A 55,870-nucleotide genomic window follows, 5' to 3' on the forward strand; every position below is an offset into this window, starting at 1 on the left:
CGTTCTTTGGGTAATAGCGTAGCTGACAGTATACGCAACGCCCGAAAGTCGCTTTGACCGTAAAGTTTCGGAATCGAGGAGTTTTGGTTATATTTACCCGGTGATTTAGCCATTAATCCAGCCTGGGACCGACCACATGGCCGATTTGGATAGAATTGACCAATCTATTATTCGCGAGTTGCAGAAAAATTCACGGATCACCGTTACCGAACTCGCATCCAGGGTGGGGCTATCCAAAACCCCTTGTCAGGTGCGGATGCGCCGGTTGGAAGAACACGGTTACATCACCGGCTACACTGCCCTGGTCAACCAGACCAAACTGGGGCTCAGCCACATCGCCTTTGCCCAGGTCACCCTGACCGACACCAGCAGTGGCGCCCTGACAGCCTTCAATAAAGCCGTGAAGCAGATATCCGCAGTCGAGCAATGCCACATGATTGCCGGCAATTTCGACTATCTGCTGAAAGTCCGGACCCGGAACATGCAGGAATACCGGCAGGTCCTGGGCGAGGAAATTTCCGCGCTGCCCTACGTGCTCCAGACCAGCACCTTTGTGGTGATGGAAAACGTTAAGGACGCCGGATTGTAACAGCGTCACTTTCACAATCCGCGTCTGGCCTTCACTCCGATTGTTCGTACTTCGGCTTGTAGCCGCTGGCATCCATGCGAGGCCGGTCCTGGTCGTCTTCCGCAAGCGGCTGCACTTCCTCCAGACTGGCCAGGGAACGACGCGTCAGTCTCTGGTATTCCTCGGTTCCCTTTTTCTTCCAGGCGATTTCCTTGTCGCTGAGCATCCGCATTACTTTCGCGGGCGATCCAACGATCAATGAGCCCGGCTCACAGGTAAACTTTGCCTTTACAAAAGCGCAAGCGCCAACGATGGAGCGGGGCGCTATGTGGGCTTCATCCATCACCACCGCATTCATGCCCACCATGGCGTCTTCGCCAACAACACAGCCATGCAAAATCGCACCGTGCCCGACGTGGCCATTTTTCTCGACAATCGTATCCATGCCAGGGAAAGCATGCATCACGCAGGTGTCCTGAACGTTCGAGCCCTGCTTGAGTATGATCCGGCCGAAATCGGCACGCAGCGAGGCCGCCGGCCCGACATAGCAGTCCGGGCCGATCCAGACATCCCCGATCAGTACGGCAGTCGGGTGGACATAGGCAGACGGGTGAACGACGGGAACAACACCTTCTATACTGTAACTGGGCATAACGCTCTCCTGGGTAAGTAGGCACCGGAACGGGATCAAGCTTTTGCAGGGCCAGCAAACATGGGCCCTGAAAAGGTATCGTGATTCATTTTCTGTATCACATTAACTTTTCCCGGATGCTTTTTCATGCCTTAAAGGCTACCAAAGCAAGACAAATGCCTACAAAAATCGTAACCACCAGAAGATATAAAAAATATTTCGTATATTTTTCAACAATATAAAAATAACTCACGATCACTTAAGACCAAAGCGATACAGAACACGCCCACCACAATCCTTGACCAGTATCAATTCTAAGATATACTCATTTTTCGCAATCGATAGCGCCGTACCGGTCCAAGACGCCTTTCAAGCTATCCCCCAAAACAAACAACAGGACAAAACCGCCATGACTCAGCCGAGCATTCTTCTTGAAATCGATCAGGGTGTGGCTCTGCTAACCCTGAACCGTCCGGACAGCCTGAACAGTTTCAATGTCGAGATGCACGAACGCATGCGCGACGCCATCAGCACCGTGCGCAAGGATGAGTCTGTCCGGGTACTGGTCATTACCGGCTCCGGCCGTGGCTTTTGCGCCGGGCAGGACCTTTCTGACCGCAGCGTATCCCCGGATCAGGAAGTGCCGGACCTTGGTGCCTCCCTGGAGAACTACTACAACCCGATGCTACGCAGCCTGCGGGATCTGCCAATGCCGGTTGTTTGTGCCGTTAATGGTGTCGCTGCCGGTGCCGGTGCCAACATCGCCCTGGCCTGCGATATCACACTGGCGGCACGTTCCGCCAAGTTTGTTCAGGCATTCTGCAAGCTGGGGCTGGTACCTGACTCGGGCGGCACCTGGATTCTGCCTCGTGTAGCCGGCATGGCCCGGGCCAAAGGTATGGCACTGCTGGGCGACAAGATCAGCGCCGAACAGGCCGAGAACTGGGGCATGATCTGGCGCTGCGTGGATGATGAGCAGCTCAAGGAAGAAACTATGAAACTGGCCCGGCATTTCGCCACCCAGCCCACCAAAGGCCTTGCCCTGATCAAGCGCGCACTCCATGACAGCGCCAGCAACACTTTTGAAGAGCAGATCAACCTGGAAAGAGACTTCCAGCGCATGGCCGGGCAGACCGAAGATTACCGCGAGGGCGTCGCCGCCTTCATGGAAAAGCGCACGCCAGCGTTCAAGGGGAAGTGATTCATGCAGGCACTTGATTCCCAAATCACCATCGCCGTCATCGGTGCCGGCGCCATGGGTTCCGGCATTGCCCAGGTGGCGGCCCAGGCCGGCCACCGGGTTTATCTGCATGACCAGAGAGAAGGCGCAGCAGAAGCTGGTCGCGACGGCGTTGCCAAACAGCTTCAGCGCCGTGTCGACAAAGGCAAGATGCAGCAGCAGGATCTGGACGCCATCATTGGCCGGATCCAGCCAGTCGCCAACCTGGATGATGTCGCCGACGCCGGGCTGGTCATTGAAGCCATTATTGAAGACCTCGACATAAAGCGCCAGCTGTTAGCCAGCCTGGAAACGCTGTGCAGCGACGATGCAATCCTGGCCACCAACACGTCTTCCATCTCTGTCACCGCTCTCGGCGCCGGCATGAAAAAGCCCGAGCGCCTTGTCGGCATGCACTTCTTCAATCCAGCACCCCTGATGGCACTGGTCGAAGTGGTAATGGGCCTGGCCACCAGCCGAGCCGTTGCCGAAACCGTTCACGCCACGGCAACGGCCTGGGGCAAGAAACCAGTTTACGCCACCTCGACGCCCGGCTTTATCGTGAACCGCGTCGCCCGCCCGTTTTACGCGGAAAGCCTGCGCCTGCTGCAGGAGCAGGCCACCGATGCGGCAACCCTGGATGCCATCATCCGCGAAGCCGGCCAGTTCCGCATGGGTGCGTTTGAGCTGACTGACCTGATCGGTCACGACGTCAATTACGCCGTGACCAACTCCGTGTTCAATTCCTACTACCAGGACCCGCGCTTCCTGCCCTCGCTGATCCAGAAAGAACTGGTGGAAGCCGGCCGTCTCGGACGCAAGAACGGCCAGGGTTTTTACCCCTATGGCGAAGGCGCGGAAAAGCCGGAGCCACAGACAGAACCGGCGCACCAGTCCGACGAAACCGTGGTTATCATCGAGGGTAATCCCGGCGTGGCAGCTCCGCTGGTCCAGCGCCTGAGAGATGCGGGCCTGACAATCGTAGAGCGCGACGGTCCCGGCCAACTTCGATTTGGCAACGCCGTACTGGCCCTGACTGATGGCCGCATGGCCACCGAGCGGGCCGCCACCGACGGCATTTCCAACCTGGTGCTGTTTGACCTGGCCTTCGACTACAGCAAAGCATCCCGGCTTGCGCTCGCCGCTGCAGATCAGGCCTCAGAAGCGGCAGTTTCCAGCGCCTGTGCTTTACTGCAAAAGGCGGGTGTTGCCGTAAGCCTGCTGGCGGATCGCCCCGGGCTGGTGGTTATGCGCACCGTCGCCATGCTGGCCAACGAAGCCGCTGATGCTGCCCTCCATGGTGTTGCCACCATCGCAGACATTGATCTGGCAATGAAGGCAGGCCTGAACTATCCCGAAGGCCCTCTGAGCTGGAGCGACCGCCTGGGAACGAGCCATGTGTTCAACGTGCTCACGAACATCCAGAACAGCTACGCCGAAGATCGCTATCGCCCAGCCTTGCTGCTCCGGAAGAATGCATTCGCACAGAAGGGGTTTTATTCATGAGCGAGATGGATCCGCAAACACTTGCCGAGGAATGCGCGAAAGCCATGTTCGCCCGTGACCGGGCCAGCCAGAAGCTGGGCATGAAGATCGAGTCCGTTGCCCCCGGTAAAGCGGTACTCACCATGACCGTATCCGGCGACATGATCCAGGGCCACGGCTCCTGCCACGGCGGCTACCTGTTCACCCTGGCCGATTCCGCTTTTGCCTTCGCCTGCAACAGTTATGACCGGGCCACCGTCGCCTCCGGTTGCAGCATCGATTACATGTCCGGCGCCAAAGAGGGCGACCGGCTGACCGCCACAGCCGAAGAGCAGGCCCGCGGCGGTCGCACCGGCGTTTACGACATTACATTAACCAATCAGGACGGCCGCAAGGTCGCCCTGTTCCGCGGCCGCTCCTACGAAGTTCGCGGCACCGTACGCAATTCGGAGAGCAAGTCATGAGCACGGACAAACTACTTCAGGACGCCTACATTGTTGATGCCATCCGCACCCCCATTGGCCGTTACGGCGGCGCTCTCTCTACCGTGCGCGCGGATGATCTGGGCGCGATCCCCATCAAGGCCCTGACCAAGCGACACCCGGACCTGGACTGGTCAAAAATCGACGACGTGCTCTACGGCTGCGCCAACCAGGCTGGTGAAGACAACCGTGACGTTGCCCGTATGTCTTTGCTGCTGGCCGGCCTGCCCGTCGACGTACCGGGCAGCACCATCAACCGCCTGTGCGGTTCTGGAATGGACGCTGTCGGCAGCGCTGCCAGGGCCATCCGTACCGGTGAGACGGAACTTATGATCGCAGGCGGCGTGGAATCAATGTCCCGCGCCCCATTTGTAATGGGGAAGGCGGACTCGGCATTCAGCCGGAAGGCAGAGGTCTATGACACCACCATCGGCTGGCGCTTCGTCAACCCGCTGCTCAAGAAGCAGTACGGGATCGACTCCATGCCGGAAACAGCAGAGAACGTGGCAGCCGATTTCGGGATTTCCCGGGAAGACCAGGACGCCTTCGCCCTGCGCAGCCAGCAACGAACTGCCGCAGCGCAGAAAGCAGGACGACTGGTCAACGAAATCACCCCGGTAACTATCCCCCGGCGCAAGCAGGAGCCACTGGTTGTGGATACCGACGAGCATCCCCGGGAGACCAGCCTTGAAAAGCTGTCCACGTTACCAACGCCATTCCGCGAGAATGGCACCGTGACCGCGGGCAACGCCTCCGGTGTTAACGATGGCGCCTGTGCCCTGCTGCTGGCCGGAGCCAATGCGCTCAAGCAATACAACCTGAAGCCCCGAGCCCGGGTCGTTGCCATGGCCACCGCTGGCGTTGAACCCAGGATCATGGGCTTCGGACCAGCCCCGGCAACTCGCAAGGTTCTGGCAACAGCGGGGCTTGACCTGGCCGATATGGACGTTATCGAACTGAACGAAGCCTTCGCCGCGCAGGCCCTCGCGGTCACCCGCGACCTCGGGCTTCCGGATGACGCTGAGCATGTTAACCCGAACGGTGGCGCCATTGCCCTCGGCCACCCTCTGGGAATGAGCGGTGCCCGGCTAGTAACCACAGCTCTGAACGAACTTGAACGCCGTCACGCAGCGGGTCAGAAAGCCCGGTACGCCTTATGCACCATGTGCATCGGCGTTGGCCAGGGCATTGCCATTATTATTGAGCGGACGGATACGGTGGCCTGAGGCCACCGGTTGTAACAGAACAGAGACTATTACCCGACAAGAACAACGCAGGACAGAATCATGAGCTTACCATCACAAAAACTTGGCAAACTTGACCGCATGGAAACCGCCAGCATTGACGAGCTCCGTCACGAGCAGCTGCAGCGCCTGCGCTGGAGCGTGGTTCATGCTTACACCAATGTGCCATTCTATCGCAAAGCCTTTGATGAGATTGGCCTTAAGCCGATGGACATCAATTCGCTCGATGACCTCGCCAAAATTCCCTTCACCACCAAGGCAGACCTGCGGGACAACTACCCATTCGGCATGTTTGCCACGCCAATGGACCAGGTTGTCCGCGTCCACGCCTCCAGTGGCACGACCGGCAAGCCCACGGTGGTAGGCTACACCCAGAGCGACATCAACACCTGGGCGGACATCGTTGCCCGCTCCATTCGGGCCGGCGGCGGCTCCCGGGGCGACAAGGTTCACGTAGCCTATGGCTATGGCCTGTTCACCGGCGGTCTCGGCGCTCACTATGGAGCCGAACGTCTTGGCTGTACGGTCATTCCAATGTCCGGCGGTCAGACCGAAAAACAGGTGCAGCTGATCAAGGACTTCGAGCCAGACATCATTATGGTCACGCCGTCCTACATGCTGAATATTGCCGACGAAATTGAGCGGCAAGGCATTGACCCGCACAAGCTGCCATTGCGACTGGGCATTTTCGGAGCGGAACCCTGGACCAACTCCATGCGTACCGAGATCGAAGAGCGCCTCGGGATCCAGGCGCTGGACATCTACGGCCTGTCCGAAGTCATGGGCCCGGGTGTTGGCATGGAATGCATTGAAACCAAGGATGGTCCCACCATCTGGGAAGACCATTTTTACCCGGAAATCATCAACCCGGAAACCGGCGAAGTCCTGCCCGATGGCGAATACGGTGAGCTGGTCTTCACTTCACTGACCAAGGTGGCTCTGCCGATCCTGCGTTACCGCACCCGGGATCTCACGCGCCTGCTGCCAGGAACTGCGCGCCCGATGCGCCGAATCGACAAGATCACCGGCCGCAGTGATGACATGCTGATTATCCGTGGTGTGAATGTGTTCCCGAGCCAGATCGAGGAGCAGGTGCTGAAGTGCGAAGCACTGGCACCCCACTACGAGATCGAGGTTTACAAAGAAGGCAACATGGACTGCGTGGACATTCGCGCCGAACTCAAACCGAGCGTTTCCGGCGACGAGGCACGGGCCAAAGCGGCCAAGGAACTGGCTCACCACATCAAGTCCTACATCGGTATCAGCACTCGCATTGAAGTGGTGGAAACCAACCGCCTGGCTCGCTCCGAAGGCAAAGCCAAGCGTGTGTTTGACCGTCGCCACCAATAAATCCGTATGACTCCGGAGGGCAGCCCGCAGCCATTGCGGCTGCTCTCCAGACAGCTGCCCGCTACACAGCCAATGATTTAATTTTACTCTCCGGCCGCTGATCTCAATAGCATTTCTTCACGTATCATATTTTTAGTTAGCAAAATCAGCAATATAAGACTAACTGGCCAGCCGAATAGATATAACATGACACACAAAGACTGTTCTTGATATTTATTCAGTATCATATAATATGAAGGTATTCGCCCTCTGGTGTTATCTGAGGGTGCCAGTGTTCACGGAGCCACAGAACAACAAGCCCGATCCGGAGGTATTTTATGTACGCCCAGCTCGTTGAAACCGGCGCCAAGCGCCTGAAGACCCTGGAAGAGATGTCGCCTGAAGAGCGCGAGTTTCAGGAAAAGGTCGACGCCGAAATCAAGATCGAACCCAAGAACTGGATGCCTGAGGGCTACCGGAAAACGCTGGTTCGTCAGATCTCCCAGCACGCTCACTCCGAAGTGGTCGGCATGCTGCCTGAAGGTAACTGGGTTACCCGGGCCCCTACTCTGAAGCGCAAGCTTCAGCTGATGGCGAAGATTCAGGACGAAGCGGGTCATGGCCTGTATCTCTACAGCGCCATGGAAACCCTCGGTGCAGATCGCGATGAAGAGATCGAGAAGCTGCACCAGGGCAAAGCCAAGTACTCCAGCATCTTTAACTATCCGACCCTGAACTGGGCCGATATGGGGGCGGTTGGCTGGCTCGTGGATGGCGCGGCGATCGTCAACCAGGTTGTGCTTCAGCGTACCTCCTACGGCCCTTATTCCCGGGCCATGGTCCGCATTTGCAAGGAAGAGAGCTTCCACCAGCGTCAGGGTTACCAGATCCTGCTGGACATGATGCGCGAAGGCACCGATGAGCAGAAAGCCATGGTGCAGGACGCGATCAACCGTCTGTGGTGGCCGGCGCTGATGATGTTTGGCCCGCACGATGACGAGTCCCCGAACTCACAACAGTCCATGGCCTGGAAGATCAAGCGCAAGAGCAACGACGAACTGCGCCAGATGTTCATTGACCAGACCATTCCGCAGCTTGAATTCCTGGGGTGCACCGCGCCGGATCCGGACCTGAAATGGAACGAAGAAACCGGCCACTACGATTTCGGTGACATTAACTGGCAGGAATTCTACGACGTTCTCAAGGGCAATGGTCCCTGCAACCGCGAGCGCATCAACACTCGCAAGAAAGCAATCGACGAGGGCGCATGGGTCCGCGAAGCGGCCGTCGCCTATGCCAAAAAACAAAAACAGCGCGCAGAAGCCGCCTGATACCGGAGGAATACACTATGTCTGAATGGCGCCTTTACGAAGTTTTTGTGCGGTCCAAGCACGGCCTGAACCACAAACACGTGGGCAGCGTGCACGCCTCTGACGCCGAGATGGCCATGGAGAACGCCCGTGACCTGTACACACGCCGCAACGAAGGCGTGAGCATCTGGGTTGTACCCTCCGACACCATCACGGCCTCGGCATCCGACGAAAAAGAAATACTTTTCGACCCGTCGGAAGACAAGGTATACCGGCACGCTTCTTTCTATAAGCTGCCCGATGAAGTCGGACACATGTAAGGAGCAGTTCCAATGACACAAACAAAAGCATTACAGGAATACCTGCTGCGCCTTGCAGATTCCGACATGATCCTGGGTCAGCGCCTGTGCGAACTGTGCGGCAAGGCCCCGGCGATTGAGGAAGAAATGGCGCTGATGAACGTTGCCCTCGACCTCGTCGGCCAGGCCCGCAACTGGTACGAGTACGCCGCCGAGCTGATTAATGATGGTCGCGATGCCGACAAGCTCGCGTTCCGCCGCGACGCTCACAATTACCGCAACCTGCTGCTCACCGAGCAGCCCAATGAAGATTATGCGGTGACCATGGGACGGCAGTTCTTCTTTGATGTGTGGCACTACTTCACGCTCAAGAGCCTGAGTGCGTCCAATGATGAGCGCATTGCCGGTATTGCCGCCAAGGCCTTGAAAGAAGCAACCTATCATCTGCGCCGGTCATCGGAGTGGGTCAAGCGTCTGGGCGATGGTACCGAGGAAAGCCACCGCCGCATGCAGGATGCCGTGGATATCCTCTGGCGTTTCACCGGCGAACTGATCACCCCGGACGACACCGATCGTGTCATGGCCGAGGCGGGCATCGGCCCGGACCCCGACCAGCTCGCCAAAGACTGGCGGGGCATGGTCAACGAGGTGCTCACCCAGGCCACCCTGACACCGGGTGCCGAAGACGCCTGGATGTACATGGGCGGCAAGCACGGCGAGCACACCGAACACCTTGGTTTCATTCTGGCAGAAATGCAGTTCCTGCAGAGGGCCTATCCCGATGCCACAACATGGTGATTCAGACAGCCGGTCAGCCGTCGACATCCTGATTGCCAGTGATCGGGTGCCGGCAAACGCCCGCCCCGATCTGCTGACAGAGGACGACATCTGGGCACTTCTGGAAGAGGTCAAAGACCCCGAAGTGCCGGCAGTCAGCGTCGTGGAGCTCGGCATTGTTCGAGCCGTGCGTTGGGATGGGAAAGAACTGTCCATTGACGTGACCCCGACCTACTCCGGCTGCCCAGCCACCGAGTTGATTGAGGAACTGATTGCCGAAGCCCTGCGTGCTGCGGGGTTCCGGGATCCAAAAATCACTCAGGTGCTGACCCCTGCCTGGACCACCGACTGGATCACAGACGAAGGCAAAGAGAAGCTTCGGGCGTTCGGAATCGCACCGCCAGAAGGTAGCTCCAGCAAGCTGAGCCTGCTTGGGGAACCGGATGTCATTGCCTGTCCGCATTGCGGCAGCAAGGAAACCGAGCGGGTCAGCGAATTCGGATCCACCGCCTGCAAAGCCCTTTATCGTTGCAAGGAATGCCTCGAACCCTTCGACTATTTCAAATGCATCTAGAGCCGATACGATCATGAACAAATTCTACTCACTGACCCTCAAAGAGGTCAGACCTGAAACAAGAAACGCCGTATCACTTGCTTTCGATCTGCCTGCAGACCTGGCGGAGAAGTTCAGCTACAAGCAGGGCCAGCACCTGATTGTCAGAACCAAACTGGGTGGCGAGGAAGTTCGCCGCTCCTACTCGATTTGCCGCAGCGTCAAGGATCAGGAACTGCGCATTGCGGTCAAGAAGGTTGCCGGTGGCCGTTTCTCCACGTTTGCCAATGAGCAACTGAAACCTGGCCAGACGCTGGAAGTCATGCCGCCCCAGGGCCACTTCTCCATCGACCTGGATCCCGAGCGTAAAGGCAATTACCTGGCGGTCGCCGCAGGCAGTGGCATTACACCGATCCTGTCGATCGTCAAGACCACCCTGGAAACCGAGCCCAAGAGCGAGGTCACGCTGTTCTATGGCAACAAAGCCACCAGCAGCACCATGTTCCGGGACGAACTCCAGGACCTGAAAAACGAATACATGGCCCGTCTGAACCTGGTGTACATTTTCACCCGCGAAGAGCAGGACATTGACCTTTACAACGGGCGGATTGACCACGACAAGTGCGATGCCCTGTTCGACCACTGGATCAACGTCAAAGAACTTACTGCGGCCTTCATCTGCGGCCCGCAGTTAATGACTGAGGATGTGCGGGATTCCCTGCTTCGCCATGGTCTGGACAAGAGCAAGATCCATTTCGAGCTGTTTACCCCGGTCGGCGGTGCACCCCAGGCCCGAAAAGACCGGGCGCCATCGAAAGTGGATCCGCAGTCCATCAGTGAAGTGACGGTGATCGCCGACGGTCGGTCCCTGACCTTCCCGCTGGTTCGTGATACCAAGAGCATCCTCGAAGCCGGCAATGAGGAAGGCGCCGATCTGCCCTACTCCTGTAAAGCCGGCGTCTGCTCCACCTGTCGCGCCAAGGTTGTTGAAGGCGAGGTAGAAATGGACCAGAACTTTGCTCTGGAAGACTATGAAGTCGAAGCCGGCTACGTGCTCTCCTGCCAGTGCTACCCGATCAGCGACAAGGTGGTTCTGGACTACGACGAGATGTAGTCCCCGGCCAGCCAACAAGTATGATATCAGCAAGGCAAGTCCCGTTTCCGCGGGGCTTGCCTTGGCGTTTCAGATACGAATGGAGTTTCCCATGTCAGTCCTGAAAAGTTTCATTGCCGGCCAGTGGGTCGGTGAAAAGGCCGCCAAGGCTTTGCCCAGCGCCGTGAACGGCGAGATCGTTGCCCATACCCACGACGACACCCTCGATTTCAGGAAAGCCGTTGAGTATGGCCGCAAGGTAGGCGGCAAGAACCTGATGGCCATGGATTTCCAGGAGCGCGCCCTGGCCCTGAAGGCCATGGCCATGTACCTCCAGGAACATAAGAAAGAACTTTACGCACTGTCGATGCATACCGGATCGAGCAAGGCCGACAACGGTATCGATATTGATGGCGGTTTCGGCACCCTGTTCTCCTATGCCAGCATGGGCCGCCGCGAACTGCCGTCCGGCAATGTCGTGCACGAAGGTCCGGTGACCCCTCTGGGCAAGAACAACCACTTTGCCGGCACCCATATCCTGGTGCCCCGAGGTGGAGTCGCAGTACACATTGATGCCTACAATTTCCCGGTGTGGGGCATGCTGGAGAAATTCGCGCCGACCTTCCTGGCGGGCATGCCCTCCATTGTGAAGCCGGCGACCTCCACCTGCTACGTGACCGAACTCGCCGTTCGGCTGATGCAGGAATCCGGGGCGCTACCCGAAGGCAGTCTGCAGCTGATTATTGGCAGCACCGGCGATCTGTTCGACCATCTTGAAGAGCAGGACGTGGTCACCTTCACCGGCTCGGCAGCAACCGCTCGCAAACTCAAGAATCACCCGAACATCATCAACCGTTCGATTCCGTTCAATGCCGAGGCCGACTCACTGAACAGTGCCATTCTGGCGCCAGACGTGACCCCCGAGCACGAAGAGTTCGATATCTTCGTGAAGGAAGTGGGCCGTGAGATGACGGCTAAGGCCGGGCAGAAGTGTACCGCCATCCGCCGCATCCTGGTGCAGAAAGATCGCGTGGACGCTGTCTGCGAGAGGCTGAAAGAGCGGTTGTCGAAAGTCACCGTCGGCGACCCTTCCGTTGAAGGCGTACGCATGGGCGCCCTGGCCTCCATTGAACAGCTGGAAGACGTCAGAGCCAATATCCAGGAACTCCTCAAGACCAGCGAACTGGTCATCGGTGGCGACGGAAGCTTCAAACCGACTGGCGAAGGCACCGAGAAAGGCGCGTTCATTGAGCCGCACGTGCTGCTGTGCCGGAGCCCGGAAAATGGTTGTGGTGCTCACGACATAGAGGCTTTTGGTCCGGTGGCAACGGTGATCCCCTACGACACCATTGAAGACGCAGTCACTCTGTGTGCGCAAGGCCGGGGCTCACTGGTCACCACACTGACCACCCGCGACCCTGCCATTGCTGGCAGGATCGTACCCCTGTTGGCGGCCTTCCACGGGCGCCTGCACCTGCTCAACGCCGAAGCTTCAAAGGAATCCACAGGTCACGGTTCGCCGCTGCCCATGCTCAAGCATGGTGGCCCGGGTCGCGCCGGTGGTGGCGAAGAGCTCGGTGGCATCCGCGCGGTGCATCATTACCTGCAAAGAACGGCGATTCAGGGCTCCCCGACCATGCTGGCGGCAGTCACCCGCGAGTACGTGCGCGGTGCCGAACTGATCGAAACCGATGTGCATCCGTTCCGTCGTCACTTCGAGGATCTGAAGATCAACGAATCCTTGCTGACGCACCGGCGCACAGTCACCGAGGCGGACATCGTCAACTTTGGCTGCCTGTCCGGCGATCACTTCTATATGCACTTTGATGAAATTGCGGCGCGGGACTCCCAGTTCGGAAAGCGCATTGCCCATGGCTACTTTGTGCTTTCTGCGGCGGCGGGCCTGTTCGTTTATCCGGGCGAAGGTCCGGTACTGGCGAATTATGGCCTGGATACCCTGCGCTTTATCGAACCAGTGGCGCCAGGCGACACGATCCGTGCCCGCCTGACGTGTAAACGCAAGATTGATCAGGGTCGTACATCACCAGACGGGCACCCCCAGGGTGTGGTTGTCTGGGATGTTCAGGTTCACAACCAGAACGATGACATGGTTGCGAGCTACGACATCCTGACGCTGGTTGCCAAGAAGCCCGAGTAACATCGGGCTTCGCTGCTCTCTCCCTGTCCTGGACCCCAGGGAGAAGGCGTCAGGCAAATAAAAGGGGGACAGGTCGCAAGACCTGTCCCCCTTTTATTGGTGCTGTGAAAAAGCAGGGCAGTTACATCCCCAGGTAGGCCTCACGCACCTTCTCGTTGCTGAGCAGTTCCCGGCCGGTGCCTTCAATCACCACCTTACCGGTTTCAAGCACGTAACCACGGTCGGCCAATGCCAGCGCCTGGGACGCATTCTGCTCCACCAGGAAGATGGTAATACCTTCCTCTTTCAGTTCTTTCACGATGTTGAAAATCTCTTCGATAATCAACGGCGCCAGCCCCATGCTGGGCTCGTCCAGAAGCAGCAGCCTCGGTTTGGCCATCAAGGCCCGCCCCATAGCGAGCATCTGTTGTTGACCACCGGACAGTTCACCCGCCAGGTTATGGCGCTTCTGGCGAAGAATGGGGAACTTGGTGTACATACGTTCCAGATCGCCCATCACCTCTGGCGTCTTGCCACGGGTGTAGGCGCCGAGCAACAGGTTGTCATGCACACTGAGGTCTTTGAACACCTGCCGGCCCTCAGGCACCTGAACAATGCCATCGGCGACCCGCTGATCAGCAGGAATCTTCGCCAGGTCTTTGCCCTCAAAGGTGATCGCGCCGCGATCCGTAGGCTGTAACCCGGAGATGGTCATCAGCAGGGTGGATTTGCCGGCACCGTTGGCCCCGACAAGCGAGACGATCTCGCCGCTATTGATCCGGATATCGACATCATGCAGCACCTCGATCTGGCCATAGGAGGTAACCAGCCCCTTGATGGACAGCATTTCCTGTTTTGCATGAGGCGCGGTAACGCGGTCCGCATGCTTGAGACCCAGCCCCCCGAACTGCTCCGGGGTATAGCTGACGATCTGGTGACGCAACTCCCGGAATTCTTCCCGGACCCGCTCGCCAAACAAAGGGTCGTTTTCCACATCCCGCGATTCAATGATCTGCTGCCAATCTTCCTCAGTCAGCAGTTTCCGGGCCCGGGGGATAACCACACCCTCTTCCTTGCGGATATGCTTACGCAAGGCTTCCGTGAAACGCGCCAGGGCGTGACTGAATTCCTCGCGACCTTCCGGCCAGCTTGCTTCGCACCTTGACAGCAGTTGACGCAACTCCATGAGCTTTTCATGGCCAATCACGTAGCCCTTGGCCAGCTTTTCCAGCAGGGGCCCAGTCTCGGGCGACTTCTCACTGAGCCGCTTGTAGAGCTCAATGTCCGTGGGAGTACTATGCACCCGCCGGGAGAAGTGCTGAATGTAATCAAAGATTGTCTTGAAAAGCCGTTCATCCGGCCGCTGGTCGTTAAGGTTCATATCACTCAGAAGCTGATCCAGCAGATCCAGAACCCGCCACAGCGCCTGATGTTCCTGAACAATTATTCGGACGGCCTGCTCACTGCGTGACTGGGCAGGCGCCATTTCAGTGTGTTGCTCGCTCATGTGAAATGTCTCCTTGCTCAGCCACCCAGATAGGCGGCGATAACGTCCGGGTTTTGACGAATTTCCTCGGGCGTACCCTCAGCCAGAACGCGACCATAATTAAGCACCAGCAACCGGTCGGAGATTCCCATCACCAGTCTCATATCGTGCTCAACCAGCATCACGGTAATGCCCTGATCCGCAATTTTCCGGATTAAGTCTTCCAGTGCTGCAGTTTCCGTGGCGTTAAGGCCTGCCGCCGGCTCATCCAGCAGGATTACCTTCGGCTCGGCTGCCAGCGCACGGGCTATCTCGAGCCGCTTGAGCGCTCCGTAGGACATCGCCGAGGCCTCTGCATCCAGGTAATCACCACAACCCACGTACTTCATCAGATCAGCCGCACGCTTACGGGCGGCTGTCTCATTACGACGCAGGGACGGCAACCGGAACAGCGTAGTGAAGAGGCTGCTCCTGAGTTGCAGGTGCCGGCCGAGCATCACATTCTCGATGGCGGTCATATTCATGCAGATCTGCATCTGCTGAAACGTCCGGCACATGCCCCGTTCCGCAAGCTGGTTGGGCTCGAGTTTCGAGGTACTCTCACCGTTCAGCAGAATCTCACCCTTCGTGGGGATGTAAAGGCCGGTAATCAGGTTGAACAGCGTGGTCTTGCCTGCGCCGTTCGGGCCAATCACGGAATAGACCTGCCCCGCCTCCACGGCAAAACTGACACCTTCCACCGCGTGAACACCACCAAAGGCCTTATCCAGCCCTTTGACTTCAACCAGTGCGGTCATGCCTCACCTCCCGCTTTCTTGCGCATTCTTTTGGAAACAATTGCGCTGATGGTGGGCAACAGGCCCTTGGGCATAAAGATCATGGTCAGCATCAGGATCAGGCCGAACATCACGGTTTCAAGTTCCTGGAAGTCCGCCAGAACCTGGGGCAACAGCTTCAGCACCACGGCGCCCAGAATCACACCGAACGTGGAGCCCATGCCTCCCAGGACAACCATGGTTATAAAGAGAATGGAGAACTCGAAGCTTGCCACTGCCGGCGTTATAAAGCCCTGAAAGTGGGCGTACAGGCCACCCATGATGCTTGCATAGACGGCGGAGATCACGAATACGAGGCTCTTGTACTTCGCAGTGTCAACGCCCACCACGCTGGCAGCGACTTCCGAGCCTTTCACGGAGCGTAAAGCCCGGCCGATAGGTGATTCAATCAGGTTCTGAGCGAACCATACCGCCAGCAGAAGCACCACACTGGCCAGGATATACCAGGCCTGAACACCAGAAATATCCACACCAAACAACGAGTACCGGCCAAAAGTGCTGAGCTCCCAGCCGAACAGATCGAAGGCGGGAACCGGCATTCCGTCCGGGCCACCGGTAATGGCGCGCTCGTTGTTCAGAATGATGGAAATAATGAAGCCCACCGCGAGGGTTGCCATGGACAGGTAATGCCCCTTCAGTCGAAGGATCGGCCGCCCCACGACCCAGGCGATGATGCCGACGACCATGGCACCGACCACCAGCGCGGGAATAGAAGACCAGCCGTAAGTCCCGGTTGCGATACCGGTGAAATAAGCACCCAGGCCAAAGAACCCAGCGTGGCCGAGACTGATCTGGCCGGCAAAACCTACCAGCAGGTTCAGGCCGACAACCGTGGCGGCAATGATGGCCATCTGGATTACCAGTTCATAATGGAACGGGTTGCCCAGAAAAGCCGGAAGAATAATCAGGATTAATGCGAGGACCATCAGACCCCGGAGGCGTGACTGCATAAACCGGTTCAGCATCAGACACGCTCCACAACTTTGGCACCGAAGAGTCCGCGGGGCATGAAGAAGAGCACCAACAGAATCATTGAAAACGCTACCGCATCCTTGTAATCGGAGGAGATATAACCGGCCGCCATGGCTTCAACAATGCCCAGAGCAAGGCCACCAACAACCGCACCCACACCGCTGCCAAGTCCACCGATTGCCGCGGCAACGAAGCCCTTCAGGCCGAGGATGATACCGATGTCATAGGAAGTGAAGGTAATGGGCGCCACCACAATTCCAGCTACCGAGCCAAGCAGGGCAGACACCATAAAAGCCAGCATAAGCACCATCTGGGTGCGGATGCCAACCAGGCGTGCCGCCTCCTTGTTCATAGATGTTGCCAGAATCGCTTTGCCTATCAGCGTCTTGGTGAAGAACAGCACCAAAGCCACCACCATGACAGCGCCGATACCCAGAACCCACAGACTCTGGCTGTTCAGCACTGCACCAAATACCTGGATAGGCTGGTCTGTGCTGAAATTCTGCATCACATGGTATTCCTTACCCCAGACCAGCTGGGCGATGCCACGGATGAAGATGGACGCACCGATCGTAATAATAATCAGGGTAACCACGTCGGCCTGCTTTGCCGGCGCAATTGCGAGGCGCTGGAGAGCGATCCCGAGCAAACCCGCGAGGACAATCGCAAGCAAGACGGCCAGAACCATGGGCACGCCCATGGCTGTCAGGGAAACCGTTGCCATGCCCCCGATCATCAGGAATTCGCCCTGGGCGAAGTTGATGACATGGCTGGCGTTATAAATCAGGGTGAAACCGAGGGCTATCAGGGCGTAGGTCGCACCGATAGTTATCCCCGTGAACAGGTACTGTAAGAATTCTGCGAGCATAGCGGTGGTTCCGGTCGAACATCGGCTGGCGACTTGCCCTGAAAAGGGTTCGTCGCCAGCCGCGAGACAGGTTAAAGGGGTATCAGTCGATCAGTTTCCATTCGCCGTTCTGGACTTCCAGAATGCGGAAGGATTCCGGGGCAAGGCCGTTGTGGTCTTCCGGTGACATGTTGAACACACCGGTCACACCGACATAGCCCTTGATGTTTTCCAGTGCGTTACGAACGGCTTCCGGATCGGTAGAACCGGCTTCTTCCATAGCCCGAACCGCCAGCATCAGGCCGTCGTAGGCATAGGCACCGAAGGTTGACACCTTGGAATCCCAGCGAGCCTCATACTCTGCCTTGTAGTTCTGAACCACTTCTTTCTGGGGGTCGTCTGCCGGCAGGGAATCCGGAACCAGCAGCGGTGACGCGGGAAGACGAAGACCTTCTGCGGATGAACCTGCCAGCTCGAGGAAGCTGTCAGATGCAACACCATGCGACTGATAGAACGGGAGCTCCATGCCCAGCTGGGCATAGTTGCGGGTTACGATGGCCGGGCCCTGGCCAAAACCGAAGTTCAGAACCGCTTCCACACCACTTGTGTTACGGATATTGGTCAGTTGGGCGGTCATATCTGTATCAGATCCGCTGTAAGTGACATCGGCCACCACTTCCATACCCATCTGCTCCGCCACTTCCAGAGTCTGGGTGCGGCCGGAACTGCCGAAACCACCGGTGCCGGAAATCAGGCCAATTTTGGTGATCCCGCGATCTTTCATATCCGCAAGGATACGCTCTGCCGCCATGCGGTCAGTTTGCGGAGTCTTGAAGACCCATTTTTTCACTGGATCGGTAATAACAACCGCACCGGCCAGGGAGATGAACGGCACCTGGGCCTGCTCAATCAGCGGGACGGCTGCCATTGTCGCGCCGGTGGTACTGCCGCCGACGATAATATCGACCCGGTCGGAGCGGATCAGGCGGCTGGCAAAGTTACGGGCAGAGGAAGCGTTGCCAACGTCGTCATAATGAATCAGCTCCAGCTGACGACCCAGGACACCGCCTTCTTCATTGATTTTTTCGACGTACATCTCGAGCGTTTTCAGCTCGGGATCGCCAAGAAAGGATGCTGGACCTGTCACAGACAGGAACGAACCTATTTTGATGGGTTCAGCTGCCTGCGCACTCATCATCATGAGGCCGGCGGCTGCGACGGCTGCGCATTTTCCTGCGCGACAAATCACTGTTTTAAACATTGTTTTTGTTCTCCCGATTTTTGCAGGGGCTTGTGTGTTTTTGTTTCTTCGCTCCCGGTAAAATTCGATACCATTGACGAATATCAAACGAAGTTATTGTATCATAACTTCCATGTCAACTGATTTCAGGGAGTCGAACAACGGCCCCCTAAGTAAAGCCGACGCTGACACAACGCGCCAGCACAGCAATTAGAAAGACAAACCTTTACCTGACACGTAAGACCCGCATAATACGTACAACGTGTTTCATTGATTCTTATTTGCGAACCTAGGCCATGACTGCAAAAAGCCAGCTCGAACTGCTCGTCAAGAACTTCCAGAAGAAGCGGCCGCTTCGCGCCGGCTCTCTGATTATCACCATCTATGGCGACGCCATTGTCCCCCGCGGCGGTAATGTCTGGCTTGGCAGTCTGATGAAGCTGGTCGAACCCATGGGCATCAGCCAGCGGCTGGTTCGCACTTCCGTCTATCGGCTGGTTCAGGAGTCCTGGCTTCAGACCGAAAAGGTCGGGCGCTGCAGTTACTACAGCCTGACCGGCCCCGGGCTGCGACGGTTCGAGCAGGCCTTCCAGCACGTTTACAACCTTGATACCGAGGAATGGAGCGGCAGCTGGTGCCTTGTGTATCTGAACCAGCTAACTCCCGAACTTCGTCAGAAAGTCCGGGAGGAATTGAAGTGGCTAAGCTTTGGCAGTATGGCGCCGGGCCTGATGGAGCACCCCCGATTTACCCGCAGCGAATTAATTCCCATGCTGCAGGAATGGGGCGCCCTTGAAGACACCATCGTGATGCAAACCATGCCCATGGAGCAGAAAAGCCCCAAGGCACTTCGCCTGCAGGTTCGCGAGAGCTGGAACCTGGAGGAGCTTGGCGGCCGCTACCGGCGCTTCCTGAAACAGTTCCGCCCCTTGTGGCGGGAACTGCAGTCCGAAGACACACTCAGCCCAGAGGAGTGCCTGCTTCTCAGAATCCTGCTGATCCACGAGTACCGCAAAATTCTTCTTCGTGACCCCCTGTTGCCCGATGAACTTTTACCAGGTGACTGGGAAGGTCGCAGCGCCAAGCAGCTTTGCCGAAACCTGTACCGGAAAATCTACGCGCGGGCCGAGAAGTGGCTGGACGAAACTCTGGAAAATGCCTCGGGCCCTCTGCCAGGCCCGAGTGAGAAGTTTTACAAACGCTTCGGAGGCCTGCGCGATACGGCCATCCCGAGCAACCCGGTCGCTGAGCGGGAAACCTTCGAGACGAGCACACAGTTGGCCGACGACTGACTTTCAATCGGGCGATGAAGCCAGCTGCTTACGGGTCTTCAAGCGCCCCTGGCGCCGGATCTGGGCATTGCCATAACGGCGTTTCTGCTCTGCAGTCTCAGGAATCACCTCCGGCACATCCACCGGTTTGTCGCGCTCGTCCAGAGCCACAAACGTAAAGAACGCCGAGAGAATGTGACGGGTGTCGCCGGTGTAACTGTTCTCGGCTTCGACCCTGGCACCGATCTCCATCGACGATCCCCAGCTTCGATTCAGAGCCAGGCTGAACAACAGAGTATCGTTTCCCTTGGCCGGCGCCCTGAAATGAATGGAATCCACCGCCGCCGTCACGCAGACATGGGCTGAGTGGCGCTCAGCCACAACCAGCGCGAGACGGTCACACTTAGCCATGATCATTCCACCGAACACGGTGTTATGGGAGTTCATGTCGTTCGGGAAAACCTTGTAGACATGTTTCTCGATGGCAGAGGCAGTCACGGGTTTCGATGGTTTGCCGGACATGGGATCCTTTCCTTTCGTATTTGAGTTCCAATTACCAGATCGGCCAGTCATCCGACGGTGACAGCCTCTTCCTGGCGTTGCTGCGCCCGCCGCGCCAGGTGCAACACCACCACACCAAGGGCCATTACAATCAGGGTAAGCCAGAGGCCATTGGTATAATTACCCTCCACATCGGCCAGGTAACCGACCACGGCGGGGGCCAGCATCTGGGCTATGCCATAGCTGAAGGTCAGCCGGCTCATGGGCCGGGACGGATTTTCGGGGAACACACGCCCCACCATCGCCAGCATCATACTGACGATGCCAATGAAGCTGGCGCCATAAATCACCGCACTGAGCATCACGCTGACCATGCTGGTGTTAACAATCAGCATCAGGATGCTCACGGAATTGAGCACGTAGGCCAGATACAGCGCCAGCCACTGCCCCCATCGGCGCGAGAACACATCCCAGAGCCAGCAGGCCGGTGTGGCAGCGAGACCGGCAATGAGCCAGATCAGCCAACCGTGGCCGCTGAGCTGCGGCATGGATTCGGCGATGGCCACCAGGAACGTAGCCGTAACCACATAGCCCACGCCGGCGCAGAAATAGGCCAACTGCAGAGTACGAATGAAGCGGCTCCGCTCATCCCCGGTACCTTCACCCCCGGTTCGGGGCAACGCACAGGTCCGGTAATCCGGCATCCAGCGCCAGGCGGGCACCAGCAACACCAGGGCCACCAGCCCATAGATCACCCATTGCTGATCCCAGGCAAAGGCATCCTTGATCAGCTGAGCCACCACGGCGGTCAGGACAATCCCGAGCCCGATGCCGGAAAAGAAAACACCAAGCTCGGACTTCTGATTGTTCTTGATCAGCCAGCTCATCAGCAGTCCGGCACCCAACAGCATGCCCGCCGACGTGCTCAGCCCGGAGACAAACCGCAACACGAACCACACCCACACATTGGTGGTGTAGCCCATGAGAACCGTCGAAATCACCGCAACCACCAGCCCAAGCTGGTACAGCCTTACTTTGAGACCAAGATCGCTGATTCGGGTGATAAGCAGCGCACCGGTCAGGTAACCGGCGTAATTCACGGTTGCCAGCATGCCCACCACGGATTTGCTCAGCCCCAGCGCCGCCACCATTTCGGGGATCATCGGCGTGTAGGAGAACCGGGCAATGCCCACCATGACCACAACCGAGATCACGCTGGCCACCAGCACTTTTATTGTTTCTAGTGGTTTCACGGGGTTTCCTTACGTCGCACTTACTTCAGAACGGCTTGCGATCAGGCGCGGCCCAGGAACTTGCGCTCCTCAACATTAATCCGGATTCGATCACCGGTGGAAATATGCTCCGGCACCTGCACCACGAGACCCGTGGTCAGCTTCGCCGGCTTGGTTCTGGCGGTTGCTGAACCACCTTTAACGGAAGGATCCGTTTCCTCGATTTCGAGATCCACGGTTGGCGGCAGAGCCAGAGCGACCGGGACATCGCTGACAAGAATCACCATCAGACCCTGAGTGTCTTCGCTGATGAACAGCAGTTCGTCGGCGATGGCCTCTCGATTCAGGCTGTATTGGGTGAAATCCTCGCTGTCCATGAACACAAACTCATCACCATCCGAGTAAGAGAACGAGGCAGGCCTGCGCACCAAATCTGCCAGGTTCAGCATGTCCGAGTCTTTGAATGTCTCATCAAGCTTGCTTCCCGTGACCACGTCATACATCCGCATCCGGTACAGACTGCCGCCCGCCCGGCCTTGGGGAACCGAGCGCTCGATGTCTTTCACAAAATAGGCGCGGCCCTCGTATTCAACCGCAGAATTTTTCTTGATTTCACTGGCTTTTGGCATGTTCGGTATTTCCAGAATATTGGGAATGTTACTTTACGTCCGCTGATATACCACGAAGTGGGACGACATGCGATATCGACCGGGCTGTTTTGGCGCTGCCTGTCGCCGTAGCTTATGATCCTCTTATCCTGTCGGCAATGCGGTGGTGGCATGAACATTCGAACACTGGAAACCTTTATCTGGATTGCCAGGCTCGGCAGCTTCCGGGCAGCGGCCAGCCGGGTCTATGCCTCCCAGCCGTCCGTCTCTGCGCGAATTGCCGGTCTGGAAGATCAGCTCGGTGTTGAATTGTTCGATCGTTCGTCCAGAAAGATCACGCTCACTGCCAAGGGCCGGGAGTTTCTGATTTACGCCGAAAAAATGCTGAGCCTGCATGGCGAGATGATGCAAGCGGTGGCAAAACCGTCGTCAATTCAGGGCACCATCCGCCTGGCGGTGTCGGAAACCATTGCCCACACCTGGTTGCCACAGCTCATTGAACGGGTCAGTGAAGCCTATCCGGCCATCAACCTGGAGCTGGACGTCGACATCTCCGTCAATCTTGCCGAGAAACTGGTCAACCACGAAATCGATATCGCGTTCCTGATGGGCGGCGTAAACCAACCCGGCATCATCAACCGGGATCTTTGCCGCTACTCCCTGATCTGGGTCGCCAGCCCCAAGCTCAACCTTCCCGACCAGGCGATGTCGCTGGCGGAACTGTCCACCTGGCCCATTGTGACCTACCCAAGAAAGAGCCAGCCCTATATGGCCATCCGCTCCCTGGTGGACCCGATGAATCACTCCACGCGGATTCACTCCAGTTCGTCACTATCCACGATCATCCGCATGACGGTCGATGGCCTGGGCGTGAGTGCATTGCCCCGGGAAATCCTCCAGCGCGAACTCAGTGCCGGCACCCTACGCCGCTTTGAGGTTAAGGCAGACGTTCCTGACCTGGCTTTCAGTGCGGCCTATCGAACCGGGCCTAGCGGAAATGTAGTGCAGGCCATCGCAGAACTGGCCTTGTCCACCGCGGAAAAACGGACACCGGCCGCAAAAAACACCCCTGCACAGCCCGACAATGCTAACTGATCAGCTTTTTCGATCACAACTGATCCCATCTTTCGAATTGTATTAATCGCCAGCTCTGCCTTAAATGTAAAAATCATACAATTCTGAGGCAGCATCATGGCAGCGACCCACACCCTGAATGTGCACTCCACGCCCCAAGCGGTGCGAAAGGCCGCTCGGGAAGGTCTGCTCACCGGCCCGACATCCGGTCTTGCCAGCGGCTATGTCCAGGTCAACCTCGTCATCCTGCCCGAAGCCGAGGCCGCCGGTTTTCTGCGCTTCTGCCAGGCAAATCCGAAACCCTGCCCGCTACTGGCGGTCAGCGAACCCGGAGCGCGCACCTGCGAGGCCATGGCCACCGATCTCGACCTCGCCCGGGATGTCCCGGCCTACAGAATCTATCGCAATGGCGTTGCCAGCGAAACGGTGACCGATGTCGCCGCTGAATGGCGTGACGATCTGGTGACCTTTGCCCTTGGCTGTTCTTTTACCTTCGAGCATGCCCTGATCCAGGCCGGTCTGCGGGTACGCCACATTGACCAGGACCGGAACGTGCCGATGTACCAGACCTCGGTACCGCTGACGCCCGCGGGGGGCTTTGTCGGCAATCTGGTGGTCTCCATGCGCCCGTTCTCGGCGGCCGACGCCATCCGAGCCATCCAGATCACTACCCGTTATCCCCAGGTGCATGGAGCACCGGTACATCTGGGCAATCCGGGACTCATCGGCATTTCGGAGCTGCATTCGCCCGATTACGGCGATTCGGTCTCCGTAGACGAAAACGAGATTCCGGTGTTCTGGGCCTGTGGCGTTACGCCCCAGCAGGTTCTGATCGATTCCGGTGTGTCATTTGCTATCACCCACAGCCCGGGCCATATGCTGGTAACAGATATTCCAGACAGCACCCTGGCCCTGTTTTGAAAACCCAGCACGACCACAGAAAACTGAGGAAACAACCATGATGACAAAAAAACCCCTCGCCGTTGCCACCGTCGTTGCCATCTCCATGGCAGGCGCCAGCGCCCATGCCCAGGACATCGACAAGACCAGCCTTTCCTACGTCGGGAGCTGGAGCAGCCTGTCGCTGTACCAGAATTTTGAAAAGCCCTTCTGGGAAAACCACATTCCCGAGGCCTCTGGTGGCCAGATTTCCACCGATGTAACCACCTTCGACCAAATGGGCCTGGGCGGCGGCGAAGTCTATCGCCTGATGGCCCGTGACGTCATTGAAGTGACCTCAACCGTCGCCGACTACGCCGTGGCCGACGCACCGGAGCTTGAGGGCCTGGACATGCCCATGATCGCTCCGGATGTGGACACGGCCCGCAAGGTCGCCGAAGCCTACCGGCCGGTCCTCGCGGACGCCTTTGCCAAACGCTTTGACGGCGCCCAGCTTCTTGCTGTCGTGCCCTATCCGTCCCAGATGGTGTTCTGCAATACGCCGATTGAAGATCTCTCTGACCTGCAGGGCAAGAAAATCCGTGCCAGCGGCCGGACTACCGCAGAATTCCTTCAGGCCATCGGTGCCGAAGGTATCACCCTGAATTTCAGCGAAGTTCCTGGCGCCCTGCAACGGGGCGTTATTGACTGCGCAGTGACCGGTTCGCTTTCTGGCTACAGCTCCGGCTGGCATGAGGTATCCACTCACCTGTACCCGCTTCCCGTGGGCGGCTGGGACCACGTAGTGACCGCCATGAACGGCAAGAAGTGGGACTCGCTCTCGGAATCCACTCAGGAATGGCTGACCAGCGAGATCAAAACCAACTATGAAACACCGGTCTGGGACGCCGCCGTGGAAGAGACCAAAGAGGGCATTGCCTGCCTCACCGGTGAGGGCACCTGCTCCAGGGGCGAACCCGGCGACATGGTACTGGTGAAAGCCACCGACGCGGACTTTTCCAATGCCTCCAGGGCTCTTGAAGAAACCGTTCTGCCCAACTGGGCCGGCCGTGTTGACCAGGAATGGGTTGACCGCTGGAATGAGACTGTGGGCGCCATCACCGGCCTGAAAGCCTCCAAGTAACCGCAGTATCCGTCATTGGTGACCGGGCAGAGCAACTGCCCGGTCACCCTGGAGAAAACTATGTTGCAACAGGCCAACTCCATCCTCGACCGGCTACTGGACCGGGCCCAGATCGGTTCGCTCTGGCTGGCACGGGCCGGCGGCGCGCTGATTTTGCTGACGGTGGTGATTGTTACCATTGAGGTAATCACTCGCCAACTCATGGGCCGATCCGCTGTACACGCCACTGAAATAACGGGCTACATCATGGCGGTCAGCACCAGCTGGTGCTTCGCCTACACCCTGCTGTGCAAAGCTCACATCCGGATAGATGCCCTGTACCTGACTTTTCCGACACGGGTGCGTGCGGCACTCGACTTACTGGCGCTGCTGGCCATGACGCTGTTTTGCGTGCTGGTCGTCGACGCAGTATTTAGTGTTGCCTACGACTCCTTCGCCAACAGTGCAACCGCCAATACCCCGCTTGGCACCCCCCTGTGGATACCTCAGACACTCTGGCTGGGCGGCCTTATCTGGTTCAGTTTTGTGGTCTGCCTGCTGGCCCTACGGGTGATTTTTGCAATGTTCCAGGGTGATATTGACGGCATCCAGGCCCTGGCCGGAAGCCCAACACTGGATGAGCAAATCGAGCACGAAAACCGGGAAGCACAGTCATGATTCTGACCGCATTGATCATTCTTCTGGCTTTACTGGTACTGAGCGTGCCCGTTGCCGCCACCCTCGTTGTCCTGGCCCTGATGCTGGACGAATTCTTTTCGCCTTTCCCCCTGTTCCGCGCCATGGGCGATGTCCTCTGGACCGCCTCCGACAGTTTTTTGCTGATCGCCATTCCGCTGTTCATTCTGCTTGGCGAAATCCTGGTCAGAACCGGCATTGCCAAGGGCACCTACCGTTCACTGGAAAGCTGGCTGTCGTGGCTGCCGGGCGGCCTGTTGCACGCCAACATTGGTACCGCCACCCTGTTCTCCGCCACCTCCGGATCGAGCGTTGCCACCGCAGCCACCATTGGCACTGTTGCCATCCCTCAGGGCAAGGAGATGAAATACGATCCGAGGCTATTCACTGGCTCGATTGCCGCGGGCGGCACCCTGGGCATTATGATTCCACCCTCCATCAACCTGATTGTGTATGGCTTCCTGACCGAAACCTCGATCCCTCAGCTGTTTGCCGCCGGCCTGCTTCCGGGCTTGCTGCTGGCCACCCTGTTCATCGTGGGGACCGCGCTCATCTGTATCTGGAAGCCGTCACTTGGCGGGCCCAGCGTCAGCCACAGCTGGGGTGAACGGATTTCCGGGCTTCGGAACCTGATCCCGGTCCTGGCGCTGTTCGGCATCGTGGTGGGTTCCATCTACACCGGTCTGGCAACGCCCACCGAAGCAGCGTCCCTGGGAGTGCTGGGCGCCATGGTGATTGCGCTGTCCATGGGCAAGCTGTCCACGAAGGTGATTATCGAGGCCCTGGACGGCACCATGAAAACCACTGGCATGATCATGCTGATCATCATGGCTTCCTACTTTCTGAATTTCGTGCTGGCCTCGTCCGGCGTTACCCGGGAACTCACCGGCTTTCTGGCGTCCGCTGGCCTTGGCCCCTATTCCACCCTGATGCTGGCGATCCTGATCTACATCGTGCTCGGTTTCTTCATTGAAACCCTGTCCCTGATGGTCATCACCATTCCCATCGTCGCCCCCATTATCATCGGCATGGGCTTCGACCCGGTCTGGCTGGGAATCCTGCTAATCCTGCTGATCGAGATGGCGTTGATCACCCCGCCGGTCGGGCTGAACCTGTACGTTGTTCAGGGCGTTCGCCAGGGCGGGCCGTTCAGCGATGTGATGGTGGGCGCCATGCCCTATGTTGCCATGATGCTGGTGATGGCTGTCATTCTGATTCTGTTCCCGTCCGTGGCGCTGTTCCTGCCCGGCCTGATGAACTAACCCTCTTACAACCAACATTGACCGGAGCGAACCATGATCACTTTTCAACTGGCCGACACCGGAGAAACCCTGGACATCGACGTTCAGGAACTCATCATCGCGGGCTGGGCGGGGCGTGAGCAGACCGGCATTGACGAGCACATCGAGGAACTGAAGGCGATTGGCGTCACGCCGCCTTCCAGCACACCGCTGTTCTATCGTGTGGCCGCGAACCAACTCACCACTGCCCCCGAAATTCAGGTGCTTGGCGAGCAATCCAGCGGCGAAGCTGAGGTAGTGCTGATTGGCTCGTCCCACGGCACGCTGGTAGGCATCGGCTCGGACCACACCGACCGCGAAGCGGAGGCCTGGTCGGTGGCCCACTCCAAACAGGTGTGCGCCAAGCCGGTTAGCCAGCAGGTCTGGCGGCTCGAGGATGTTATCGAGCACTGGGACCAGCTTGAGATAACATCCTTCGCCACCATCAACGGCGACGAAGTGCGTTATCAGGAAGGGCCGGTTACCGGCCTGCTCCACCCCGCTGACCTGCTGCGCCGTTTCGGCCACGACAAACCGGCACTGGCTCCCGGCCAGGCCATGCTGTGTGGCACTCTTCCGGTGATCGGAGGGGTGAGGCCCGCGCAAGCTTTCCGGATGGTACTGACCGATCCGGTAACCGGCCGGAGCCTGCAGCACCAGTATGACATCCGGACCCTGCCGGTGATCTCATGAAGTCGCTCGCAGGCTCTCATGAACCAACACTCAGGGCGCTGCTTGAGAGCATGCGTGATGGCCTATGGACGGCGACCGATCTGCTTGATGCCTGCTTCTCCAGTATCGACAGCACGGACAATCCGGCGGCCCGGGTGTACACCAAACGCTTTGACCGCACCGCCCGTGCTGAAGCCGCCGCCGCAGACCAACTGAAAGCCGGCGGTGTGCCGGTGGGCGAACTGTCGGGATTGCCAATCGCTCTGAAGGCATTGTTTGATGTCGCCGGCGAAGTAACCCATTCGGGTTCCCGGGGGTGGCAGGCAGCCGCCAGCCAGGACGCTCTCATCGTTTCCCGGTTGCGCCGGGCCGGGGCAGTGATTACCGGCCACACCAACATGACGGAGTTTGCGTACTCCGGTCTGGGCCTGAACCCCCACTACGGCACCCCTGACAACCCTCTGGCACCCGGGCGCATCCCTGGAGGCTCATCCTCCGGGGCCGCCGTCGCGGTGGCCCAGGGCATGGCAGCGGCCGCCATTGGCTCCGACACCGGCGGGTCGGTCCGGATTCCCGCGGCATTCTGCGGCCTGGTAGGCTTCAAGCCCTCACAGCAACGTATTCCCCGCGACGGTACCTTCCCACTCTCCGACAGCCTGGATTCGATCGGTCCGATCGCCCGCAGTGTCGACTGCTGCGCGCGCCTGGATGCCGTCCTGTCCGGAAACCCTTATCAACCGCTGGCACCCGCTGCATTGAAGGGCCGGCGTTATGTTGTCCCATCCGACTATATGCTGGAGGGCATGGATGAAACCGTTGCCCGGGCGTTTTCCCACAGCCTGAAAACGTTGGCCGATGCCGGCGCCAGCATCATTGAAGCCCCGGCGCCGGTGCTCTCGGCATTGCCGGAGCTGATGGAGGGTGGTGGATTCACCGCGGCCGAGAGTTACTTCGTACACCGGCGGTGGCTCGCCACCCATGGTGATCGCTACGATCCGCGCGTCCGGTCTCGCATCGAGCGAGGCGCGGCATTAACCGCTGCCGATTATATCGAGCTGTGCCGGCGCCGGCGCGAAAAAAAACTCCAGGCGGATCAATGGCTCCGGGAGTTCGATGGCCTGCTGGCCCCCACCGTGCCAATAGTGCCACCGCGCTTCGATGAGGTGGCGGCCGATGATGACTACGCCCGGCTCAATCTACTGGCACTGCGCAACCCGACCGTAGCCAACCTGCTGGACCTGTGTGCCATCTCGGTGCCCAATCATGCACCGGGAGACCTGCCGAGCGGCCTGATGCTGGTTGGGCACAATGGCAGTGACAGGCAACTCCTGCGCCAGGGGGCGGCCCTGGAAGCGCTGATGGACCAAAGACCATGACTGATCTGAACAAGACCCCCGAGCCGTCGCAGACCGATTCACGGTCCGGTGGTGAAAATGCCCGCCGAATCCTGAAGCGGGACCCCAACCCGCACCTGTTCCGGCCAGTAACCTTCCGGACGGTGACCGCGCGCAACCGGATCATGTTATCTCCGATGTGCCAGTATTCCGGCGAGGACGGGCTCTCCAACGACTGGCACTTTGTGCACCTCGGTGCCCGGGCGGCCGGTGGCGCCGGCTGGGTGTTTACCGAAGCGGTACACACCGAGCCCCGGGGCCGAATCACCCCCCACTGCCTGGGGCTCTGGAACGACGAGCAGCGTGACCGGCTGGCCCGCATTGCCGGCTTTGTCCAGGCCCAGGGCGCCGTACCCGGCATTCAGCTTGGCCACGCAGGCCGAAAAGCGTCCGTGGGCCGGCCCTGGGAGGGTTCGCGCCCTCTGCGGGTGGACGAAGGCGGCTGGAATGACCAGGTCTCCGCTTCGTCCCTGCCCTATGCCAGTGGCTGGCCAAACCCAGTGGCCATGACCCAGAACCAGATTGACGATGCCCTGCAGGCCCTCAAATCCGCTGTGCGCAGAGCCCGGGAGGCCGGCTTCAAGGCGCTGGAGCTTCATGGCGCGCACGGCTACCTGATTCACCAGTTCCTGTCGCCACTCAGCAACCAACGCACGGACGCCTACGGTGGCAGCTTTGAAAACCGCATCCGCTTCCTGCAGGAATCCATTCAGGTGGTCCGGGAGGCCTGGCCACATGACCTTCCGCTGTTTGTAAGGCTGTCATGCACCGACTGGGTTGAGGGAGGCTGGACTCTAGACGATACGGTACGCCTGGCAACACTGCTGCAATTCCAGGGGGATGTAGACCTGATAGACTGTTCTTCTGGAGGTAACGACCCGAGACAGCAAATCCCGATTCATCCCGGGTACCAGATTCCCCTGTCTCAGGAGGTGCGCTCCAGGGCAAACATTGCCACCGGAGCGGTTGGGCTGATCCACAGCCCGGACCTGGCCGAATCCGTTATCGCCAATGGTCAGGCAGATCTGGTGGTTCTCGGCCGAGCCCTGCTGTCAGATCCGGCCTGGCCACTGAGGGCAGCTGCCACCTTGAAGGCTGAAAACGTTGAGTGGCCAAAACAGTATGAACGTTCAAATATTTTCTGAGTTATCACGGACACGTCTTACGGAGAAAACGAGGTTACTATGACACCTTTGAAGCTGAACGCTGACATGGGCGAGAGCTTTGGCCCCTGGGTCATGGGGCTGGATCACGACGTCATGCCTTATGTCGACCTGGCCAACATCGCCTGCGGCTTTCACGCCTCAGACCCCGATGTGATGCGCCGGACCGTGCGCATGGCCAAAGAGCATGGGGTCAGTATCGGCGCACATCCCGCCTACCCCGATCTGGTTGGCTTCGGTCGGCGCTCCATGGCCTGCTCCGCCAGTGAAATAGAGAACCTGGTGCTGTATCAGCTGGGCGCCCTGGCCGGCATGTGTCGAGCCGAGGGTACTCAGTTGCGCTACGTAAAGCCCCACGGTGCACTCTACAATGACATGGCCAGGGCCCCGGAGATCTTTGCCGCCGTGGCCACCGGGGTTAAAGCTTTCGATCCCGCCCTGCCTCTGATGACCCTTGCGACTCGGCACACAGCCACGATACGGGAACAGGCTGAACAGCACGGCATAACCCTGTGGTTTGAAGCTTTTGCCGACCGGGCGTACGACAGCGAGGGCCGGCTGGTGTCCAGATCCATACCTGGTGCGGTGCACCATGATCCTGAGCTGATCATCGATCAGGCCCGTCGCATTGCCACCGGACAACCACTGACGGCAAGCGACGGCAGCGAGCTCGTGTTGCAGGCCGACACCCTGTGTGTCCATGGCGACAATGCGGAATCCATTGCGGCCGTCCGTCGCATTCGCGACATGCTTACAACCCTGGAAAATGCCTCGTGAGTCACAGTGGTCTGCCGCGGCTGGAGCCGGCTGGCATTGATGGCTGGATGGTCCGCCTGTTCGGCACCATCGAGGAGAACAATCTGCTGTGGCTAACAGCGCTGACTCACGATTGCGAGGCGGCATTCGGCGAGGCTCTGGTCGACCTGGTGCCCTCCTATACCACCTTGCTGGTAATCTTTGACCCACTGAAGCTGAGCGCCTGGCAGGCCCGCCAACGGCTGGTCGATATCCTGGCCCGGCTGGTTCCGGACGATGTCGGTGGCGAAGGGGAGCTGCACGAGCTGGCCACCTGGTACGACCCGAGCGTTGGCCCTGACCTGGAACGCGTTGCCAAACTCTCGGATATGACGGTCGACGCCGTTATCGACACCCACAGCTACCAGGAATACCGGGTCTTTGCCCTCGGCTTTTCGCCGGGTTTTGCTTTCATGGGGCTGTTAGACGACAGCCTCATCTGTCCACGCCTGGACACGCCTCGCCCGAAAGTGCCCGCCGGCAGTGTTGCCATCGCCGGCCAGCAGACAGCCGCTTATCCGGCGGTTACGCCTGGTGGCTGGAATCTGATCGGTCGCACGGCAGCCCGCCTGTTTGACCGGGATCGCGACGGCTTCAGCCTGCTCAAGGTGGGGGATCGGGTTCGATTTGTCGCCGTTGACCAACATACCTTCGAGAACGAGGGCGGCGATCCGACCCCCGTCGCTCCGGCCCGGGAGAACACACGCTCATGAGTGCCAGCACCACCGGATTTCGAGTAACCCGGGCGGGGCCCCTGGCCCTGCTGCAGGACGCCGGACGCTTCGGCGTCCGGCACCTGGGTGTGACCCAGGGCGGCCCGGCAGACCTTCATGCCTGGGCCTGGGCCAACCGGCTGGCCGGCAACGGCTGGGGAACACCGGTACTGGAGATTACCTTTGGCGGGCTTCAGTTGCAGGCGGAATGCGATCTCACCATTGCCGTCACCGGCGCGGACCTGTCGGGCCGGCTCGAAGACCAGCCCCTGCCATTGTGGCGCAGGATCAAAATCGGCAAGGGCGAGCGGGTGGTGTTCGGCACCCCGGCTAAGGGCCTGCGGGCCTACCTTGCTGTTGCAGGCGGGTTCTCGGCGGAGCCGGTACTGGGCAGCGTTGCCTGTGTCGTCCGGGAACAACTCGGCGGCTTTGATGGCCAGGGCCGGCGCCTGGCAGACGGCGATCAGCTGATCATCGAAACACCCGCCGATAAGATGTCGGGCTCTATCGAGGCCGAGACCCCTGAGCAGGAACGACCGGATTATTCAATCCCGGCAATCCTCGATCTGCTGCCCGGCGCCCAGATAGCCGACTTCACTGGTCGCAGCCTGTTCGATGCCTTCAACGCCGAATGGCGGGTCGACGACCGCGCGGACCGCATGGGCGTTCGCCTGACCGGCCCGCTGCTACATTGTCGAATCGACTCCATGATCTCCGAGGGCATATCGCTGGGAGCGGTGCAGGTGCCTCCGGATGGCCAGCCCATTGCTCTGCTCAACGACCGGCAAACCATCGGTGGCTACCCGCGCCTGGGCAACCTGACACCACTGGCAGCCTCAAGGCTGGCCCAGTGCATGCCCGGGCAAAGCGTCTGGTTACGACCGGCCGGCGCGGAACGAGCACTTCGGGAACACCGGCAATTCATTCTTCAGGTTGCAACCCCAACCAGCGACCGGACATCCGCCAGAAAACGGTCCACCTGATGATGGGTTGTTGCCCATGAACACATCAGCCTGGCGCTTCCACCGATGAAGTTGTAAAAGCGCCAGCCCTTGGCCCTCAGCTCCGCCTGAATCGGCTCCGGCATTTCAACGAAAACGCCATTTACCTGCCTCGGGTAGCGCAGCCGGACACCAGGCAGGCCTTCCAGGCCCCGGGCCAGCTGCTCTGCGCAGGCATTCGCGTGACGGGCGTTCTGCAACCAGACATCATCCTCCAACAGCCCGCACCAGGGCGCGGAAATGTAGCGCATCTTGGAAGCCAGTTGACCAGCCTGCTTGCAGCGCCACTCAAAGTCTTCCGCCAGTGCCCGGTTAAAGAACACCACCGCCTCACCAAGTGCCAGGCCGTTCTTGGTACCTGAAAAACACAACACATCCACACCCACTTTCCAGGTAATCTCCGAAGGATGGACGCCCAGCGCCGCCACCGCATTGGCGAACCGTGCACCGTCCATGTGGATGTTCAGCTTGTGCTGGTCTGCCACTGCCCGGATTGCGCGAAGCTCTTCGGGACTGTAAACAGTGCCTACCTCTGTGGCCTGGGTAAGACTCAGGGCCTTGGGCTTCGGGTAATGGATATCAGTGCGCTTGGTGACCAGGTGCTCGATGCTTTCCTGCGTCAGCTTGCCATCTTCGCCTTGTCCCAACAGCAGCTTGGCGCCGTTGGACGCATACTCCGGCCCGCCGCATTCATCGGTTTCTATATGTGCCAGTTCGTGGCAGATGACACTGTGGAACGATTGGCCAATGGAGGCGAGTGCCAGGGAGTTGGCGGCGGTGCCGTTAAACACGAAGTAAACATCGCAGTCGGTATCGAACAAGGCCCGCAAACCATCAGCCGCCCGCTGCGTCCAGCTGTCCTCGCCATAGGCCGGCTCATCTGTGCGGTTCGCCGCTTCCATGGCTTTCCAGGCCTGCGGGCACACCCCACTATAATTATCACTGGCAAACTGTTCTGACTGAGACACAACGCGCTCCTGAATTTACCCGAGGAAAGTCCTCCACGTTATCGGATTGGCAGTTTCTTGCCAACGGCGAGAGTTCGGCAATCAGGAGTAACTGAACCGGGCCAGACAGGCCCGGTGGGTCGGGCGTGAGTCTCTAATGACCGCTCAGCCCCAAATTCGCTGCATCCTGTTCAATGCAACGGTCCAGCAGAGCCAGGTACTCGGCCTTGGCCTTAACCTTGGTCTCCCGGTGCGCCCGCATGTTGAGCGTTTTGAAGTGAGTGGCCAGCTCGCTGGCGCGTTCAAGCAGTTTGTCCTGGGCAACCACTTCATCCAGGAAACCGGCCTCAACCGCGCCCTCGGGGCTGTAGATCTCTGCATTCACCACCGAGCGGTAGAAATGCGCCGGTACCAGGCGATGCCGGGCAATTTCAATGCCGGCATGATGCATGGTCATGCCGATGGCGACCTCGTTCAGGCCCAGCTTGAATGGCCCTTCAATGGCGACTCGATAGTCTACTGACAACAGAATAAACGCACCCTTGGCAATGGCGTGGCCGCTGCAGGCCCCGATCACCGGCAACGGAAACGCCGCCAGCCGGCGGGTCAGCTTGGAGCCCGTGGCGACCAGCGCCGCCGCCTCTTTTGGCCCCTTCTGCATCTCTTTCAGATCGTAACCCGCAGAAAAAATGCCCGGCTGGCCGGTCAGGATAACAACGGCCTTATCTTGCTCTGCACGGTCCAGCGCTGCATTCAGCCCCTCAAGAACCTCATGACTCAGGGCATTGGCCTTGCCGTTACTGATGGCAATCGTCGCAACACCGTCCTTCAATTCGTAACCTACCAGTTCAGCCACTTGTTCTACCTCTCTACCACAAATTAAAGTGAGCGTTTGTTAACTTATCAGATGCTGATTGTGTGTCAGCCCGGCCCGAGTTTCAACAATCTTTGCGACTCTTCGGGGGCCGGCATTTGAGAAACTTTACCCACAGAAACTGTGGATAACTTTGTGGGAAGTGTTCGGATAGGTCCGTTCAGCCCGTCAACCGCACGGGCTCATGGATTATGGCGTTTTAATGACCTACTACGCGTTAATCACCGCAACCTGCTACCGAATACCGTTCGATTGCAGCCACTGGCTGATCTGGGCCTGATTCATGGCACCGCTCTGGCGGGCCACTTCGCGACCGTTCTGGAACAGGGTCAGGGTAGGAATGCTACGAATACCAAATTGGCCAGCCGTTCCGGGGGATTGCTCGGTGTTCAGCTTGGCAAAGCGAACCTTGCCTCGCCAGCCCTTGGCAGCCTCCTCAAACTGCGGTGCCATCATTTTGCAGGGGCCGCACCAGCTGGCCCAGAAATCCACCAGCACCGGCACATCGCTACGCCCTGTGTGAGCGCCAAAGCTCTGGTCTGTCAGTTCCAGAACCTGGTCCGGCCACAGCGGCCGCTTGCACGCCCCACAGTTGCCACCGGAGGCGAGCTTGTCGGCGGGCACACGGTTAACTTTGTGGCAATAGGGGCACACGAGGTGTCGGATGTCGGTTGTCATTGGGTAGCCTCTCTCGATTCTCTGCCATGAATCATCGGGGCACGTCGCCGGAATTCAAGCAGACTAAAACTCCGACATTGCATCCTGCAGATCCCGTTTGAGTTCCTCAGGTTCGGTGATCCAGATGGTTTTATCCAGGCCCGGGAAAACTCCGACGTCCAGGCCATCGTTTGTCAGCCCCGGCACCCATTTCCGGAAAAAGTCGGGCAATGAAATACTTCGGGGCGTCAGATCGTCAGTGCCCTTGGCATAGTCTGCGGCGAACTCTGAGGAAGGCCAGACAGGGAGGTACTCCACGTCGCCGTCGTCCGATGAGATTTTCAGGAAACGATTCTCGGTATTCACCAGAATCCAGACTTCACGCTCCTCGCCTACCTGGCTCAGGAAGTAGTCGTACCGCTCTTCACCGTCCATTTCGATTATCGGGGTAAGTTCATCGCTGTTCATTTCAGGCACACCACTCCAACAGGTTATTTTCGGATAAGTTTCGGAGCCTAACACGGATGCCGCGAGGACCGACGCCCCCTTCCCCAAAACATTACCATAAGCGTCGCCAAGATCAGATTGCCAGCAAGCATAAACGGGTACATATCGGGAGAGAGTCGCAACCACTCACCGGTGAAGTTCATCATTGCGTGAAAAATCAGAACTGCCAGTATGCTTCGCTGGGTGCAGTTATAAACATACACAATCAACAACGTATGGCAGAGGATCATCGGCATCCACCAGTAAAGTTCCGGGTTGAAGGTTGTATTAGCGTAGTACCCTGGAAACCAGACAAAGGGCGCATGCCAGAGAGCCCAAACCGCGCCGTTCACCAGACCCGCCACAACCGGGCTGAAGCGCTGTTGCAGGGCATCCAGGTAAAAACCGCGCAAGCCCACCTCTTCCACAGCCGGGAACACGAAGGACAGCACAAACAGGAACAGCAATGGCCCCGGATTAACAAACAGCAGCCAGTTCGTATCAAGAGGAGCGCCGGCAATGCCCAGGATCTGGGCCAAGCCGGCCATGGCAAGATCGAATGCCAGCCAGAAAAGCAGGATGACCAGCCACCAACGGCCGGGAATGCGGCGCCAGTCAGTCAGACGCCTCCCCAGATCTTTTAGTTGTTCCTTCCCGCCCGTTGCAGCTGCCAGACCAAGACCGGCAACGGCAGGGCTGGCGCCGCCGAGCAAAAACCAGATCAGGTTTGGAAATGCCCAGACCGAGGAATCCGATAGCAGCACCGGTATCCAGAAAAAATAAGCCCACCCCAGATAAACCAGGGGAAACGCTAATAACGGTTGCCTGATCAATGGCACTGTCCTCCGTGGGTCATCGTTCCGGGCAGTATCCCCGCAAGCCACACGACGTTCTTGATATATATCAAAACGCCATCAGATCAAGAGGAAGCTTGGAAGTTCCCGCTTTTCTCGCGGCTGTTGAACTGGGTATGATCATTGCGCAGTGGAACCGGCTCTCTCCTCAGCCATCCACAACATGGACACCCGACAATGCCTTCTGCAGATAGAAGCACGCAACCCGCTGCCATTCCGTTTCGGTCGATAATCCTGTTTCTTTCGCTGACCTTTGGCATCGCCTGGGGAATCCTCGCTGCCTTCATCTTTTTTTCGGAAACCATGGTTGGTCTGTTCGGTGAGATCACCGGCGAACACCCTCTTTTCTATCTCGCGGTCTGGGCACCGGCGATCTCGGCGTTCGTCGTGATTTTTCGGTGGTCCGGGCGGAAAGGATTGCGCAGGCAGTTGGGGCGCGCCCTGCTATGGCGCTGCTCATGGCCCTGGTACGCGTTCCTGCTTCTTGGCGTCCCCCTGGTGTTCTTTGTGGGTTCGTTCTTCAAGGGCAATCTTTCAGAGGCTACCTTTCCATTCCCGTCTGCGTCATCGTTTCTGGTTGCGCTTGTTTTTATTGCCATTAAAGGACCCATCGAGGAGTTCGGCTGGCGAGGCCTGGCACTCCCCCTTCTGCAACGCAAAATGGCACCGATGTGGGCCGCGCTTGTCATTGGCGTCATCTGGGGCCTTTGGCACACGCCAGCTTTTCTGCTGAGCGGCACCGAGCAGAGCGCCTGGTCATTCCTGCCGTTTTTTACCGGCACCATCGCGCTGAGCGTAATTGTCACGCCGCTGTTTAATGCTTCCCGGGGAAGCATTTTCCTGCCCGCGCTCTTCCACTTCATGCTCATCAATCCCGTCTGGCCCGACGCTCAGCCTTATGACACCTATATTTTCGCGTTGGTTGCCATAGTCATCGTCTGGTTGAATCGCGGAAGCATGTTTACACGCAACTACAGTGTTACCGAAGTCATCCCAGAAAAATCGGGAACTTGATCATGCATTATCGCGGCGGAGTGTTTTTCGGGCTCGGCATCACACTTCTGGCAACTTTACCCTGGTTGACCGCCTGCTCGGCCGGCTACCAAACGGCAACCAATACGTCCCTGGAGGCAACGTTTTCAAATGCAGCGGAGCGGCTTCACGGAGACTATGCTCTTCCCGGTATAACAGCCAGTTACGTGCTGCCAGACGGCACCGGCCACTCGGCAGCTGTCGGTTGGGCCGACGTGGAAAATCGCCAGGCAATGACCGCAGAATCCAGAATGCTGGCAGCGAGTATCGGTAAGACTTTCGTTGCTGCGACCATGGTGTCGCTCGCAAGGGAACGAGCAATTGATCTGGATGCTCCATTATCAACCTGGCTGGATCAGAACACTTGGTTCCAGCGGCTTCCGAACCATCGGAACCTGACTATTCGTCAGTTGCTAAACCACACATCAGGGTTAGCGAATCATGTGAACCTGCCTGCCTTTATCGAAATGGTTTCACAACGTTGGCCGGAACCTGGAAATCCATTCACACCGGAGGTTCTGGTCAGTTTCGTTATGAACTCAGAGGCACTGTTCCCGGGCGGCGAGCAATGGGCGTACACAGACACCGGATATATTCTCATCGGACTTGTCATTGAGGCCATCACGGGCCGAACTTATTACGAAGAGGCTAACGACCGATTTCTCGAACCACTGGGACTGACGGCGACATCAGCATCGAACAAACGCAGGCTTCCGGGTCTGGCTGCTGGGTATGTTGCTGCCGACAATCCCTTTGGTTTCCCGGCAAAAACAACAGATGAGAACGGCGTTATGGTGTGGAATCCCGCGCTGGAGTGGACCGGCGGCGGACTCATCAGCACTTCCCGTGACCTGGCCCAGTGGGGCTCTGCGCTGTTTGGCGGCCAGGCAGTATCGGAGGAAATTCTGAGCACAATGCTCCAGCCCGTGCCGGTCGGCAACGATATGCCCGGGACCTATTATGGCCTTGGCATCACGATTTCCCTGTCGGGTCCGCTTTCACCGGTCTACGGTCATGGCGGCTGGATCCCTGGCTACAGCTCAAGTCTCCGTCACTATGCCGGGAGTGGGATTACCATTGCCTTCCAGGTAAACAGTGATCGGATATCTCACCAAAGCCTTTCTGAAATCGAACTATGCCTTGCCCGCGTAGTCATATCGGGTGGAAAAGAAACCGACTGTGTGCCATGAACGCATTGCCCCCCGATTCGTCACTATTCTGGAGCTTAAGAATGAAAAAATTCCTCGCCCTTCCGGCCCTGTTCATCGCGATGCCTGGCTTCGCGCGATTGGCGCCTCAGCAGGGGTTTAGTGGTGAAGTCTCACTGAATGCGGGGATCATCTCTTCAACTTCCAACTTTAACGTCGATGGTGACCGAACCAACGATTCCCTGGAGAGCAAGGCCGATAGTGAGTCAGAGAGTCTAATCGCGCCGCTTGGCAACGTTGCCTATGCCTTTGGCGAGGGACTGGGACAACAGCTTTACTTCGGCACCACACGGGAAGATATTGCCGACGGTTATCTCCGGAGAAACCTGGAAAAACCCCTATCAGCTAAACACTCCGCGACAAGAGACCGACATCTCGGGCAATGCCTACCGTCTGAAACTCGACAGCATCTCCGGCTCCCACTTCAGTCTGGATCTCGCATACGCCACCACGGATGTCGACGATGATCTCAATGCCGGAACGGATCTGGCTCGCGATGCCGACAGTTACTACGCCAAGGGTAGTTACCGCTTCACTGTGTCGCCGACCAGCTTCGTCTCACCCTCTGCCATTTACATCCAACATGACGCCGATGGCAGTGCCAGCAGTTTCGACGCCTATGGCGCCGAAGTCAGCTGGTTTAATATTCTGGGCAGGCACAGCCTGGTATTGACCGCAGGTTTCACAAGGCGGGACTACGAAAGCGCCAGCACGCTGTTTAATAAAAAGCGTACGGATGATGAGCTCAGTCTGTTTGCAGCCTACGAGTACCCGGAGTTTATGGGTTGGAAGGATTGGTCGTTCATTTCTCTTGCCGGCTATGGCGACACCCAATCCAACCTGACCTTCTACGATGAATCCTCATACCTGTTTGCGGTAGGGCTGAACTATAAGTTCTGATCAGGCCGTGAGGCTGATCGGCTGAACGCTAGGATCTTGCCCGAGCCATGCGGAACAGTGCCTCTGGTGAAACCCGCTTGATCCAGAGCGCGGCCATTTCCCTGCCCTTGCCGACCGGAATTTCCCGCTTCTTTGCCTGAAGGCCTTTGAAGACAACCTCGGCGCATTCGGTTACATCCATACCGCCGGCAATGTCTTCGTCTACCTCGCCAAAGGCCGATCCATCGCCAGCCAGAGCATTACGGGAAATATCGGTGCGAATAAACCCCGGAGTAATGGTGGAAACCTGCACACCCTGCCCTTCAACCTCAGCGCGCAGGGCATCGAAAAACCCCATCACCGCATGTTTGGCAGCACAATAACCCGTTCGCATTGGCGCACCTATCTTGCCGGCAACACTGGAAGTCACCGCGAGGTGCCCGGCACCACGTTCCAGCATATGAGGCAGTACGGCTTTGGTGAGGGCAATCTGGCCCATCACATCCACGTCGATCAGTTTCTGGTAGACCGCCATATCCGTGTCTTTGCACAGGGAGCGCTGGGAAACACCGGCGTTATTAATCAGCAGATCCAGGGCGCCAAAAGAATCCAGCACGGTCTCAACCGCAACGGGGAGGGAGCCCCAGTCCGTCACATCCAGGGGCAATACCAACACCTGATCAGCGGCAAGCCCGGCATCACGGCAACGAGCGGCCACACGCTCAAGCTCGCTCTCACGCCGGGCGGATAAAACAAGACGGGCGCCATCCTGTGCAAATCGCAAGGCAAGCGCCTCGCCAATGCCGGCGGATGCTCCGGTAATCCAGACAGTTTGTGCGGGCATGACAGTTCCTTTTGAATCCTTCAGCTTTCAACCAGGCGGGCCCTGAGGCGGGGCAACTGGGACGGGTAGTTTTCCTGGATAAAGGTTACCAGGCCCTCTCGAACGGCACACCTCAGATCCCAGTTTGCGCTGGAGTTCGAAGCGCTCATGAGAAACCGGACCTGCATGGCCTGGTCATTGGAGTCGGTAACCTGCACCGTTGCCAGCGCGCCATCCCATAGATTGGATTGCGCCAGCAATCGATTGAATTCCTGCCGAAGCGGTTCTACCGGCATGGTGTAATCAACCCAGATAAAGACGGTTCCCAGCAGTTCAGCGGAATGTCTCGACCAGTTCTGAAACGGATTTTCGATAAACCATTGCAACGGCACAACCAGTCTCCGAAGGTCCCAGACCCTCAGGATGACATAGGTGGATGTAACCTCCTCCACCCAGCACCATTCCCCTTGCACGTGCAGCACATCGTCTATGCGAAAAGGTTGAGTCAGGGCAATCTGCATACCCGCCAGCAAATTGCTCAACACAGGGCGGGCCGCAAACCCGAGAATCAAGCCGCCGACACCCGCCGAGGCGAGCAGGCTCGCGCCCATGTGCTGAACCGATTCAAACGTCATCAGCGCGGCGCCAAAACCGATGATCACGATGAGAATATTCAGGGCCCGAACCAGGAAACGGGTTTGGGTTTCGACCTTGCGGGCGCGCTTCCACTGCCCCTCAAGCACCGGATTGAGGGCGACAATCACGTCACCAATGGCAGAGGTCAGCCGAACCGCCGCCCAGGTGATGGCGAGAACCAGCAACAAAGTGGTTACGTGTTGAAGTGCTGCTATCAAGGGCAGATCAGCTGGAGCGGCCTTTAACGATCCTGTCAGCGCCAGCAGACAGAACACCACACCGAGAGCCCGGGCAGCGGCGTCCAGAAACAGCCTGAGCACCGTTCTGGACTCGGAGAAATGGCGAAAAACGGCCAGCGCCAGCCGGAAGATGACATAGGTGGCCAGTACCGCGAGGATTGCCGAAAACCCGGGCCACAACCATGCCTTGAAACCAGCCTCAAACGCTTCCGCCATCAGCCCTCCGGTGCTCTGTTATTGAACAAAACGGCAGAACAGCCAAAATCCCGCGGGCTGTTCTGCTCTCTGGAAGACTATACCAGCCCTTGCTCTCTTGCCATCGCCATCGCCGCTTTTGGCCCGGTCCAGAGCGAGGGCAGGATAATCAGCGACACCGGAATCGCCGTCAGCACGATGAACTGCTGCAGCACGCCAATCTGGCCAGCTCCCATATACAGGAGAATGGCCGCCATCAAAGCCATCGCGCCGCCCCAGAACACGCGAATCCAGGGGCTTGGCTCATCGTGGCCTGCACCGACCATGGCAATGGCATAACTCATGGAATCGCCTGTGGTGGCGACAAAAATGGTGGTGAGTAGCAAAATCGCCGCCGCCATCCAGGTACCGCCAGGCAACGCTTGCGCTACCGTAAGTGTCGCAACATCAAAACGGAAGTTGTTCAGGGCAGCTGTCAGATCAATCGTACCGGCCAGCTGGTGATATATGCCGGAACCTCCAAGCAGCGTGAACCAGATAGTGGTGGCGACTGGAGCCAATACGGCCACCGCCAGAATCATCTCCCGCACAGTCCGCCCCCGAGAGATCCTTGCGACAAATACTGCCATTAATGGGGTATAGCCAATAAACCAGGCAAAGAAGAAAACCGTCCACCATTTCATCCACCAGTCTGGCGCGGTCTCTGCCGTCATGGTTGCCATGGCGAAGAATGAGGTGACGTACTCACCCATGGACTGGGTATAGGTATTGGTCAGAAACAGCGTCGGGCCGAAGACAAAAATCACTGCCGCGATCGCCAGGGCCAGCAGCACGTTTACCCGGCTGAGAAACTGAATACCCTTGTGCAGTCCGGTCATGGCCGAGGTCATGTAAATACCGGCGAGGATCGCCAGCACCACCAGTTGGGTGCCATAACCATCGGGCACTCCAAACAGTTCATGCAAACCAAAACTCATCTGGGTGGCGAGAAACCCAATCGGGCCGACTGTGCCTGCTACCACCGCAATCACGCAAAACGCATCAATTACACCGCCGAGGCGGCCCTGAATCACCTTCTCACCAAACACCGGGTAAAGGAGAGTTCGGGGCTGAAGGGGTTTGCCCTGACCGTAATGAGCCCGGGTCAGAACAAGGGCGGTGAGGGAACCCAAAACGGCCCAGGCCAGGAACCCCCAGTGAGTGAACGACTGAGCCATGGCTGGGGCTACGGCCGCCGCGGTCCCGGCTTCGGTATCAAAGGCCGGAGGCGTGACCACAAAGTGATAAACCGGCTCACCGGCAGCAAAGAACACGCCACCGCCAGCAAGCAGCGTACACATAATCATCGACAGCCAGCGAAAGCGTCCAATCTCCGGGCGATCAAGACCACCCATTCGAGCCGCGCCCGCCCGACTGAGGGCCGTACCGATTGCGATGAAAAACGTCAGTAGCAGCAGAAGCTGAAAGAAGGACCCCATATAGGTCGCTGTCCAGGCAAAGCCATGGCCGATAAGATCGGCAACGTATTGACTGTTCACAACAGAGGCACCAACGAACAGCAGAATAAAGCCAATTGTGAGTACCAGCACTACCGGGTCGCTGTCCGCCAGGGCCCCGGATTTGGCCCGCGGGGCGGCTTGGGATTGTACGGTCATAAGATCTGCCTCTCGAAGAAAAAGCCGCGCACGCTACAGGAAATGCCGCGATCATGCACGGGTAGCCGATAGTCAGTTACACGTGGTCTGATGGAATGCGCCAACGTATGATTAGCTATCTACCTTTCAAGGAGATCAGTCTTGTCTCATCTGCAACTTGCCATTTTGCTGGGTATGACCGTGGCCCTCGGCCCTTTGGCGCTCGACGCCTATCTGCCCGCATTTCCCAGCATTGCTGACCAACTGAACATCTCTCACAGCCATGTCGGATTGACGTTGAGCGCCTATGTCACCACCCTAGGCCTGGCGCAGTTGGTGGGGGGGCCTCTTTCAGACCGCTATGGACGGAAGCCGATTCTCTTTGGTGGTCTCGTTGTATTTGCCGGCGGTGCTGTGATGGTCTCTATGGCGGGCACACTTTCCGAGATGGTGTTCTGGCGCATCGTCCAGGGCATGGGCGGGGCATTCTGCGCGGTATCAGTACCGGCCATCGTTCGGGATCAGGTCAGCGGACAGGACGCCGCCCGACTGTTTGGCCTGATCGGCCTGATCATGTTTATTGCGCCAGCGGCCGCCCCCTCACTGGGCGCGGTGATGCTGGCTCTGGGCGAGTGGCACTGGATTTTCCTGATGCTGGCCGGCTACGCGGTGTTTATGTTGCTGGCGCTCAATGTGGCGCTGTTCCCCAGGCTCCAGACACCGCCGCGCACCACAACGCCTCTCAAAACACTGGTGACGAACTACCTGCTGGTGCTCAGGCACAAAACCACCATGCGCTTCGTGGGTATTCAGGTGCTTTGCTTCAGCACCATGCTCCTGTTTATTACCCATTCCTCGTTTATCTACCAGGAATGGTACGGCCTATCCAACAGCATGTTTTCTGTACTGTTCGCTGCTAACATCGGTTTTATGGCTACGCTGAACCTGATAAACCGACCGCTGCTGCGCCGATTTTCATCCGTGGTTCTGGTGCGGGCACAGGTCATTATGCAGTGCCTGGCTCTGGTCGCTCTGGTGGTGGCAGTCTTGCTGGAAGGGCCGCTCTGGGTGGTAGCGGCCTGCATTATTGTAGCCATTGGCAGCCAGGGCGGGATCGTGCCCAACAACATGGCCAACGCCATGGAGTTCTTCCCGAAGCTCAGTGGTACCGCTGCAGCTTTGCTGGGTGCTGCCCAATTCACCATTGCCGGGGCCATCAGCACGCTCTCATCGGTCTTTGGCAATCTGACGCTGCTCACAATCACCCTCGCCATGCTGGCTTGCTCGACCGGCGCAGTCATTCTCGCGATCGGCGCACCGAGGGCGGTTGCGCAGGCTTTGGCCAATGACGATACAGGTCTTGAAACGGTTTGAGTCCGCATGATTCTCAACTGAAAGGCCCGGACATGCCTTGTTTTTCGATGTTGGCTGAACCATCCCGCAGGAACCGAACGTACTCAATCCGGAGATAATACCAAAAGGACGTGCTCGAGCTGATTGAGTCGCTCCCGCTGAGCCTGCCCATCAATTGGGAAAGCCCCTGGTGGCCGATCGTGATGGGCATCGAGCACGAGCGCATTAACAACGGTGGCCTGTTGGTCATGGCCTTAACGAACACCTTTCACAACATTTCCGATTGGTTGGTGAGCCGAGAAAGGTGCCTTTCGTTATCCGCGAAACCCAGCACAAGTTCCAACACACTCTGTCCGAAGTGACTATCTGGGAGCGGTTGCCGCGCGGAGCAGAGCTGCTAAGAGGGAGGATTTGAACGACGGTATTCGAATGGTTCCTCGAGCATGATTCGATCGATAGTGCCATCTTCGTGCATATCCTCGAGAGCCTTATCGATCTCTGCTAACAAACCGGCGGCTCGCCCCGCTTTCGCCAAGCCTATTCGAAAACCGACTGACTCGAACAGGCCTCCCTGCACCACCATCCCCGCTTTCAAAAGCGGATAATCATGGAGTGCATAATCCGCTGCCATCCGGTTAACCAGGAAAACATCTATCCAATCACGATCCAGGCGCCTGAAATTACTCAGTATTGATGGCGCTTCATCCACTGTAAGATTCAACTGTACTACAGCAGCGTTAAATGGCTCACCGTAATTGAACCCTGTCACCACGCCTATTCGAAGGCCCTGCAAATCCGCAAACGTCGAACGCGGTCGGGCGTGAGGGCTGTCACTTCGGTACCAAAGCAGGTTGGCATCCGAAATGATCGGACGACTCATGAGGAGAAACTGCTTTCGCTCCTCGTTTTCGGTGAGCAGCATAATGCCGTCAACATCGCCGTCTTCTGCCATTTTGAGGCATCGAAGCCAGGGAAGGATTCGCAACTCAACCGGTCGCGCAATTCGGCCTGATAACTCATTCATGAAATCAACCGCATATCCGCCGATAGCCAGAGCCTCGTCATCGCCATAACTATAAGGGGGCCAATGGCTGTTACAGAAAAGCAGAGGCCCATCAGCAGGCTCATCACCGCAGACAGCCTGGGCCGAGAAGATCAATACCAAAAAATAACCTAGAACTTTCATCGGGACGCACTCAAGAGAAAGACCCTTCAACAGAGCTATAGTTGAGCCTGACAATCGACATCTCGAACGCCCTATCAAACACCCTCAGGCTTATTATAGCCCGTTTGATATCCCGACAGATTCATTAAATCGTGAAGGATTGCTCAAGATTCATTGGGTGGTTCAATCCTGTTGAGGAGAACCAAAAAACTTGCCTGTTGTACAAACTCGCATCAGGCATGGGGGCTGCGGATGCAATTCCAAACACAACTGGATGCCCGACCACCGAAGGAGGAATTGTGATCTACGAAACCGGTGCCGTCAGATACGAGGGGCACAATGAAACCGCCGGTGGCGATGAGACCCGTCACTCGTTGCGACGCTACCCATCCATCAGGTCGTTCCGGGCATACCCACGGAAGGTCCGTTCCCCGCGCTTGCAGATGCCCTGCGCGAGCTGCATAAGCGCTACGCTTTGGCCGATCGGAACAAAACGTAATTTCCCAGCAGCGCCAACGAAGCGCCCAGCACCGCCGTTGCAGTCCATTCAAAGCCCTCGAGCCAGGTTGAAACGCTCAGGGCGACAACGGGGAAAAGCACCGTCGCGTAGCCAGCTTTGTCAGCGCCCAGGGTCTGGATTACCGTGATGTAGCAATAAAACGCAATGATCGAGCCGGGCACCGCCAGAAAAACGGTTGCGCCCCAGAAGGTCGCTGCGGTGGGAACCACCCACTCCACGCCCTGCACCAGACACCAGCTCCCAAGAATCAACGCTCCGTAGACCATCGCCCATGCATTTGCCTGGAATAGCGGCACCTGAGACATCCGTACCTTGATGCTGACCAGGTTACCCATGGAAAACCAGAAGGTGCCGGCAATCGCGAACAGAATGCTGGTGGCGGTGGCGTTACCCAGTTGCAGATCATGCCAAAACAGCAGGGCCACGCCAGTGATACCCAGAGAGATTGCAGGATAAAGCCGAGCGGTAGGCTTCAGGCGCAACCAGAGCCAGCCATTCAGGGCGTTAAACAGAGCGGCCAGCGAAAACACTACCGCCAGCAGACCGCTTGTCATCGATTCTGCCGCCCGATAAATCAACAGGAAGTTGACGCTGTAAAGGGTTGCCCCCTGCAGCACCAGCCAACCGTGCTGTTTCAGGGTCAGTTTCTCCACCCTGCGGACCAGAGCGAGAACCAACAATGCTACGGCCGAGGCCATGACGAATCGGTAGAAAACGGATATGTCGACCGGCGCTGTTTCAACCTGTAGACGAATCGCTGTCCAGGTGAGACCCCAGATCAGTACCGTCAAACCATAGTGAACAGAGATTGGCATGGCAGTGAGTCCTGTTGCTAACGGGAACTATCGTTGATCAAGGACCAGAGTAGGACTGAAACGACACCAAAACTTGTCAGATCCTGCTGAACCATGGATGATTCTTGCGGAGGCCCCCTATGCAGACCGATTCTGAATCCATGCCCACGCGCCCAGCGCAATCGAACCCGGAAAGTCGCGACATTGTCGATACCCTCAGAACCGCTGGCGTCGCACCCCAGAGAATGCTTGAGCTGGATCAGGGGCGTGCTCTGGCGCAATGGCAGAATCGTCAGGGCGAGGTGCGTTACGAGCGGCCCCGGCACCATGCACTGAGCATCTACATAGACAAGGGCGAGCAAGCCAGACGGGTATTGAACGGGAAGATTGTCAGTCAGGGCTTTCCCGGTGCCGTTTGCCTGTTCCCGGCAGGCAGCCGCTCAAGCTGGAAAATCAGCGGACAATTCGAGTTTTTTCATCTCTATTTCAATGATCTGGACGTTGCCCGGTGTGCCGAACAGACGTGGGATGCCGACCCGGACAAGCGCCAGCTCTCGGAGTTATACCATGCCGAGGACCCGGTTCTCGCCCAGGCCGGCAAGCTCCTTGCCCTCAGCGACTGGCAGGCTCCCGGCCAAATTATGGCCATGGATCACCTCGCGCAATGGCTTCTACTCCAGGTCGTCAGCCGCCACTCTGGCGGGCGACAAACACTCCCGGAAGTAACGGGGCAGCTATCACTTCGATACCGCCGGCGTCTGCAGGAACGCATCAACGCGGAACTGGGCCAGCCGTTAACGCTTGCCAACATGGCCAGCTGGGTCAACCTGAGCCCCTATCATTTTGCCAGACTGTTCAGGGCCACGTTCGGTTGCGCCCCTTATCAGTATGTCCAGGAGCAACGATTACTACGGGCCCGCGACCTACTTCGTAATGGCACAGACAAGATCACAGCCATTGCACTCATCTGTGGATTCAACGATTCCAGTCAATTCAGCCGGGCGTTCAAATCAAGGTTCGGAATGACGCCTTCAGCCTACCGTACAGAAGCTCACTTTAACCACTGACTTCGGAGCCCCATGCGCATTCGCGTTACGCATCAAAGGATTACTCTTGCCCTGCAATTAATCTTGCTTGGTGAGGCAGTGTTTGCGGTCTGGGGCCAAAGATGGTTCACCGCTTTTCTGACATCAACAATTATCGCCATCACATTCTTCCCGCTGCTGTTTGAACGCCGTTTCCGTATCCACATTCCACCGGAGCTACAGCTGGCCGCCATAGGGTTTGTTTTTGCTTCCCTGTTTCTCGGAGAGATCCGCGATTACTACACGCGCTTCTGGTGGTGGGACATGGCGCTCCACACCACGTCGGGATTTTTGCTTGGGATTCTCGGCTTTCTCCTGGTGCACATAATGAACGAGACCGAAAAAATTCACGTGCACATGAAACCCGGCTTTGTCGCATTTTTTGCATTCATGTTTGCCCTGGGGGTGGGGGCCCTATGGGAGATTTTCGAGTTCACCATGGATTTCCTGTTCGGCATGGATATGCAAAAGCCAATGCTAGGAGACCCATCGGGGCTCACGGATACCATGTGGGATCTGATCGTCGATGCAATTGGCGCATTGGTCATTTCCGCACTGGGCTGGCGCTATCTCAAAAACCCCGACAAACGGTCCTTTCTGGAGCGCTGGATTGACGCTTTTATTGCACGCAATCCCCGATTCTTCAAAAAGTGAAAACCGGTCACTTCATCAGTTGACCAATCCAGATCTGGGCACGAGGCACTCCATTGCTGTGAGCGAAACGTCCCGGAATACCGCTTCCGAGGCAACGACGCTCGGGAACCGGTCGTAAAGCATCCGCCGGCACGTGGAGGTCCGTGCCTCGGCTTTCTCGACGCATTCAGCATGTGCTTTCACTTCCCTGCCTTCACCGGTGGCATCGGAGCAGAATTCCGGAATCTGGCTGAAAATCCATCCCACTGCGGCGCTTAGCTCAACCGGATTGGCCCGCAAATTGGTCAGGCGGCTCGCATCGATTGGCTCCGGCTGTTCACGGGCCTGTTCCCAGAGAACAAACAACAGGGCGGCAGATACCAGTACAACTGTAACCGTAGGAAACTTCATGGGTGCCTTTTCAGTCCGGTGAATCAGATCGCCGATCATAGACGCTCAGGCATCTTCTGTCCCGGTTTCCTATACTATCCGGGATTCAATGCATAAGGGCCTGCGACGGACAACGGCCCTTCCACCCACAAACCCCTACTTTTTAAGCCAAAAGGAGTTTTGCAAATGACCGCGTTGATTGCTGGCCTGATTCTGTTTCTCGGCGTGCATTCACTCTCCATCATCAACGAGCCGCTGCGCAATCGGCTGAACGCCTCCATGGGCGAGGGAGCTTTCAAAGGACTCTATTCTGTGGTTTCCCTGGTGGGTCTGGTTCTGATCGTCTGGGGTTATGGCGCCGCCCGGACGGATCCGACCGTGATCTACACGCCACCCGGCTGGCTAAAGCATGTTGCCTTCCTGCTCCTGGTCCCGGTGTTCCCGTTGCTTTTTGCCACCTACTTCCCGGGAAAAATCAGAGCGAAGCTGGGGCATCCCATGTTGGTGGCCGTAAAACTCTGGGCCCTGGCGCATCTTCTCGCGAATGGGATGCTCCATGATCTTTTACTGTTCGGCTCCTTCCTGGCCTGGGCGGTGGCCGACCGTATTTCGATGAAACGCAGAACCCAGCGGGCCATCCCGACGCTGCCAGCCACCAAAGCCAATGATGTAATTGCTGTCATCGGTGGCCTGGCGGTGTATGTGATCATGGTAGTTTGGGCCCACCAGTGGCTCTTCGGTGTGGCGCCGGCCTGAATGGCCGGCACTCAAACCGATTAAAGCCCCTGAGCTCCCCGGCGCAGCCAGTCATGCACGAACGCAAGCTTGCGTTGCGCCGTTTCCGAGAGGACAAAAGGATACAGATCGGAAAGACCCATGGAGCGGTTCACGTGATTAACCCGAATGGCCAGGGACGCGGCAACGTTAATCAGCATCGCCGTGTCGGGTTCTGAGTATGGGTCCCAACCATGTCGCGGCACCTCGGACGAAGTCAGACCGGAGGACACAAGACTGTCGGTAATGTCCGTCAGGTGCAACAGATGTGCGGCAGTCTCGGCCCAGTCTTCGTGGGGGTGTGCCGAGGCATAGCTGGTCAGGTAAAACAGTCTCCAGTCGTCCGGCGGACCTTTATGGTAGTGGCGCTGAAGGGCAGCAGGATAATCGGCGCGCTCATCACCAAACATTTCCCGGAAAGCATCCAGAAAATCCTCCCGCAAACTCAGGCGCCACCAAAGCATATGGGAGATCTCGTGGCGCATGTGGCCCACCATGGTTCGGTAAGGCTCATCCAGCGCCTGACGCCGGGTAGCGCGAACCACAGGATCAGCCTCCGCCACACTAATTGTCACCACACCGTTTGCGTGCCCCATCGCAACCGGGGTCAGCCCCTCGGCCAACATGTGGAATACCGGGGGCGTGCCGGGGTCTTCCGGACGGAACCAATGCCAGCGGCCGAGATTGTCCAGCACCCAGCGTTTCGCGGCCTCAGTTTCCGCCCAGTTCGGCATGGCATTGGGAATATTCGGGTCCGGCGCCAGCGCCGTCATAGCACAGGATCGACAGAATGCCCCCTGTTCCGGTGCAATCCAGTTGCAGCCAATGATGTCTCGGTTCACACAAAAGGGCGGCATCGGGACGAACGCTCTTGCCTGTGGATCGTAGGCAACCGGCGTTCCCTGAGCAGTGGTCAGGTTGTCAAACCACAGATTTCCGGAACCAACCGGGTTGGAAAAAACCTTCATAGAGCTGCTGCTCCCCTCACACGGCAGTGTGCTCGAGAATGTATTGCCGTTCTACCGAACCTATACCCTATAGCCAAGGAACACCAGCCAGACCAACAAATGGAACGGGTATCACTTACATGCTGATCACCAGATCGTCATAATCAAAACGCACTTTCGGTAAGCCGGAGGTTCGGTCACGGGCACTGCGGTAACCAAGGGCAACGATGGCAGTAGTCTCAAGGCCCAGCTTTGCCAAGCCAAGTACCTCATCGTAGGCTTTGTGATCGAAACCGGTCATCGGGCAGCTATCTACACGCATGGAGGCTGCCGCAGTGAGCAGGGTTCCCAGAGCAATATAGGCCTGCTGGTGCGCCCACGCCTGTTTCTCTGCCCGGGATTTGGCTGCAAGAGCCTCTTTCATGTGTGTCACGTAGCCGGAGATCTCCTGGGCAGGTATGCCGCGGGTTTTCACAAACTGCGTGACATATCTGTCGACCGTGTGATCGCCAATGTCCGTCTGTGCCGCAAACACAATCAAGTGCGAGCAATCCAGCACTTTCTGTTGGCCAAAAGAGTAGGCCAGCAAATCCTGTCTAACCGACTTGCTCTCGACGACCAGAATTTTGTACGGCTGCAGTCCATAGGAAGAGGCGCTCTTGCGGGCGGCATCCACCAGTGTTTCCACCGTTTGGGCATCAAGCTTTTCCGGCGAAAATTCGCGGACGGCGTAACGCCAATCCAGGGCTTCGTGAATGTTCATAGAATTGCCTCCTTAAGTTTGAAGTCGCAACTTTATGAAACTGCGAAGCCCTAAAAAACAGACAGAATAGAACTACATATTTTCCGGAATGGAAATATTGAAAAGGAAAACCACGGGATCAGCACTATTCCCAATAGGGCTTCTCGCCGAGATGCTGGTCGAGGTGGTCAAGTAGCAGGCGAACCTTGGTGGGTTGCCTGCGCCCGGGCGGAAACAGGGCGAATACAGTGTAGGGTTTGGGAGGAAAGTCAGGCAGCAAGGGAGTCAGTGCGCCGTTTTCAATATCACCCTGGACAAGAAACCGCGGCAACAAACCAACACCGGCTCCCCTCAACAGACTCTGTCGGATCGCCAGACTGCTGTCCGTTCGATAGTTGCCGCTGACTCTCACCTCCCGATCGCCCAGCTCCCAGATACCCGGTCTGTCATGCAGTGAAAACGTCAGACAGTTGTGCCGTGTCAGGTCTTCCGGACCGTGAATCACCGGGGCGTTTTTCAGATACTCCGGTGATGCGCATACAATATTTCTGGACGTTCTCAGTGGCCTGGCCATGAGGGTTGAATCGGCCAGAGAACTGCGAACCCGGATTGCGATGTCTACGCCCTGCTCCACCAGATCAACCATTCGATCACTGAGCTGGAGGTCGATATCAATTTCGGGGTAGTTGCGCAGAAAACTGTCGATAGCCTCTGTTATGTGGGTCAAGCCGAACGACATGGGTACATTAAGCCTGATCGTGCCTCGGGGCTCCGCCTGAAACCCCCTTGCCTCCAACTCGGCGTCTTCCAGTTCATCCAGCAGAGCCTGCGTACGCTTCAGAAAGGCGAGACCGGCATCGGTCAGACTCATTCGCCGAGTGGTCCGGTTAATGAGCCGGGTGTCCAGATCCCGTTCCAGAAAGGCAATGTGTTTACTCACCGTTGCCGTGGTGATGTCCAGATCATCTGCAGCTCGGGTAAAGCTGCCCAGCTCAGCAACGCGTCTGAAAATCTTCATTGCTACCAGCTTGTCCGTGGCCACCGAAAACTCCTGATTATTTCTGATTTGGAAGGAGTATTGTTCGATCACGCCCAATTATCAACTTAATGGATTGCGGCACACTGATTACCGGTGATAACCCTCACAACCCGGAGCACTCAGTGATGATAGCCTCAGCGCAGCGTTCGTTTATCCCTCCTCAGGCCACAATCTGGGGCCTCCTGCTAGCCAATGGATTTCTGATCGCACTCATGCTCGCGCTGGCAAAAGCTGCAACGTCGCAGGGTATGCCGGCCATCACCTATGCGTTCTGGCAAACGCTGATAGCAGGCACCCTTCTGCTGGTGTGCACCCAGAAACGCCGGTCTCTGTTGGAGCGTCGCCTGACCCGCTATTTCCTCATCAGCGGTCTGACCGGCATCGCAGTCCCGAACGTCATCGGGTTTTATCTGGTCACCAAACTGGGAGCCGGTTTCACCGGGATCATGTACGCCCTGCCCCCCATTTTCACGTTCCTGCTCGCGGCCAGTATGGGGCTGGAAAAACGCAGCGGGATCAAACTGACCGGGCTATCCATTGCGGTCGTTGCCTGCGCCTGGATTGTGCTGCAACGCCATTCAGAGATAAGCAGCCCGAACTTACTCTGGTTTGCCATGGGTCTGGTTATCCCGGCCATGCTCTCTATCGGCAACGTTTACCGCTCTGTGGCATGGCCTGAAGACGTAAAGCCGATGATCCTCGCGGCGGGCACCTTGCTGGCGTCAGCAGCAACGCTTGGCCTGTTCGCAGGCCTGACAGGCACCTCGATTTTCCCCGAAACGACAGGATTGCAGCTTGTCGGCATCGTCGGTATCCAGGGGCTATTAACCTCATTGACCTACCTTTGCGCCTTCGAATTGCAACGTCGATCCACCCCGGTTTTTTACAGTCAGCTGGGTGCCGTCGCTGCAGTGTTCGGGTTGCTGATCGGGGTTATCTGGTTCAGGGAAAACTACTCGTTAACCATCTGGCTGGGAGCCTTTCTGGTAATCCTCGGGCTCAGGATAAGCAACAGGAGAGGAGTGCAAACCGGCGCTCCCTGAGCGCCGTGAACCTGCTTCATAATCACCGCTCAGGCAAATTCATGCTTCATCCGGGCGCAGTTCCTGGCATGGTGAAGACCAACGCAGGATCTGCCACCGGATCCGGAAACCGCATGCGGATCTATGATATCCGATTCTAGAATTCACTCCGGCCCCGGAGCAAAACCTGAAAATCATCAATACTGTCATCGCCATCCAGCGGAAAGGCAAAATCCAGGTGCAGCATCCGTTGCACTTCGATCCGGCTTGAAGCCAGCCTCACACCAAAGCCAACATCTTTCAGCACGCCTTCGTAAGGCCCACTGTTCCGGTCGTCGGTGAACCAGGCGCGGCCTACGTCGGTGAACAATACACCGCCTACCCGGAACAGCTTGAACGGATGCCAGTCCGGAAAATAACGCCGCTCCAGGGTCCAAAGCACCCGGCGGTTACCCTGCTGGTATTCACTGGGATAGCCGCGCAAACCGTTCTCACCACCAATGAGCAGTTGTTGATCTGCCGTCAAATTGTGCGCTGCGGTGAACGCGAGGTTGGTGTACCAACTGTTCCAGCGCTCCGAGCCGCCATGGAAGTACTGAACGCTCACTGTGCCCAGCAGGTTTTCCACTCGATCCTCGTCGAGTCGATAGGTTCCGCTTTGGCTGAGTGAATAGCTGGCGTAGTTGGTCTCTGATGCATGCAGCGCATCCTCGAAATCCATGTTGAGAACCACCCGGTCCTCGGTGGCCCCGAGCCCGCTTCCCGAGTAACCCAGCTCGGTTCGCCATACGAAACCGTCCCGGACATCATCGATGCCACTCAGACCAAAACGCCAGTTGGTGGTCTCGCTGAAGAAAGGTCTCTCAAGGTAGACGTGTTGAGTGCGTTTAAAGTTCGATAGAGCGCGTTGTTCTGCTCCGGATCAGTGGTATCAAAGATGGGGCGTCGAAGAATGCGGATAGTTCCAATACGCGCACCCTCTGGAATCACCAGATCGTTCTGGCGGGCAAGCTGGTCTCTTGGCTTGTCCAGATCGATGGCTTCCGGCTGAATACTGCTGGCAATGCAATCGTCCCTGCCCGGTTCGGCGGCAAAGGAAGATCCGGCGAAAACCAGCCCTGATACCACAAGCATTTTTCTGAAAGCCATACAGACCTCTGCAGCCGCATAGGCAATAATTTAGCCTAGCGTTACATCACTGTCAGCGGTCCGGTGGTCGCCATATCGGAACATCCTCCTGCTTTGGCTCTTCCCAATCCCGATGCATGGCGCTGCTCAGCGCTTCTTCAAGTTTCATGAACAACTCCCCATAGCGAGGACTGAAACTGATGCCCTCCTCGATTTCTTTCCAGGCGTCGAACAACTCATCTTCATGCGCTTTTTCATTGTCCAGAAACGCCCAGGTCATCTGGCGGGCACGCATCGGGTGCACGCCCATTGCTGTAAGTGCGTGGCCGCCAAGTTCAAGCGCCGAGTGATAGGTTTCACTCACCACATCATCCGCACCCGCTTCCCTCAACCGATATCCATGGCCACGGTCAAAGGCGCGGGCAAGCACCCAGACGCCGGGGAAAAACTGCTTCACATGCTCCACCATTTGCACCGAGCGGTCACGGTCGTCAATGGCCACGACAAGCAGGCGAGCCTGCTCTATGCCTGCCGTCTCCAGCAAATCCGGTCGGCTTGCATCCCCAAAGAAACTCTTGATGTTGATTTGCCTGAGGTTTTCAATCTGCTCGATCTCATGGTCGAGTGCCACAATGGGCACATTATTGGCCCGCAACAAACGGCAGATGATCTGCCCGAAACGACCGACCCCAGCCACAATCACCGGCGCCTGCTCATCGATGCTATCCGCCTCCCGGTCATCGTTCTTCGAACGCCGATACCGCGGCAACACTACCCGGTCGTAGACAATGAACAGTAACGGAGTCAGAAACATGGAGAGCGCTACCACCAGCGAGAGAATCTGGGAGGTTGCCACAGGGATGACGTGGTTCTGGACGCTGTAAGTCAAAAGAACAAAGCCAAA

The 55,870-nt window shown here is 57.7% G+C and carries 57 protein-coding genes and 2 pseudogenes (1 of these 59 cut by a window edge); 32 read left to right on the plus strand and 27 right to left on the minus strand.

The window, feature by feature from the left end; genetic code table 11:
* Positions 1-136 precede the first annotated feature (136 nt).
* Positions 137-589 carry an Lrp/AsnC ligand binding domain-containing protein gene (locus ACN0XM_RS08400; protein ID WP_417566476.1) on the plus strand — a complete coding sequence of 151 codons (453 nt, stop codon included), beginning with the start codon at positions 137-139 and terminating at the stop codon, positions 587-589.
* Between the two features lie 31 nt (positions 590-620).
* Here ACN0XM_RS08400 and ACN0XM_RS08405 read toward each other — a convergent pair whose 3' ends face one another.
* Positions 621-1,220, minus strand: a complete 600-nt coding sequence (locus tag ACN0XM_RS08405) for a phenylacetic acid degradation protein PaaY (RefSeq protein WP_417566477.1) — start codon at positions 1,218-1,220, stop codon at positions 621-623.
* A 388-nt stretch (positions 1,221-1,608) separates the two neighbouring features.
* Between ACN0XM_RS08405 and paaG the strand changes: the two genes are divergently transcribed.
* From paaG to paaZ, 11 genes are all read left to right on the plus strand, one after another.
* On the plus strand, positions 1,609-2,400 hold the full coding sequence (paaG, locus tag ACN0XM_RS08410) for a 2-(1,2-epoxy-1,2-dihydrophenyl)acetyl-CoA isomerase PaaG (protein ID WP_417566478.1): 792 nt from the start codon (positions 1,609-1,611) through the stop codon (positions 2,398-2,400).
* A gap of 3 nt (positions 2,401-2,403) precedes the next feature.
* On the plus strand, positions 2,404-3,924 hold the full coding sequence (gene paaH, locus ACN0XM_RS08415; protein ID WP_417566479.1) for a 3-hydroxyacyl-CoA dehydrogenase PaaH: 1,521 nt from the start codon (positions 2,404-2,406) through the stop codon (positions 3,922-3,924).
* Positions 3,921-4,367 carry a hydroxyphenylacetyl-CoA thioesterase PaaI gene (paaI, locus tag ACN0XM_RS08420; RefSeq protein WP_417566480.1) on the plus strand — a complete coding sequence of 149 codons (447 nt, stop codon included), beginning with the start codon at positions 3,921-3,923 and terminating at the stop codon, positions 4,365-4,367. The genes paaH and paaI overlap by 4 nt, the downstream gene beginning before the upstream one ends.
* The gene (gene pcaF, locus ACN0XM_RS08425) at positions 4,364-5,611 is read left to right on the plus strand and encodes a 3-oxoadipyl-CoA thiolase (protein ID WP_417566481.1); all 1,248 of its coding nucleotides are present in this window, start codon (positions 4,364-4,366) and stop codon (positions 5,609-5,611) included. Before paaI ends, pcaF begins: the two co-directional genes overlap by 4 nt.
* Positions 5,612-5,671: 60 nt before the next feature.
* Positions 5,672-6,979, plus strand: a complete 1,308-nt coding sequence (gene paaK / locus ACN0XM_RS08430) for a phenylacetate--CoA ligase PaaK (protein ID WP_417566482.1) — start codon at positions 5,672-5,674, stop codon at positions 6,977-6,979.
* Positions 6,980-7,296: 317 nt separating this feature from the next.
* Positions 7,297-8,289: a 1,2-phenylacetyl-CoA epoxidase subunit PaaA gene (gene paaA, locus ACN0XM_RS08435; RefSeq protein WP_417566483.1), complete on the plus strand. Its 993-nt coding sequence runs from the start codon at positions 7,297-7,299 to the stop codon at positions 8,287-8,289.
* A 17-nt stretch (positions 8,290-8,306) separates the two neighbouring features.
* A complete protein-coding gene (paaB, locus tag ACN0XM_RS08440) occupies positions 8,307-8,588 on the plus strand; it encodes a 1,2-phenylacetyl-CoA epoxidase subunit PaaB (RefSeq protein ID WP_417566484.1) in 282 nt (93 codons plus the stop codon).
* A gap of 12 nt (positions 8,589-8,600) precedes the next feature.
* Positions 8,601-9,365: a 1,2-phenylacetyl-CoA epoxidase subunit PaaC gene (gene paaC, locus ACN0XM_RS08445; RefSeq protein ID WP_417566485.1), complete on the plus strand. Its 765-nt coding sequence runs from the start codon at positions 8,601-8,603 to the stop codon at positions 9,363-9,365.
* Positions 9,349-9,918, plus strand: coding sequence for a 1,2-phenylacetyl-CoA epoxidase subunit PaaD (gene paaD / locus ACN0XM_RS08450; RefSeq protein WP_417566486.1), 570 nt, complete (start codon positions 9,349-9,351; stop codon positions 9,916-9,918). The genes paaC and paaD overlap by 17 nt, the downstream gene beginning before the upstream one ends.
* 13 nt (positions 9,919-9,931) lie before the next feature.
* A complete protein-coding gene (paaE, locus tag ACN0XM_RS08455) occupies positions 9,932-11,011 on the plus strand; it encodes a 1,2-phenylacetyl-CoA epoxidase subunit PaaE (protein WP_417566487.1) in 1,080 nt (359 codons plus the stop codon).
* A 91-nt stretch (positions 11,012-11,102) separates the two neighbouring features.
* Entirely contained in the window at positions 11,103-13,148 is a 2,046-nt protein-coding gene (gene paaZ, locus ACN0XM_RS08460; RefSeq protein ID WP_417566488.1) for a phenylacetic acid degradation bifunctional protein PaaZ, read from the plus strand.
* A gap of 121 nt (positions 13,149-13,269) precedes the next feature.
* On the opposite strand, the gene ACN0XM_RS08465 is transcribed toward paaZ, so the two are convergent.
* The 6 genes and pseudogenes from ACN0XM_RS08465 to ACN0XM_RS08490 form a co-directional block, all read right to left on the minus strand.
* Positions 13,270-13,974: an ABC transporter ATP-binding protein gene (locus tag ACN0XM_RS08465; protein WP_417566608.1), complete on the minus strand. Its 705-nt coding sequence runs from the start codon at positions 13,972-13,974 to the stop codon at positions 13,270-13,272.
* Positions 13,975-14,184: 210 nt separating this feature from the next.
* Positions 14,185-14,634: pseudogene (locus tag ACN0XM_RS08470) on the minus strand (hemerythrin domain-containing protein); the annotation flags it as partial.
* 17 nt (positions 14,635-14,651) lie between these two features.
* The gene (locus ACN0XM_RS08475) at positions 14,652-15,410 is read right to left on the minus strand and encodes an ABC transporter ATP-binding protein (protein WP_417566489.1); all 759 of its coding nucleotides are present in this window, start codon (positions 15,408-15,410) and stop codon (positions 14,652-14,654) included.
* Positions 15,407-16,414 (minus strand): branched-chain amino acid ABC transporter permease, encoded by a 1,008-nt coding sequence (locus ACN0XM_RS08480; protein WP_417566490.1) that lies wholly within the window; start codon positions 16,412-16,414, stop codon positions 15,407-15,409. The genes ACN0XM_RS08475 and ACN0XM_RS08480 overlap by 4 nt, the downstream gene beginning before the upstream one ends.
* A complete protein-coding gene (locus ACN0XM_RS08485) occupies positions 16,414-17,289 on the minus strand; it encodes a branched-chain amino acid ABC transporter permease (RefSeq protein ID WP_417566491.1) in 876 nt (291 codons plus the stop codon). The genes ACN0XM_RS08480 and ACN0XM_RS08485 overlap by 1 nt, the downstream gene beginning before the upstream one ends.
* A gap of 82 nt (positions 17,290-17,371) precedes the next feature.
* The gene (locus ACN0XM_RS08490; RefSeq protein ID WP_417566492.1) at positions 17,372-18,529 is read right to left on the minus strand and encodes an ABC transporter substrate-binding protein; all 1,158 of its coding nucleotides are present in this window, start codon (positions 18,527-18,529) and stop codon (positions 17,372-17,374) included.
* Between the two features lie 275 nt (positions 18,530-18,804).
* Between ACN0XM_RS08490 and paaX the strand changes: the two genes are divergently transcribed.
* Positions 18,805-19,800, plus strand: coding sequence for a phenylacetic acid degradation operon negative regulatory protein PaaX (gene paaX, locus ACN0XM_RS08495; protein ID WP_417566493.1), 996 nt, complete (start codon positions 18,805-18,807; stop codon positions 19,798-19,800).
* Between the two features lie 3 nt (positions 19,801-19,803).
* On the opposite strand, the gene ACN0XM_RS08500 is transcribed toward paaX, so the two are convergent.
* Genes ACN0XM_RS08500 through yeiP form a run of 3 tightly spaced genes read right to left on the minus strand, consistent with a single transcriptional unit; the run spans position 19,804 to position 22,141 of the window.
* Positions 19,804-20,301 (minus strand): acyl-CoA thioesterase, encoded by a 498-nt coding sequence (locus ACN0XM_RS08500; protein ID WP_417566494.1) that lies wholly within the window; start codon positions 20,299-20,301, stop codon positions 19,804-19,806.
* A gap of 47 nt (positions 20,302-20,348) precedes the next feature.
* Positions 20,349-21,533 (minus strand): YbfB/YjiJ family MFS transporter, encoded by a 1,185-nt coding sequence (locus ACN0XM_RS08505; protein WP_417566495.1) that lies wholly within the window; start codon positions 21,531-21,533, stop codon positions 20,349-20,351.
* Positions 21,534-21,574: 41 nt separating this feature from the next.
* Positions 21,575-22,141, minus strand: a complete 567-nt coding sequence (gene yeiP / locus ACN0XM_RS08510) for an elongation factor P-like protein YeiP (RefSeq protein ID WP_417566496.1) — start codon at positions 22,139-22,141, stop codon at positions 21,575-21,577.
* Between the two features lie 150 nt (positions 22,142-22,291).
* Between yeiP and ACN0XM_RS08515 the strand changes: the two genes are divergently transcribed.
* From ACN0XM_RS08515 to ACN0XM_RS08565, 11 genes are all read left to right on the plus strand, one after another.
* Positions 22,292-23,215, plus strand: a complete 924-nt coding sequence (locus tag ACN0XM_RS08515; RefSeq protein WP_417566497.1) for a LysR family transcriptional regulator — start codon at positions 22,292-22,294, stop codon at positions 23,213-23,215.
* A gap of 96 nt (positions 23,216-23,311) precedes the next feature.
* Positions 23,312-24,115 (plus strand): putative hydro-lyase, encoded by an 804-nt coding sequence (locus ACN0XM_RS08520; RefSeq protein ID WP_417566498.1) that lies wholly within the window; start codon positions 23,312-23,314, stop codon positions 24,113-24,115.
* Positions 24,116-24,152: 37 nt separating this feature from the next.
* Entirely contained in the window at positions 24,153-25,217 is a 1,065-nt protein-coding gene (locus ACN0XM_RS08525) for a TRAP transporter substrate-binding protein (protein WP_417566499.1), read from the plus strand.
* Between the two features lie 60 nt (positions 25,218-25,277).
* The gene (locus ACN0XM_RS08530; protein ID WP_417566500.1) at positions 25,278-25,874 is read left to right on the plus strand and encodes a TRAP transporter small permease subunit; all 597 of its coding nucleotides are present in this window, start codon (positions 25,278-25,280) and stop codon (positions 25,872-25,874) included.
* Positions 25,871-27,154, plus strand: coding sequence for a TRAP transporter large permease (locus ACN0XM_RS08535; protein ID WP_417566501.1), 1,284 nt, complete (start codon positions 25,871-25,873; stop codon positions 27,152-27,154). The genes ACN0XM_RS08530 and ACN0XM_RS08535 overlap by 4 nt, the downstream gene beginning before the upstream one ends.
* 33 nt (positions 27,155-27,187) lie before the next feature.
* The gene (locus ACN0XM_RS08540; protein ID WP_417566502.1) at positions 27,188-27,865 is read left to right on the plus strand and encodes a DUF2848 domain-containing protein; all 678 of its coding nucleotides are present in this window, start codon (positions 27,188-27,190) and stop codon (positions 27,863-27,865) included.
* Positions 27,862-29,220 carry an amidase gene (locus tag ACN0XM_RS08545; protein WP_417566503.1) on the plus strand — a complete coding sequence of 453 codons (1,359 nt, stop codon included), beginning with the start codon at positions 27,862-27,864 and terminating at the stop codon, positions 29,218-29,220. The genes ACN0XM_RS08540 and ACN0XM_RS08545 overlap by 4 nt, the downstream gene beginning before the upstream one ends.
* Positions 29,217-30,383 (plus strand): NADH:flavin oxidoreductase/NADH oxidase, encoded by a 1,167-nt coding sequence (locus ACN0XM_RS08550; RefSeq protein ID WP_417566504.1) that lies wholly within the window; start codon positions 29,217-29,219, stop codon positions 30,381-30,383. Before ACN0XM_RS08545 ends, ACN0XM_RS08550 begins: the two co-directional genes overlap by 4 nt.
* Positions 30,384-30,422: 39 nt before the next feature.
* Positions 30,423-31,178 (plus strand): 5-oxoprolinase subunit PxpA, encoded by a 756-nt coding sequence (locus tag ACN0XM_RS08555; protein WP_417566505.1) that lies wholly within the window; start codon positions 30,423-30,425, stop codon positions 31,176-31,178.
* The gene (gene pxpB / locus ACN0XM_RS08560; RefSeq protein ID WP_417566506.1) at positions 31,175-31,909 is read left to right on the plus strand and encodes a 5-oxoprolinase subunit PxpB; all 735 of its coding nucleotides are present in this window, start codon (positions 31,175-31,177) and stop codon (positions 31,907-31,909) included. Before ACN0XM_RS08555 ends, pxpB begins: the two co-directional genes overlap by 4 nt.
* The gene (locus ACN0XM_RS08565) at positions 31,906-32,892 is read left to right on the plus strand and encodes a biotin-dependent carboxyltransferase family protein (RefSeq protein WP_417566507.1); all 987 of its coding nucleotides are present in this window, start codon (positions 31,906-31,908) and stop codon (positions 32,890-32,892) included. The genes pxpB and ACN0XM_RS08565 overlap by 4 nt, the downstream gene beginning before the upstream one ends.
* On the opposite strand, the gene ACN0XM_RS08570 is transcribed toward ACN0XM_RS08565, so the two are convergent.
* From ACN0XM_RS08570 to ACN0XM_RS08590, 5 genes are all read right to left on the minus strand, one after another.
* Positions 32,838-33,878, minus strand: coding sequence for a threonine aldolase family protein (locus ACN0XM_RS08570; RefSeq protein WP_417566508.1), 1,041 nt, complete (start codon positions 33,876-33,878; stop codon positions 32,838-32,840). The genes ACN0XM_RS08565 and ACN0XM_RS08570 overlap by 55 nt on opposite strands.
* Positions 33,879-34,011: 133 nt before the next feature.
* The gene (locus tag ACN0XM_RS08575; RefSeq protein ID WP_417566509.1) at positions 34,012-34,713 is read right to left on the minus strand and encodes a crotonase/enoyl-CoA hydratase family protein; all 702 of its coding nucleotides are present in this window, start codon (positions 34,711-34,713) and stop codon (positions 34,012-34,014) included.
* 252 nt (positions 34,714-34,965) lie between these two features.
* Positions 34,966-35,409, minus strand: coding sequence for a thioredoxin TrxC (gene trxC / locus ACN0XM_RS08580; RefSeq protein ID WP_417566510.1), 444 nt, complete (start codon positions 35,407-35,409; stop codon positions 34,966-34,968).
* Between the two features lie 63 nt (positions 35,410-35,472).
* On the minus strand, positions 35,473-35,856 hold the full coding sequence (locus ACN0XM_RS08585) for a DUF2750 domain-containing protein (RefSeq protein WP_417566511.1): 384 nt from the start codon (positions 35,854-35,856) through the stop codon (positions 35,473-35,475).
* Positions 35,857-35,903: 47 nt separating this feature from the next.
* Positions 35,904-36,713: a CPBP family intramembrane glutamic endopeptidase gene (locus ACN0XM_RS08590; RefSeq protein ID WP_417566512.1), complete on the minus strand. Its 810-nt coding sequence runs from the start codon at positions 36,711-36,713 to the stop codon at positions 35,904-35,906.
* Positions 36,714-36,905: 192 nt separating this feature from the next.
* Here ACN0XM_RS08590 and ACN0XM_RS08595 point away from each other — a divergent pair, with 192 nt between their 5' ends.
* The 3 genes and pseudogenes from ACN0XM_RS08595 to ACN0XM_RS08605 all read left to right on the plus strand — a co-directional run bounded on the left by ACN0XM_RS08595 (position 36,906) and on the right by ACN0XM_RS08605 (position 39,868).
* Positions 36,906-37,742, plus strand: a complete 837-nt coding sequence (locus ACN0XM_RS08595) for a type II CAAX prenyl endopeptidase Rce1 family protein (RefSeq protein ID WP_417566513.1) — start codon at positions 36,906-36,908, stop codon at positions 37,740-37,742.
* A 2-nt stretch (positions 37,743-37,744) separates the two neighbouring features.
* Positions 37,745-38,950: a serine hydrolase domain-containing protein gene (locus ACN0XM_RS08600; RefSeq protein WP_417566514.1), complete on the plus strand. Its 1,206-nt coding sequence runs from the start codon at positions 37,745-37,747 to the stop codon at positions 38,948-38,950.
* Between the two features lie 80 nt (positions 38,951-39,030).
* Positions 39,031-39,868, plus strand: a pseudogene (locus tag ACN0XM_RS08605) (DUF2860 domain-containing protein).
* A gap of 28 nt (positions 39,869-39,896) precedes the next feature.
* Here the strand turns inward: ACN0XM_RS08605 and ACN0XM_RS08610 are convergent.
* From ACN0XM_RS08610 to ACN0XM_RS08620, 3 genes are all read right to left on the minus strand, one after another.
* Positions 39,897-40,691 carry an SDR family oxidoreductase gene (locus ACN0XM_RS08610; RefSeq protein WP_417566515.1) on the minus strand — a complete coding sequence of 265 codons (795 nt, stop codon included), beginning with the start codon at positions 40,689-40,691 and terminating at the stop codon, positions 39,897-39,899.
* A 20-nt stretch (positions 40,692-40,711) separates the two neighbouring features.
* Positions 40,712-41,761 carry a mechanosensitive ion channel family protein gene (locus tag ACN0XM_RS08615; RefSeq protein WP_417566516.1) on the minus strand — a complete coding sequence of 350 codons (1,050 nt, stop codon included), beginning with the start codon at positions 41,759-41,761 and terminating at the stop codon, positions 40,712-40,714.
* A 77-nt stretch (positions 41,762-41,838) separates the two neighbouring features.
* Positions 41,839-43,395 (minus strand): BCCT family transporter, encoded by a 1,557-nt coding sequence (locus ACN0XM_RS08620; protein ID WP_417566517.1) that lies wholly within the window; start codon positions 43,393-43,395, stop codon positions 41,839-41,841.
* Positions 43,396-43,536: 141 nt separating this feature from the next.
* Between ACN0XM_RS08620 and ACN0XM_RS08625 the strand changes: the two genes are divergently transcribed.
* Positions 43,537-44,748 (plus strand): multidrug effflux MFS transporter, encoded by a 1,212-nt coding sequence (locus ACN0XM_RS08625; protein ID WP_417566518.1) that lies wholly within the window; start codon positions 43,537-43,539, stop codon positions 44,746-44,748.
* 376 nt (positions 44,749-45,124) lie between these two features.
* Here ACN0XM_RS08625 and ACN0XM_RS08630 read toward each other — a convergent pair whose 3' ends face one another.
* Both ACN0XM_RS08630 and ACN0XM_RS08635 read right to left on the minus strand, forming a co-directional pair.
* Complete coding sequence (locus ACN0XM_RS08630; RefSeq protein ID WP_417566519.1) at positions 45,125-45,913, minus strand: substrate-binding periplasmic protein; 789 nt, start codon at positions 45,911-45,913, stop codon at positions 45,125-45,127.
* 447 nt (positions 45,914-46,360) lie between these two features.
* Positions 46,361-47,227, minus strand: coding sequence for a DMT family transporter (locus ACN0XM_RS08635; protein ID WP_417566520.1), 867 nt, complete (start codon positions 47,225-47,227; stop codon positions 46,361-46,363).
* Between the two features lie 119 nt (positions 47,228-47,346).
* Between ACN0XM_RS08635 and ACN0XM_RS08640 the strand changes: the two genes are divergently transcribed.
* Together ACN0XM_RS08640 and ACN0XM_RS08645 are read left to right on the plus strand one after the other, a co-directional pair.
* Positions 47,347-48,273: a helix-turn-helix transcriptional regulator gene (locus tag ACN0XM_RS08640; RefSeq protein ID WP_417566521.1), complete on the plus strand. Its 927-nt coding sequence runs from the start codon at positions 47,347-47,349 to the stop codon at positions 48,271-48,273.
* Positions 48,274-48,285: 12 nt separating this feature from the next.
* On the plus strand, positions 48,286-48,945 hold the full coding sequence (locus tag ACN0XM_RS08645) for a hypothetical protein (RefSeq protein ID WP_417566522.1): 660 nt from the start codon (positions 48,286-48,288) through the stop codon (positions 48,943-48,945).
* Between the two features lie 15 nt (positions 48,946-48,960).
* On the opposite strand, the gene ACN0XM_RS08650 is transcribed toward ACN0XM_RS08645, so the two are convergent.
* Positions 48,961-49,374, minus strand: a complete 414-nt coding sequence (locus ACN0XM_RS08650; protein ID WP_417566523.1) for a hypothetical protein — start codon at positions 49,372-49,374, stop codon at positions 48,961-48,963.
* A 126-nt stretch (positions 49,375-49,500) separates the two neighbouring features.
* Here ACN0XM_RS08650 and ACN0XM_RS08655 point away from each other — a divergent pair, with 126 nt between their 5' ends.
* Positions 49,501-50,070, plus strand: coding sequence for an NnrU family protein (locus tag ACN0XM_RS08655; RefSeq protein WP_417566524.1), 570 nt, complete (start codon positions 49,501-49,503; stop codon positions 50,068-50,070).
* A 20-nt stretch (positions 50,071-50,090) separates the two neighbouring features.
* On the opposite strand, the gene ACN0XM_RS08660 is transcribed toward ACN0XM_RS08655, so the two are convergent.
* The 3 genes from ACN0XM_RS08660 to ACN0XM_RS08670 form a co-directional block, all read right to left on the minus strand.
* Positions 50,091-51,056 (minus strand): zinc-binding metallopeptidase family protein, encoded by a 966-nt coding sequence (locus ACN0XM_RS08660; RefSeq protein WP_417566525.1) that lies wholly within the window; start codon positions 51,054-51,056, stop codon positions 50,091-50,093.
* A 115-nt stretch (positions 51,057-51,171) separates the two neighbouring features.
* Positions 51,172-51,798 carry an NAD(P)H-dependent oxidoreductase gene (locus tag ACN0XM_RS08665; protein ID WP_417566526.1) on the minus strand — a complete coding sequence of 209 codons (627 nt, stop codon included), beginning with the start codon at positions 51,796-51,798 and terminating at the stop codon, positions 51,172-51,174.
* A gap of 124 nt (positions 51,799-51,922) precedes the next feature.
* Positions 51,923-52,819 (minus strand): LysR family transcriptional regulator, encoded by an 897-nt coding sequence (locus tag ACN0XM_RS08670; protein ID WP_417566527.1) that lies wholly within the window; start codon positions 52,817-52,819, stop codon positions 51,923-51,925.
* A gap of 122 nt (positions 52,820-52,941) precedes the next feature.
* On the opposite strand from ACN0XM_RS08670, the gene ACN0XM_RS08675 reads away from it, so the two are divergent.
* The gene (locus ACN0XM_RS08675) at positions 52,942-53,859 is read left to right on the plus strand and encodes a DMT family transporter (protein ID WP_417566609.1); all 918 of its coding nucleotides are present in this window, start codon (positions 52,942-52,944) and stop codon (positions 53,857-53,859) included.
* A 136-nt stretch (positions 53,860-53,995) separates the two neighbouring features.
* Here ACN0XM_RS08675 and ACN0XM_RS08680 read toward each other — a convergent pair whose 3' ends face one another.
* The 3 genes from ACN0XM_RS08680 to ACN0XM_RS08690 form a co-directional block, all read right to left on the minus strand.
* Positions 53,996-54,559, minus strand: a complete 564-nt coding sequence (locus ACN0XM_RS08680) for a BamA/TamA family outer membrane protein (protein WP_417566528.1) — start codon at positions 54,557-54,559, stop codon at positions 53,996-53,998.
* Between the two features lie 98 nt (positions 54,560-54,657).
* A complete protein-coding gene (locus tag ACN0XM_RS08685; RefSeq protein ID WP_417566529.1) occupies positions 54,658-54,987 on the minus strand; it encodes a hypothetical protein in 330 nt (109 codons plus the stop codon).
* Between the two features lie 52 nt (positions 54,988-55,039).
* On the minus strand, positions 55,040-55,870 hold the 3' portion of the coding sequence (locus ACN0XM_RS08690; protein WP_417566530.1) for a monovalent cation:proton antiporter-2 (CPA2) family protein. 1,053 nt of this gene lie beyond the right edge of the window; 831 of the gene's 1,884 nt are visible here — the last part of the coding sequence; the start codon falls outside the window, past its right edge; the stop codon is at positions 55,040-55,042.

The organism is Marinobacter sp., from assembly GCF_048269445.1.
Classification (GTDB): Bacteria; Pseudomonadota; Gammaproteobacteria; order Pseudomonadales; family Oleiphilaceae; genus Marinobacter.

Bases quoted from the DNA above. Each gene is read 5' to 3' on its own strand.
- ACN0XM_RS08640 (WP_417566521.1), top strand. From the start codon at position 47,347: ATGCAGACCGATTCTGAATCCATGCCCACGCGCCCAGCGCAATCGAAC.
- pcaF (WP_417566481.1), top strand. From the start codon at position 4,364: ATGAGCACGGACAAACTACTTCAGGACGCCTACATTGTTGATGCCATC.
- ACN0XM_RS08550 (WP_417566504.1), top strand. From the start codon at position 29,217: ATGACTGATCTGAACAAGACCCCCGAGCCGTCGCAGACCGATTCACGG.
- ACN0XM_RS08585 (WP_417566511.1), bottom strand. From the start codon at position 35,856: ATGAACAGCGATGAACTTACCCCGATAATCGAAATGGACGGTGAAGAG.
- ACN0XM_RS08535 (WP_417566501.1), top strand. From the start codon at position 25,871: ATGATTCTGACCGCATTGATCATTCTTCTGGCTTTACTGGTACTGAGC.
- ACN0XM_RS08610 (WP_417566515.1), bottom strand. From the start codon at position 40,691: ATGCCCGCACAAACTGTCTGGATTACCGGAGCATCCGCCGGCATTGGC.
- paaK (WP_417566482.1), top strand. From the start codon at position 5,672: ATGAGCTTACCATCACAAAAACTTGGCAAACTTGACCGCATGGAAACC.
- ACN0XM_RS08520 (WP_417566498.1), top strand. From the start codon at position 23,312: ATGGCAGCGACCCACACCCTGAATGTGCACTCCACGCCCCAAGCGGTG.
- paaI (WP_417566480.1), top strand. From the start codon at position 3,921: ATGAGCGAGATGGATCCGCAAACACTTGCCGAGGAATGCGCGAAAGCC.
- yeiP (WP_417566496.1), bottom strand. From the start codon at position 22,141: ATGCCAAAAGCCAGTGAAATCAAGAAAAATTCTGCGGTTGAATACGAG.
- ACN0XM_RS08480 (WP_417566490.1), bottom strand. From the start codon at position 16,414: ATGCTGAACCGGTTTATGCAGTCACGCCTCCGGGGTCTGATGGTCCTC.
- ACN0XM_RS08525 (WP_417566499.1), top strand. From the start codon at position 24,153: ATGATGACAAAAAAACCCCTCGCCGTTGCCACCGTCGTTGCCATCTCC.
- ACN0XM_RS08660 (WP_417566525.1), bottom strand. From the start codon at position 51,056: ATGAAGGTTTTTTCCAACCCGGTTGGTTCCGGAAATCTGTGGTTTGAC.
- ACN0XM_RS08565 (WP_417566507.1), top strand. From the start codon at position 31,906: ATGAGTGCCAGCACCACCGGATTTCGAGTAACCCGGGCGGGGCCCCTG.
- ACN0XM_RS08500 (WP_417566494.1), bottom strand. From the start codon at position 20,301: ATGTCCGGCAAACCATCGAAACCCGTGACTGCCTCTGCCATCGAGAAA.
- ACN0XM_RS08635 (WP_417566520.1), bottom strand. From the start codon at position 47,227: ATGCCAATCTCTGTTCACTATGGTTTGACGGTACTGATCTGGGGTCTC.
- ACN0XM_RS08620 (WP_417566517.1), bottom strand. From the start codon at position 43,395: ATGACCGTACAATCCCAAGCCGCCCCGCGGGCCAAATCCGGGGCCCTG.
- ACN0XM_RS08475 (WP_417566489.1), bottom strand. From the start codon at position 15,410: ATGACCGCACTGGTTGAAGTCAAAGGGCTGGATAAGGCCTTTGGTGGT.
- ACN0XM_RS08545 (WP_417566503.1), top strand. From the start codon at position 27,862: ATGAAGTCGCTCGCAGGCTCTCATGAACCAACACTCAGGGCGCTGCTT.
- ACN0XM_RS08405 (WP_417566477.1), bottom strand. From the start codon at position 1,220: ATGCCCAGTTACAGTATAGAAGGTGTTGTTCCCGTCGTTCACCCGTCT.
- paaD (WP_417566486.1), top strand. From the start codon at position 9,349: ATGCCACAACATGGTGATTCAGACAGCCGGTCAGCCGTCGACATCCTG.
- ACN0XM_RS08600 (WP_417566514.1), top strand. From the start codon at position 37,745: ATGCATTATCGCGGCGGAGTGTTTTTCGGGCTCGGCATCACACTTCTG.
- ACN0XM_RS08400 (WP_417566476.1), top strand. From the start codon at position 137: ATGGCCGATTTGGATAGAATTGACCAATCTATTATTCGCGAGTTGCAG.
- ACN0XM_RS08615 (WP_417566516.1), bottom strand. From the start codon at position 41,761: ATGGCGGAAGCGTTTGAGGCTGGTTTCAAGGCATGGTTGTGGCCCGGG.
- ACN0XM_RS08645 (WP_417566522.1), top strand. From the start codon at position 48,286: ATGCGCATTCGCGTTACGCATCAAAGGATTACTCTTGCCCTGCAATTA.
- trxC (WP_417566510.1), bottom strand. From the start codon at position 35,409: ATGACAACCGACATCCGACACCTCGTGTGCCCCTATTGCCACAAAGTT.
- ACN0XM_RS08650 (WP_417566523.1), bottom strand. From the start codon at position 49,374: ATGATCGGCGATCTGATTCACCGGACTGAAAAGGCACCCATGAAGTTT.
- ACN0XM_RS08515 (WP_417566497.1), top strand. From the start codon at position 22,292: ATGAACATTCGAACACTGGAAACCTTTATCTGGATTGCCAGGCTCGGC.
- ACN0XM_RS08485 (WP_417566491.1), bottom strand. From the start codon at position 17,289: ATGCTCGCAGAATTCTTACAGTACCTGTTCACGGGGATAACTATCGGT.
- ACN0XM_RS08595 (WP_417566513.1), top strand. From the start codon at position 36,906: ATGCCTTCTGCAGATAGAAGCACGCAACCCGCTGCCATTCCGTTTCGG.
- ACN0XM_RS08685 (WP_417566529.1), bottom strand. From the start codon at position 54,987: ATGGCTTTCAGAAAAATGCTTGTGGTATCAGGGCTGGTTTTCGCCGGA.
- paaC (WP_417566485.1), top strand. From the start codon at position 8,601: ATGACACAAACAAAAGCATTACAGGAATACCTGCTGCGCCTTGCAGAT.
- ACN0XM_RS08465 (WP_417566608.1), bottom strand. From the start codon at position 13,974: ATGCTGTCCATCAAGGGGCTGGTTACCTCCTATGGCCAGATCGAGGTG.
- ACN0XM_RS08665 (WP_417566526.1), bottom strand. From the start codon at position 51,798: ATGAACATTCACGAAGCCCTGGATTGGCGTTACGCCGTCCGCGAATTT.
- ACN0XM_RS08530 (WP_417566500.1), top strand. From the start codon at position 25,278: ATGTTGCAACAGGCCAACTCCATCCTCGACCGGCTACTGGACCGGGCC.
- ACN0XM_RS08675 (WP_417566609.1), top strand. From the start codon at position 52,942: ATGATAGCCTCAGCGCAGCGTTCGTTTATCCCTCCTCAGGCCACAATC.
- paaB (WP_417566484.1), top strand. From the start codon at position 8,307: ATGTCTGAATGGCGCCTTTACGAAGTTTTTGTGCGGTCCAAGCACGGC.
- ACN0XM_RS08680 (WP_417566528.1), bottom strand. From the start codon at position 54,559: ATGGATTTCGAGGATGCGCTGCATGCATCAGAGACCAACTACGCCAGC.
- ACN0XM_RS08540 (WP_417566502.1), top strand. From the start codon at position 27,188: ATGATCACTTTTCAACTGGCCGACACCGGAGAAACCCTGGACATCGAC.
- ACN0XM_RS08555 (WP_417566505.1), top strand. From the start codon at position 30,423: ATGACACCTTTGAAGCTGAACGCTGACATGGGCGAGAGCTTTGGCCCC.
- paaX (WP_417566493.1), top strand. From the start codon at position 18,805: ATGACTGCAAAAAGCCAGCTCGAACTGCTCGTCAAGAACTTCCAGAAG.
- ACN0XM_RS08490 (WP_417566492.1), bottom strand. From the start codon at position 18,529: ATGTTTAAAACAGTGATTTGTCGCGCAGGAAAATGCGCAGCCGTCGCA.
- ACN0XM_RS08655 (WP_417566524.1), top strand. From the start codon at position 49,501: ATGACCGCGTTGATTGCTGGCCTGATTCTGTTTCTCGGCGTGCATTCA.
- ACN0XM_RS08630 (WP_417566519.1), bottom strand. From the start codon at position 45,913: ATGAAAGTTCTAGGTTATTTTTTGGTATTGATCTTCTCGGCCCAGGCT.
- paaZ (WP_417566488.1), top strand. From the start codon at position 11,103: ATGTCAGTCCTGAAAAGTTTCATTGCCGGCCAGTGGGTCGGTGAAAAG.
- paaH (WP_417566479.1), top strand. From the start codon at position 2,404: ATGCAGGCACTTGATTCCCAAATCACCATCGCCGTCATCGGTGCCGGC.
- paaG (WP_417566478.1), top strand. From the start codon at position 1,609: ATGACTCAGCCGAGCATTCTTCTTGAAATCGATCAGGGTGTGGCTCTG.
- paaE (WP_417566487.1), top strand. From the start codon at position 9,932: ATGAACAAATTCTACTCACTGACCCTCAAAGAGGTCAGACCTGAAACA.
- paaA (WP_417566483.1), top strand. From the start codon at position 7,297: ATGTACGCCCAGCTCGTTGAAACCGGCGCCAAGCGCCTGAAGACCCTG.